Origin of the sequence: Salirhabdus salicampi (assembly GCF_024259515.1) — a bacterium.
Classification (GTDB): domain Bacteria; phylum Bacillota; class Bacilli; order Bacillales; family Alkalibacillaceae; genus Salirhabdus_A; species Salirhabdus_A salicampi.
This window is the reverse complement of record NZ_JANBWE010000001.1, coordinates 1-57,671: the sequence shown is the minus strand read 5'-3', so window position 1 is coordinate 57,671 and position 57,671 is coordinate 1. Positions and strand designations below refer to the sequence as shown.

Below are 57,671 nucleotides of genomic sequence, written 5' to 3'. Positions count from 1 at the left end.
ACTGTTATCGAAAGAATAGTAGAGAAAAATCATCCAATTGGTCATCATGGCTACTTTCACGAACGCCTTGATGACTTAACCTTTGAAGAAGAAGAAGAGATTATAGTGAAAGGTAGAGAAGCAATTAAGAAATATGCGGGCTATTATCCAGAAGGGTATCGAGCACCCTTATGGGAAATAAATCGACATACGCCAAGCTTATTGAAAAAATATGATTTCCGCTTCGATTCTAGCTTAATGGGAAATGATGTTCCTTATACGATTGATGGTGGGCATAACGAAAAAATTCTTGAAATACCAGTCACATGGTTGCTAGATGACTGGGAACAATTTGCGTTTTCTGCTGAACCTCCAATCGGTTTCTCCATCGAGGAACCAGATAAAGTTTATCGACTATGGAAAGCAGAATTTGACGGACTGTACCAAGATGGTGGTTGCTTTGTGTTAACGATGCACCCGCAGCTTATTGGCAGAAGTTCCCGGATTAACATGCTAAACGAACTCATTCACTATATGAAATCGAAACCCGGGGTATGGTTTACAACATTAAATGAGATCGAGGAGAAATGGTCTTCCGGGGAATTAAAAGTTGAACACTCCCCTTTTATACAACTTGATTAAGCGGTTAATTTGTAAGCGGTTCCAATTTACTGTGTTGTTATTGCTAGCAATTGGTTCCTTTATGATTGCTAAATGGTTTCCCGCAGTGCGCTTTTAGTTTTCAGTATATTCTGACTTTATTTATTAAGAACTAAACTATAAAAAGGAGGATTCAGTATGATTACGTTTATTTTTGTTGTCTTCATGATTGCCATCTACTTACTTGCCTTTAAAGGCTATAAAAGGGTAGACAGCGCAGAAGACCTCATTATTGCCAACTGGAACTTACCATTACCGTTGGTTACATGGAGTTTAACGGCTGCACTATTAGCTGCACCGTTTTACTTTGCGGCGGTGGATTCCGGTTATTTCTTAGGAGGATGGGAATCATTCGCCACAATGGGTGGTCTAGGAACGGCTATGATTATTTGTGCTTTCACATGGGTAAAGCCACTTAGAAGGTTAAAAGGTTGGACAATTGCCGATTATTACGGAATACGCTTTGCAGACAAAAAATTAGGTGCATACGCGGGAATCATCATGATTGTTGCCTTCGGTTTCTTTAATGCCGGTGCATTAACCGTTGGTGGGGCTTATATTATCCAAGTCATCTTTGACATTCCGTTTTGGGCAAGTGCCATCGTTTTCGTAATTCTTACGATTGTTTATACACTTATGGGAGGATTATGGTCATTAGCATACGCAGATGTGCTTAATGGAATCATATCTGTGTTAGGTATTTTAACGGTAACGTTAGTTATTATCTTTACGAATCAAGGGGAAATTTTCAATCCTAACTGGTGGGATGTGAATCGACTATTTGACCAAAGCGGGGCAGACTTTTGGATTTTATATTTAGTTCTCGCATTAGGCAACCTTGCCGCTGCTGATTTAGGCCAAAGAGTAGCTGGTGCTAAAAGTCCATCCATTGCCTCAAAATCAATGATCATTGCAGGCCTCATTGTTTTAATTGTTGGTTGGACTCCAGGAATTATTGGGGAAGCATTCAAGATGTTATATCCAGGGGTAGAAAATGCAGAATCATTATTACTTCTATATCCATTAGATTATTGGCACCCTATCTTTGCTGGTTTGTTTTTAACGGCGATGGTTGGAATGGCGATGTCGACATTAGCAGCATGTTACATGGCTGCAGTTGGTGTATTTGCGAAAAATATTTACTTAGATTTTATTAACAAAAAACCGTCACAAAAGAAGTTACTATTTTATTCAAGAGTTGCCATACTCGTTTGCGGTGTAGTAGCTCTATACATTTCCATTTCATTTGAACAAGTCTTAGCTGTAGCTTATCTTGCCTGGGATATTATTTTTGCGACTTTATTCTGGCCACTTCTACTTCCTCCGTTTTGGAAAGGTGTTTCATCGAAAGCAGTATGGAGCAGCATAAGTGCAGGATTGTTTGTATATGTAGTAACACTCTTTGCAGGGGTACCACTTCCTGGTGAAGGTGGATTACTATGGACGTTACTGCAAGAACCCGTATTCTTTGCGGTAGTCATTTCTGGTATTATTATCGTCGTTGTATCGAAATTATCTCCACCTAATCAGGCGACACTTGATGCCCATGCTAGAGAGCTAGACAAAACGGCGGATGAGCTACCAACGGAAGAAACGTTCGGAGGGGACAAATGGGTAAATTAAAAAATCGTGTAGCAGTGATTACAGGCGGAAGCAGAGGTATAGGTAAAGGAATTGCGATTGCCTATGCAAATGAAGGGGCACATATCGCATTTACCTATCGCTCGAACAAAGAAGAAGCTGACAAAACAGCTAAAGAACTTGAATCTTATGGTGTAAAAGCTTTACCAATTCAAGCAGATATGGGAGAACAACAACAAATAATCAACATGGCTCATCAAATTAAGGAAGTGTTTGGAGCAATTCATATTATTGTAAATAATGCAGGTACGATCGGAAAGGAATATCCTTTAGTCGACATGCCCGTTGAAGAATGGGATAAGTTGATGAATGTAGACTTACGAGGTGTATTTCTCACGACAAAATATTTACTACCACTAATGAACAAAGATATGGTTGGGAAAATTATTAACGTGTCATCTGAACTCTCATTGAAAGGTCGGGCCAACTTCACCCATTATACAGCAGCAAAAGGCGGCATCAATAGCTTAACAAAAAGCTTAGCTCTGGAGTTAGCACCAAACATTTTAGTGAACACATTAGCTCCCGGGCCAGTAGAGACAGATATGATCCTTTCAGATATGGATGAAGAATGGATTGAAAAAGAAAAAGACGTTCCATTAAAAAGACTAGGTACGGTTGAAGAAATGGCAGCAACAGCTTTACTCCTAGCCTCCGATGACGGCAATTATTTCTGCGGCCAAACGATTAGCCCTAACGGAGGAGCAGCGTTTCTATAGTTGAATGAGAACAAAGGAAAAGCACAATGAAGCGGATCTTACGCTTGTTGTGCTTTTTTGTTTTACGAAAGTGTATATAATATGGCCTACCTCGATTTTCCCCGTCCACCTGATTTTGCTTTTCCCCGTCTTTGTTCATCAGGTCTTTTGCCTTCACCGTTTCGTTTTTCCCGAGGTGCATGTGAGTCTTTAACCAAGATGTTTCCCTCCTGAATGAGTTATTAATGGGCAACTAAGTTAAGAATTATAATGATCCAAAAAGAGTGAATTATACTTAAGACGAGTATAATATTAAATGTTACAATTCTTATCATACCCCTAACCTAATGGGTTCTATCCAGTACCTTCTTAATTAAAAGAGCTAAGTATAAGCTTAACCGAATTGATGCTTGACTAAGATCAATTGATAAAACCTTATTTATTTTTTTAATTCTATAATTTAACGTATTGGGATGCACATATAATTCTTTTGCAGCCTCTGTAACATTCCCGTTTTTTTCCAAATAGACCTCAAGTGTATTACATAAATTATCTTTATTACTTTTATCGTTGGAAATTAACTCTCCTAAAGTTTCGTTACAGTATCTATACAATTCATTTTTATTTTCTATCAATGCTAAAATTTTTAGCACTCCTAAATCTTTATAAAGAGAAACTGTGTTAGAACCAAGAAACTCTTTTGCCAAATCTGTTGTTTGCTTAGCTTCTAAATAGGATTTTTTAATTTCGTCTAAGTCATAATAAGGATCGCTTATGCCAATTGTAAAGTTTATGTTAGAAAACTCTTGTAATAATCTTGACAACAGGTTATCAAATGTATCTTTAACTTCACGAAAATATGAAGAATCATTCTTTTCTCTGAGGGGGAGAATGATTGTAAACATGTTTCCTTGGGAAGTTACAAATCGTTTTTTATGTCCAAGTTGATCTAGGTTTAATTCTATCGCCTTCTCTATTTTTTGCTCATATCGCTCTATAAAAAAATTTTCATTTTTATTATCTATCCAAAAATGTTCGTCATCTAAACTATCTATATTTATATTAACAATAATTGAGGGTTCTGAGATGTTATAAGGGATAATCTTTTTATTTACATATGTTTCTAAGTCACCTTTTAAAGAACCTTGAATTAACTCATTCATAAATGAGGTTTTAGTTCGAGTAGTTGACTCAAGTGTAACTCTGGTTTTAATCATATCTAGGGCGATAGTAGTTGCACCATGCTCTAACGCTTTTACATCAATCCGGGATATTTCATTATGTACCTCAATTGCTGATAAAAAACCATAGAGAACATTATTAGCTACAATTGGCAGAACTTGTTGATTAAAACTCTCTTGGCCCTTAACATTTACTTCTAAGGTAAATAAATTATTATCACGTTCCTTAATACTTTTGTTATAAGGGTTTGTTTTTTTGAACTTTTTTCTATATTTATCGGATATTCTATAATCTATTAGCCCTTTAAACTTTTCGTTACTTTTATTGTCCGGATATTTATATACTAAAACATCTAATAAACAATCTTCCACAATAACAGGATTGCCAACTAAATTGGAAATTGTTTGTGTTATGTCTCCTAGATTTCCACCACTTAATACAAGATTTGTTAAATGATTGTGGATATCCCCAGTTTTTCTTAATATCTCATATTGGTGCTCTTGTAGTTTTTCCGTTACATTTTGAATAAGCGTAGGCCAAATAACAGTATTTGGTAATTTGATTATCGGAAACGATTGCCTATCGGCAATCTCTTTAAAGGACTTATCAATATCCCCCAAAAACCTCTCAGGTTTTAATGCCAAGGCGGAAGCACCATTGTTTATTAATGAATTTAACCATGTTTTTTGAAGTTCTATATCATCTTTAAAAAAGTACCCAGTACTAAAGACAACTTCTCCTCCAGCTATCCAATCTGCAGAATCAGGTACTTCAGCCACAGTTGTAGACTTCACTTTATTAGATAGCCCACTTAATCCTGCAATTAGTTCACTACCCTGAAATGTTTTTAATTCTAATAATTGACTAACTTGCAAAAAATTTTTATGATCCATTAGCAATATAGGTTCTCCTTTTCACTAGTATCCACAGTTGTTACTTTACGAGATTTGGCAGCCAAAGTGCTATATCTGGAATAAGCGTAACTAAAATTAGTGCAATTACACTTATAATAATAAAGGGAACTAATCCAGGAACAATTCTTTCATATGGTACTTTAAACGTTCCCGATGCAACGAAAATATTCATACCAAATGGTGGTGTCAACATACCAATAGAAGCATTTAAGACAATTAATAAACCTAAATGAATAGGATCTGCACCTGAAGCCATTGCAATCGGGTAAACGATTGGTGTTAAGATTATAATCGATGAGTTAGGGTCTAAGAACATTCCAGTAACGATAAAAATGATATTAATCATCAAAAGAATAGTAATTGGGGATAGATCACCGAGATTACTTGCTAAAGTCTGTGGGACTTGTGCAGTAGTCAGAAGCCATGAGAGCAATGAACCAGCACTTATGAGAATGAAAATCATTGCAATCATTCTTCCTGAAGTTTTCGCGGTTTCGTATACATCTGAGAATTGAAGCTTTTTATAAATAAAGACCTCGATAATGATAACATAAACAACAGCTATAGCCGCTGATTCTGTAGGTGTCATATATCCGAGATAGATTCCTCCCAGAATTACAATAGGTAAACCTAAAGCCCAGAAAGCATCCTTAAACGCGAGGATAACTTCCTTAAATGATGACCTTTTCTTTTTCGGAATATTACGCCTCCTGGCATGTATAAATACATAAATCATAAACAAAATCGATACAAAAAGACCAACTGAAGTTCCTGCTAGAAACATATCCCTAACGGAGGTACCCGAAACAATGCTATATAGAATCATTGCTACTCCTGGAGGTATTAACATTGATAACGTACTACTAGAAATGATAACTCCTAAAGAAAATTGATCTTTATATTTATTGTCTAATAAGGCCGGATAAAGCAACCCTCCAACTGCTACAATTGCTGCGGGACCTGTACCTGATATAGCGCCAAATAAAGTACATGTAACAACTGTTGCCATTGCTAAGCCGCCTGGAAGGTGACCTACTAAACGGTTAGCTAAAACAACTAATCTCTCTCCTGTTTTTCCTTTAGACATGACGTCTGCCGCAAACATAAAAAAAGGAATGGCTAACAGGGGAAAAGAGTCAATTCCATCAATCATTCGTTGAATAGTAACAGTTATGTTTATATTTGGATAATAAAAAATAGTGGTAATTAACGAAGGAATAACAATTGCTAGAAATAGTGGAGTTCCTAATAACAATAAGATCAAAAATATAGTTGTTAGTGTTAAGATCACAGCTTACCCCCCTAACTCATTTAAAAGTTTGATAAAGCTTCTGTATATAACTAATAGTCATTAATATAAAACCAACAGGCACCGCTAAATATAATAACCAGATAGGAATTCCCGTAGTAACACTTACATTTCCTGACTTTAAAAGCTTCTCAGTTATCGCCCAACCTAAGTAAACTAAGTAAATTGATGAAACTAAACCAATTAACAACACTAACCGATTAACGAAGAACTTCACACTCTTAGATATTTTATTCAATAAAATATCTATTTTAATATGTTCATTAAATCTTAAGCATGCACTAAGACCTATGAATGTTATCCAAACATTAATATATCTAGATGTTTCCTCCGCCCACATTACTGAAGTATCGAAAAAATGCCGTGATATAACATTAATAAAAATAATTACGGACATAGTAATTAAACCTAACGCAATTAAAGAATGCTCTATCTTCCCAGAAATGATATTAATTTTCTTTAAAGTTTTTCCTAACAAGATCACACCTCCTTGTTAAATAAAAAAACAAATAGGTCTCTCTCCTATATGTAGAAAAATCAATACCTACTTATAATAGAGAGACCATATTTTTTCTACTCTAGATTTTCAATTTCTTTTTCAAGGGCATCAAATAACTTATCTCCACCTTGATCAGCATATTCATTTCTAGCAAATTCCTTAACAGATTTAACAGCATCAACTAATGCCTGTCGTTGGTCTGGGGTTAGCTCATGAAGAGTTACGCCTTGCTCCTCCATCTTTTGCGAATATTCATCAACTAACGAATATGTTTTACTTACTACTTCTTTTAGTCCCTCTTCATATCCTTTAACAATTGCCGCTTGTATATCTTCAGATAACTCTTCATACCAGTTTTTATTTACCATTACCATTTGGTCTAAAACACCATGACTTGTTAACGTAAAGTCCGTTTGAACTTCGTGGAATTTCATATCAAAACTAGTTACAATAGGGTTTTCTTGTCCATCTATTGCACCGGACTGCAATGCACTATATGTTTCAGAAAAGTCCATAGTGATAGGGGTTACTCCAAGGGCTTTATCCTGTTCAATAAGGATTGGAGATGCCATTACTCTGAATTTCAAACCGTTAAAATCATCAGGTGTTAACAATGGTTTATTTGCTGAAAAATGCTTATATGCTGTATGCCACAATCCTAGTGTTTTAATCCCTACATCCTCTGTTGTTGCCAAAATGTCTTTGAAAGCATCAGTCTTATATAATTCTAAAAGCTTATCTTTATCTTCAGGTAAGAAAAAAGGTGTATCTAATAATGTGATAAGTGGTTGCGTACCACCTAAATATGCAGTAGGTACAACCACCATTTCAATGTCACCAAACTGTACTCCTTCAACCTGCTCACGTTGACCACCTAGTTGAGAAGCTGGATAAATTTCCACTTTAACATTCCCATTGGTTTCACTTTCAACTACTTCTTTAAATTTTTTCGCCCCTAAATCTCTTGGACTACCTGGGGCTCCTACGTGGCTTAACTTCATCACAATTGTTTCACCATCACCACCACCGGAACCGTTTGAACCTGAAGAATCGTTCGCACATGCAACTAATGATAAAATTAACACGGCCAATAATGTAAACTTAAGGAAAACCTTCAATTTTTGTACCCCCTAATATAATTTTCTTAATATAACCTAAAAATAGGCTTAATTAACTAATGGGACATATTGGTCTGGTTGTCGATCAAATATTGCATTTGTACAGGGAACGATATCCTTACAACGACTTAAAAAAGCCGGAATTAAAACTGCCGTTGCGTGTTCTCTTCCACTTAACGTTGATGAAATTACTCCTCCGTTCGGATCGGTTATAAAGCTGTGTGTGTGCAAATGACTGTTTAACTGATTACTAGTAATCACAAAAACTTTATTTTCGGCGGAACGGGTACGAGCAATTTTTTCTTGAATATCTGGTTCTAAATCATTAATCCAAATAATGATGTCAGCACCTCGCAAAGTTAGAATTCTGGCAACTTCAGGAAAAATCCCTTCTTCCCCCAACATAATTCCGAAATTTCCTTTTTTCGTTTCTAAAATGACATATTCATTCCCTGAGATATGGTCCAATTTCTCTTTCTGATTTAAGTGGGTTTTGCGGTAGTTTGTTAATATACCCTCTTTCGTTAGTGCAAAAGCAGAAATCGATTTACAACCCTTTGTTTCTGATTTAGATGCAAAGAATACAATTGTTTCTCGATTATTTACAAACTCTTGTATTTCATGTGGTAAAATAATCCCTTGATAGAACTGAGGCAACACAATAAATTCTGCTTGCTGGTTTTCTAACTTTTGGATGAACCTTTTTGCTTTTTCTAAATACTCATTTCTATCCTTATACTTAAATTGTGTAGTGGACATCTGAGAAACCATTTGGTGGGGTACGATAGATTGCTCAACGAAGTTCGATATTGGTAGCTTACTGAGAGGACTTGTTAAATCTATATAACTATCTTTGTTACGATCATTTATCAAGTGAATTTCTCGGTATCTTTTATCTCTAGACTTCCTTGGGTCGATATCAGCGTATATGATTTCAGCTTTTTCTGAAGTTGCCTCTTTAATGACCTCACCATCAGGAGAAATAATACAACTTCTCCCCGCATATGTAACCGTGTCTGATTCAACACCACTTTTGTCTGCCATGATAACCCACACACCATTTTCCATTGCTCTTGTACTTAACATAAAACCGCATTGTGCATTTGTTAATAATTTTTCGTCTTTTCCTGTGGATGTTAAGTTCGCTAAATCAATGATTACATCTACATTTTTTAGTGCTAACTCTCTTGGGAGTTCTGGCATTCTACCATCTGCACATATAATCATTCCCCAGCGTCCGAAAGGTGTATCTACAACATCATAAACATCACCTTGTTCAAACCAGTTATTATCAAAATGCCACATAAATGATTTGCTCGTTTTACTAATTATGTTACCTTCTGGGTCAAATAAGAACGCACTGTTATAAAGGGATTCTTGTTTTTTTTCAACAAGACCAAACGCAATGTAACTTTTGTATTTCTTTGCCTTAGCAGCTACATTATCAACAACCTGAGTAGTAAGTTCTAGTGATTCATCTAATAATCTATTATCCATACCAAGATAGTAAGCAGGATAAACTGTTTCTGGTACAACGATTAAGTTTGGTGATTGCTCCCCTGCTTCATCAATCATATTTAATAAGGAATTTAATGCTGGTTTATATTCTTCTAACGAATTTGCAAACGGTTGTATACAAGCTACTTTCATCTCCAACTCCCCCTTCTCTTATTATCAGTCAGGTTATAATATAAAATATGAGATTTATGAAAAGGCTTTGGCATTAAAATTGTTAGAGTTAATCTTAGTAACCGGGGATCCTGCCCCAGGATCTGCCGTAATTCCCCCATTTTCTGCAACTATTTTTCCTCTAACCATAGTCAGAACCGGTTTTCCCATCACCTCTTTACCGTCGTAGGGTGTCCATCCTGCTTTCGATGTGATGTCTTCACTTTTAATTGTCCATTTTTCAGATAAGTCAATAAGTACTAGATCAGCATCTGTCCCAACCAACAGTGATCCTTTATTTGGATACAAACCTAGCGCTTTAGCTGGTTCTTCCGAATAAATTTGTACTAAACGTTCAAATGATATCTTATCTTGGTTAACTAGATCTAACATCATTGGTAAGGTCGTCTCTACACCTGGAAGGCCAAAATTACACTCCCAAATATTACCGTCTAGTTTTTGCTCTACCGTAGAAGGGGCATGATCAGAGGATAGAATTTGGATACTTTTATCATTGATTAAATCAATTAACTTATCACCCTCTCCTTTTTTCCTTGCGGGTGGTGTAAATTTACCAAATGGGCCTTTCTCTACTACCTGTTCTTCGTCTAGAAATAGATACTGGGGGCAAATTTCTGCGAAAATATTAGCACCTTCCATTTGTTCACGCTTAATTAAGTCAATAATTAAGGGGTGACTAACATGGGCAATAGTGACATGGGCACCTGTTTTGCGCGTCATAAATGCGACATTAGCAGCAGCTACCTCTTCCGCTATCTCAGAGCGCCATTCCGAAATAATCTTATTGTCATAACGATTTTGCTCTTTTAAACGAATTTCATTTCCTTCAGTTATAGCGTCATCTTCACAATGAATTAAACATCTACCATTAAATGAAGCAAGTTCAGTCAGAGCGTTATATAAAGTATCGTTATTTAGGGTAGGAATACCATGCGTTGTGCAGGTGAAGATTTTAAAAAATAAAATACCTCTGTCCCACAACGGCTTGAGTCCACCAACGTCTTCCGGAAAAACATGGGCGGTTAATCCAAAATCCACCAAGGAACGGTTAGAAAGGTGATTAATTTTTTCGTCAAATTCTTTCACACTCCGAACAGGCGCACTATGCGTATGTTCGGATACTGTTGTAACTCCACCTACCGCTGCAGCAGAAGAACCGTGGATAAAGTCCTCCCTACTTGTTTCTGCGGGATCCATAAAATGCACGTGTTGATCTACCATACCCGGGGTCAAATATAAACCTTCAGCGTTAATACTTTTCCTTGCATTACCTAACGGTGATTCTGTAACTGCGGCTATTTTTCCATTACTTATAGATACACATCCTCTAAAACTCAAAGTCGGGGTAACTATTGTAGAATTAATGATTTCTAAATCAAACACTATATCGATCCTCCTTAAAATTTGATCATACTTACAAAACAGATTAAACTTCGATAACGAAACTATATTTATAATATTATAACAATTCAGAATACTTTTGTTTAAAACTAACAAAAAATCATTCGTGGATTTCCACATAATATTGGTGATAATTTTGTGGGATATGAACAAAATTACTCTCAATATAATGTTATTATTGCTATTTAACGCTGGAGACGATTTTGTCCCAGTAAGATTAGGAAATGAAGCCAAAATTTCATTGATATTAACTAGATAAAAAAAAGCACCTGTAATGAAGGTATTGCTATCACTACAAAGTGCTTGCTATTTTTGAATTGAGAAATGTAAGTTAACCGAGTATTACTTGGGTGATATGTGCCCAAATTCTTTTTTTAGCTGGGCATTTGTCTCATCTAAATAATTTTTATCGTTTATATAACTATATGAATTTACCAAATTCCTACTCAACTTGTTCCTTCAACACAAAATCCCTTTCTTCTTTCGTTTGTTCTTCTTCACCACTTTGGTTCCGCACTCGCTGCTCCAAACTTGGGATAATCTTATTAATGATTAAAAACCCAATTACACCAGTTCCTAGTAAAAACAGACTCATTGCCTCTTTCGATAGGAAGGCACTTAACGTTACAGATAAGGAGGCAAGAATCATTGAACCTTGGAACGTAAAGGCGTTCACTGCCATGTAACTACTTCTTTTATCATCAGGTGGCATGGCTGCTAAGTAGCTTTGTTGAACGGGGACCCGCATTAGTTCCCCAATTGTAGCAATCACCATTGCCGCGAACAAAATCCATACGTTATTAAAATAACTGATTGTCGTATAGCCAATCGTAAATAGAACGATGGACGTTAAAAACACGTTCTTATCTTTATATTTTTTCATCATTTTCATGACAACTGCGGCAAAAATAACAACAAGTACTGTGTTTTCTGTTCGTAACAGTCCAGTCATTTCTAACCCATTAATTGGCCAAAGAAACACATTTTGTTCCGGCATATCGTTATGAAGTCTTACCGCAATATAATTTGTCATTTGAAACTCAAGGGATTGAATAAATAAACCTGCAATAACAAACAGGATAAATACTTTATCGGTCCCCACAACTTTATAGCTGTTCACAATGTCCCGAAAAGCTTGAAACCTTTTGGGAGTCTGTTGTTGTTTTTTAGCCACGTTCGGGACATAGCTTTCTTGAATGAAGAAAATTAACACAAATAACACAATCGTCGATGTGATCACCATTCCGATAAATAATTGAAACAAGTAATCTCTAAACAAAAATGCACCTACTGCCCCTCCTAAAGCTATGGAAAGATTCCCTGACCAATACATAATGCTGTACATGAGTTTTCGTTCCTCAGGCTTACTTACATCAATTAACATTGCATCAGTTGCTGGCCCCTCAATCCCCCAGCAAATGCTCCCGACGACGAACATGAAAAAAGTTATGGTAGGTGATTCATACCAAGGGGAGTTTGCCACTGCCACCACAACAAGCGATATCGTTCTCACCACTTCGGCGATAACCATTAGCTTTTTTCTCCCTATAAGATCCGATAAATAGCCACCATAAAAACCTACTAAAGTGCCGATCACCACATTTACAATTAATAAAATACCGGTTAATTGTGCCCCGAAATGTACCGTAAAATAAATTGCCATAAACGGAAAAATCATACTTCCAACAAGTTCGGTAAAAAATCCAAATATAATTCTTAATTTAATGTTCGGGTGAAAATCCTTAAATTTCATGCCTATTCCCCATTTCTTCCCCGCTCTGTCTAAGTTAGACAATGGTTTCCTCGCATTTAATCATATAAGTTGTTATTGTAAATTTCTTCATACAGAGTGTTGATTGTTTCTCGGTCTTGAGGAGGAAAAATTGAGGGAGGTTGTTTTATTTAAATGACATCCCTATGCGGAATTAGAGCCTAGTTGAAGTTAAGGATCCGTTGATGAATGTTGTAGAATCTAAAGTTAAGCATAGAAAGACCCCTAACGTCTATGGTTAGGGGTGAGGGATACTATTACCTTTTATTAACGCGACTTAACTTTGAACGAACACATTTGCTACATGATAGAACAAGGGGCCATAGTCTGATCCGATCGAACAACCATTGGAAATTCATTAATTAAAATCATTAACAAGATGAAAACAGCACCTAAACTGGTAGGGGACTCCTAACATGTTTAGGTGCTGTTTGTCTATTGTTGATAGGGTTTCAGCAATGTAAGGTGTTGCCGAAGAACTACAGTTTTCCCCAGATATTAACTATATTTTTAAATAGTACTTATATTTCATAGATTATGCAAAAACTGTTTTGTTAGGAACAACTGCAGCACGTGTGATTTGTCGTTTGTTTACTAAATCCATCATTTTATCAAACTCATCTAGTGAGAAAACTTTATCTTCAGTGAATTCATGAAAGGGGAAATCATCTTTATAATCTGATAAAAATTGTAGTGCTTTGTATAAATAAGTTGGTGGATAACGAAGAGCATGATATATGGTAATACTTTTTCTCGTAAAGATAGCTGGGCTTATTTCTGTTTTCTTTGAAGGTGATATGTTTCCTAGCTCAACATATTTTCCGCCTGGGGCAATAATATATGCACCTTCCTTAAAAGCTTCAGGTACCCCCGTAACTTCCAGGGCTATATCCGCACCTTGCCCGTCTGTTATTTCTTTTACCCTTTCTACCCGTTCTTCCATAGAAGAATAATCATTAATATTAATAATAAAATCAGCCCCCATACGTTTAGCTAAATCAAGCCTTGAGGTAACTGAATCTATTACAATTGTCTTAGCCCCCTTTACTTTAGCGATAGCTAGACCATACAATCCAAGCCCTCCTGCACCTTGAATGACAAGCCATTCACCTGAAGTTAGGTTTCCTTTTTCTAACCCCCAATAGACTTGTGAAAGTGCACAGTTTGCAGATGCTGCTATTTCGTTGGGGACATTATCTGGAATCTTAAAAAAATATTGATTAGGAAATAAATAGTGGTGTGTGGCAAATGTTCCGATAAAATGTGGGTAAACGTCTGGAGTTGGAACATAGTTATATTTTGAGGCTGTACATTGGTCAAATCTCCCTTTTAAACAAGAAAAACATTCCATACAAGTAGGATAATAAACAAAAGCTACACGATCACCTTTTTTTACTTCTTGGCCTGCTCTATCTTTCGATACACCTTCTCCTAATTCATGGATTTCACCAATCCCTTCATGACCAATTGGGTAATCTTTGCTTGTACGCGGATGTAATCCTAGCCAAGTAGTTAGATCTGAACCACAGACACTAGCACGGAGCATATTTAGTACAACCGCCCCTGGCTCTGCTTTCGGAATCGGATATTCACGGACTTCAGTGTTAAAGGGGCTAGTTAAATAAACTAATTTACCTTTCATTTTAAACGACCTCCCACAATAAATTACAAACCTAAGTGTTCAAGCCATAATATTATGGTTTAAATGAAATCTTTTTCATTTGGTAATAAGCGCTTAAACCATAAGACCCATAGTCATATCCAACACCGCTTTCCTTCCAACCAAAATGGGGATGATTTGTTTGTTTTCCGGCTCCGTTCACAAAAACTTGTGCTGATTCAAGTTCTTCTATACATTTGTATACCGTTTGTGTATGATGTCCAAAAACATATGAAACAAGCCCGTAATCAGTGTTATTCGCTCGGGCTAATACATCATCTATATCACTAAAAGTTAAGAAAGGCAGAATTGGACCAAAAGTTTCTCCGTTAATTAGATTTGCTTCATCACTAACATTATCCAAAATCGTTGGCATGAAAAAGTAGCCTTTACGATGTTTTTCAGGAGCGGCACCGCCATAGACTACCTCTGCTCCCTTATTTACTGCTTCTTCAATAAGATCAAACATTCTATCGCGGTCTTCTTTAGTAATTAATGGACCCATTACTAATCCATCTGAGTATTCTTTTCCCCAACCAACCCTAATTTTTTTGGTTTCTTTAAGACATGCTGATAAAAATTCATCTTTAATTTCTTCATGCACATAAATTCTATTAATAGTTCCACAAGCTTGACCCGCGTTTCCAAGAGAGGTAAACTTTCGTTTCACACAAAATTTCGCCGCTTCCTTTATATCTGAATCTGGTAGAATAATAGCAGGAGCATTTCCCCCTAGCTCTAAAGAATAAGTTTTTATTGAACTAGAACCTTCCACCATAACTTTACGCCCTGTGTCACTGGATCCAATTAATGTGATTAATCGAGGAACAGTGCTTTCATTTAACGTTTTCCCGACTACATCAGAAGGACCTGTTAAAATATTAACAACCCCTTTTGGAAAACCTACTTTTTCTAATAACGTCGCAATGAACAAACCAGTTAAAGGTGACTTACTAGACGGCTTTATTATGACGGTACATCCTGAAACTAGAGCTGGACCTAATTTTAAGGCTATATTCATAATCGGACAGTTCCAAGCAAGATGCCCTACTGTAACTCCGATAGGGCGTTTCTCCATATAATGGTACGCACTGCCAAATGAACTGTTATAATCTGGCATTATATCACCGTAAACATGCTTCACCTCTGCTGCATATGTTTCATATATACTAACAGAAGTATTGAACTCAGCAATAGCTGTTGGTAATGGTTTCCCTATCTCCTTCATCATTAAATCAATAATAGTATTTTGGTGCTCCTTATATAACTGTAAAAAACTATTGAAAAGCTCTAATCGTTTATTTAATGGCTCTTTTGACCATCCTTTAAAGGCCGATTGTGCTGCCGCTAACGCTTCCTTTGTTTGGGTGGTATCAGCAGCAGTAACTACGCCAACGACTTCTTCAGTTGCAGGATTTGTGACCTCAAAAGGGTTCCCCCTACCATTTACCAGTTCACCATTAATCAACTGTTTTTCCATTAGTTCTCCCCCTTTGTTATTCGTTAAATAAGAAAACATCTTTCATACACCACAAGTAATGATTAATATATTGTACCCGTATACCCTAATAAACGAGATATTTGTAAAGCGCTACTTTTTAAGTCAGATGCAATCTCGATTACATCATGAGTCATCCTAGTTATTGGAACTGTATACGCTAAGGAGCCAATTGGATTTCCGGACGCATTAAATATTGGTGCAGATACACCTTTAGAACTTTTGAACCTTTCTCCTACACTAGAAGCATAGCCTTTCTCTCTAATATCTCTTAATTCTTCCTTAAATTTTTCAATTTCAGCATCAGAAAATCCTTCGGCTTCTAAAATAGAATTACATTCTTCATCAGTTAAATAAGCCATGATGCTTTTTCCTGTACTTCCATACGGAACTGCGTGCAGTTCTCCTAAATTAATCATGTATTGAAGAGGATCTGGGCCGTTCACCTTTTCAACAAAAGATACTTTTTTCGATTGTTTGTGATAGAGTACTAAACAAACTGTTTCCTTATGCTTATCTACTAATTCCTTGAGTAAAGGCCTTGCTATTTTCTTAATATCGATTCTAGAAGAAACTGCTGAACTAATACGAATTAATTCTGAACCAATTACATATTTGTTTGTAGATTCTTTAAATTCTAGTACTCCTATATCGAGTAATTGAAGCAAAAACCTGTGTAATGTGCTCGTGGGTACATTCAAATAGTTGGCTAATTCCCTAACTCCCCATTCCGGTTTTTCGTCAATAAACACATTAATAATTTTAAATGCTTTACTAATTACGCCAGTTTTATTAATACTGCTGCTCATAGAGTTATTCACCTCATGTTTTTAACTTTATGTTTTATTTAATTGAAAACTATATATCCTATCTTCGCTTTCGTACGTCTAAAGTACTGATAAAGCTACTTTTAAACTCGTTAGTTCAACCCATTACTTATTAAATAGCGATTGACTTTTTCTTTAAGATCTTCATTATCCACTGTAATACGATGGGATGTTTGACATTTTAAGACACGTTGTTGTACTGCTTCCTTTACTCCTAAGAAAAAAGGAGTTGAAAACTTATATATATCCATTAATTTTACAATTTTTTGATGCAACTGTATTGCTTGTGAATAGTTGTTCTTTTGAAATGATTCATACAACTTAACAGATAGCTCTGGTGCGAAAACTGCAGAACCATTAATTGAACCGGCTGCCCCCAATACTAGTGAAGGATACATATGTTCATCAAATGCAGAAAATACAGAGAAATCCTTCCTTATTTTTTGAATTCCTAAAATGACTTCTCGAATATGACTAATACTATCAATCGTGTCCTTAACCCCTATAATATTTTCACAAGTGTTAGCTAATCGCGTAATAAGATCACTGGATAAACTTTGTCCCGTTAGTAGAGGAATATTATATAAGAGTACTGATATGGAAAGATTATTTGCAACTGTTTTAAAATATTCAAATAATTGGTCCTCTGTATAATTCCAGTAAAATGGACTTACAACCATTACTCCATCAGCCCCAAAGGACTCTGCTGACTGGGATAACTCTATTGTCTCTTTCAATGAAGTTGTTCCAGAACCAATGATTACTGGAACACGTTTATTTACATATTGCGTCATTTCTCTTGTGAACAATTTACGTTCTTCTATTGTCATAGCTGAAAACTCACCAGTACTTCCTAAAAATAATATTCCATGGACACCCTTATTAATAAGCCAATCGGTTAATTGAAAATTTAACTTCCAATCAATGTCACCATTTTGGTCAAATAAAGTCACAACTGGAGGAATGATACCGGTAAATAGTTTATATCTATTACCCATTTATTCCACAACCTTATTTGTTATTAATAATCTATTTATCTCTTGAACAATAGCGTCGCCCATTTCACTTGTACTAACGACTTGACTGTTTTCCTGTGAAATGTCTGGTGTTCTAATACCTGCTTCTAAAACATTATTGATGGCTTTTCTAATTATTTCGGCTTCCCGAGCTAATTGAAAACTGTTTTCCAGCATCATAGAAGCAGATAGAATAGTTGCAATAGGGTTTGCTATATTCATTCCTGCAATATCTGGGGCACTCCCGTGGATTGGCTCGTATAACCCAATTTGCCCACCTAAACTGGCAGATGGTAACATACCAATGGATCCCGTTAGTGCAGAAGCCTCATCAGATATAATATCTCCAAATGTATTTTCAGTGACAATGACATCAAATTGATGTGGGTTCATAACTAATTGCATAGTACAGTTGTCAATATACATGTAATCTACCTCTACATCTGAATAAGATGATTCAAATGAAGATACCACCTCTCTCCACAATTTACTTGTTTGAAGCACATTTTCCTTATCAACAACAGTTAGCTTTTTGTCCCTTTGTTGAGCCTGTTCAAATGCGTATGTTAGGATTCTGCTAATTTCTGTTTTCGTATAACGCATAGTGTCCACTGCTTCTTCACTAGATATTCTTTTCTTAGGTTCACCATAGTAAAGACCACTAGAAAGTTCACGTACGATCAAAATATCCACACCGTCTTTCAGGATCTCACGTCGAATTGGGGAACGATTAATTAATGACGGAAAGGTAAGTGCAGGTCTACTATTAATATATAAACCTAATTCTTTTCTCAATTTTAGTAGTGCTTTTTCTGGTCTTAATTCAATTGAGATATTGTCATACTGCGGACCGCCTATTGCTCCGAATAGTATGGCATCAGAGTCTTTGCATGTATTTAAAGTTTGTTCAGGTAAAGACGTACCATAATTATCATAAGCTACCCCACCAACATCTGCATATTCAAATTGTAAAGATATATTCATTCCCTTTTTGATTGCAGAAAGGACTTTTACTGCTTCATTTATGATTTCAGGACCTATACCATCCCCAGGTAAAACAGCAACTTTATATTTTTTATTCAACACATACACCTCTTACTGATATTTTAGTTTTAAAACATAATTAACTTTTTATTTAGCTGGAAATATTAGTATCCACTGTTTGAGACGAATTTAATGAACGTTTGCTGTCAATAAAAAGTTTTGAATAAATTAACGCAAGAATTATAACACCTATAATGCTAAAGGTTTTGTGTGTAAGTAAGGCGGCACTACCAGATAGAAATAAAACTACTGCCTCCCAATTCTTTACTTTGCCAAAAAAAGATTGTTTTTCAAAGCTAGATGCTATTCCAAGTACCCCAATGAATGTTGTACTAAAATAAAAAAGTGTATCTAATGTAAGCCCGTTTTCTAAAATAAGAAGACTAGGGTTGAATATGAATAAAAATGGGACAACAAAAGCCATGATAGAATATCTGAGTGCTGCCAGTGCAGTTGGAATTAATTTGGATTTTGCTATTCCACAAGCAGCGAACACACCTATCATAACTGGAGGACTAATTGCACTTAGTACAGCGAAATAGAAGATAAACAAATGGGCTGAAAGCAGAGGTACTCCCATTGATTCTAATAATGGTGCAGTTAATGTCGCAACAAAAATATATGCACCAACAGTGACCATGCCCATACCTAAAATCATCGTTGCAAGTGCTGTGAATATAACAGTTAATACAAAGCTGCCACCGGATAATTCAGAAATAATAAAAGTTAAACGATCTCCTAATCCGGTTATAGTTAATAATCCAATAATTAAACCTGCCACACAGAGCGAACACATAACTGGAAGAATATTTTCTCCCCCGGTTCGTAAACCTTCTATAAACCTTTTTAAAATTTTGGGTCTTGACTCTTTATCTAACAACAACACTACGAAAAATGAGAATATAGTTGCTGATATTGCTAGTTGTGTGCTATACCTGTTATATAATAGTATTACTAAAATAATCATAGGTACAATAAATGGCAATACACCAATTGTTGCTTTTTTAAGGTCAGGTAATTCTTCTCTTGGTATGCCTTTAATATTATTTTTAATTGCCCGGAAATGGACTTGAGAATAAACACCCCAGTAAAACAAAATACATGGGATTAAAGCTGCTAACATTACATCTAGATAGGAGTGACCCGTATATTCTGCTATTAAGTACGCAGCTGCCCCCATAATAGGTGGTGTAATCTGGCTCCCTAATGAGGCTGTAGATTCAATTCCTGCTGCAGTATGTGATTGAAATCCTCTTTTCTTCATCATTGGAATTGTAATAGACCCCGTAGTAACAATGTTAGTAACACTGCTTCCTGAAATCATACCTAGTAATGCACTTGCCATTACGGCTACTTTAGCTGGACCTCCTGTTAGTGTTCCTGCACAAGCTAAGGTGAAGTTCATAAACCGATCAGCCCCACCACTAACTTCTAAAAAGGCTACAAAAAAGATAAACAGACCTATAAAGTAGGTCCCTACACCAAATGCAGAACCAAAAAGTCCTTCATGAGTATAAAGCTCAGTCATTATTACTCGGTTAATACTCATACCACCATGGTTGAATAAACCTGAAATTAAATTACCAAATAATGCATAAAGGAGTACAAATATAAATATATAATTTAAGGCTTTAGCAGCTGTTCTTCTAGTTAGTTCCATTACTATCAGTATCAATACACACCCCAGAATCGTCTCAGTCCAGTTCACACCGAAACGCATTGTCACCTTAAGCCAATTAATCTCAACATATAAACAGGTTACAATAGCTCCTATAATAAGAACACTGTTAAACAATTTTTCAGATAAAGAACCCTGTTTAAAAACCTTAGAAGGCAAAAACAAAAATCCGAGAATTAATAACATCATAAGCCATCTAGGTCTGTAAATGAGAAAGTGTGGGGCTCCAAAAATACCTACCCATAAGGAATAAAAGAATAATATTCCTGCTATAGCCGTAAACAAATATATTCTCATATTTTTCATATTAATATTTAGCAAGTTATTAACCTCCTTTACTCTCTATTTTTGATTGTATAAATAATCAAAAATAAGTTTATTGAAGGGAGTTACGTAACTCCCTTCAATTTTTGATGATTAATTTTCTAGTAAGTATTCAAATTCTTCCCATCCAGGAATATTAGCCTCTTTATAGTATTTAAGTGCGCCTGGATGCGGTGGGAATTTCTTCGTTGCACCCTGAAGTGCATGTTCTGGCTTAATATCTTTAAAAGCATCTCCCGCATTTTGAATTACTTCAAAGTTTTCCATCACCTGTTTAGTCATTTCATAAACAAGATCATCAGGCAAATTTGGATCCAAATAAGACATTGTTGGAATTAAAAATACTAAGCCCGGTTCTGGTATTTCTAAATCTGGGTAAACATCTTTTGGCATTTTTACTGGACCTGCCCATGGATAATTCTCTTTAACCCACTCGATTGCTTCCGGGGTTGGTTGTGCAAGAACTAAATCTCTAGCCATTGTCAACTCAACAATCGCTCCACTTGGCCCACGTGCATGTGACATACCCTCAATATTTTTATCTTTTAAATGTTCAATCGCTGTAGACGTACCAATTAATTCTGCTTCTAAATCTTCAACTGACATTCCATGGGCAGGAAACAAAATTTCGCTATTAAAGATATAATTGATTGTACCTGGAGAGTGTACACCGATTTTGTGTCCTGCAAATTCATCAATTGTAGTAATGCCAGAATCTTTCGACACTAAGCTATTCCAATACATATCTCCTATATAAAACCAATGGTTGAGTTGAAAGGGTTCTATAAATGGTTCATTTCCACCTTCAGCAAAACGTTCAGCAGTAAGAGTGGAAGTTACCCCACCGTTGAATATTCCTTCTCTTACACCTACTGCACTCTCAGTGTCTGCACCTGGTGTTACTTGTGCAGAAGCTTCTATACCTAGATTTTCTTTTAAAATTTGTGAAGTAGCTGCCATTGCTATTCTCCAGTTTCCAGTTGCTGTTGCACTACCAAACGTTAAGCTCATGTCACTAAAATTTGTAGTTTCTGATCCTTCATTTGATCCTGAATTTGATCCTGAATTACCACTTACACTTTCGTTTCCTTTAGAGTTACACGCTGCTGTAACAATCATAAGTAAAGATAAGAATACTACTGCTAAAACTTTAAATCCCTTCATTTAAAAACCTCCCTAAATTTTTAAATAAGTAGATTTCATGCTGTTTGTCTATCACTTTATCAACTTAAGAGTGTGATAGGCTATTAGTCTGTACTAAAGATTTTGTTAATGTTTTTACGTTTTCTAGGTCTTCCAAATAATTTATGGTATTAAATACCAATTTAATTTGGTCATGATTTAAAATACCTTCAACACATTCAGAGAATTTCTCTTCAAGTTCAGTTTTAGACAGTGGATTTTCAGGATACCCAATCGGTACTCGTATTGTTTCTGACAACGCATGACTATTATTTAAAGTAATATTAATCTTTGTTACCCAATTTAATATGGGTAAATTAGAATTTGGAATCACTTCTACTTTACTCAAAAAATCTTGAACATCTTGCTGTCTCACCCTATTATCATTGAATTGCTTAATCCCTGCTTTTCGATCAATTGCTGCAACTGAACACATGTATTCCATACTAAACTTACCTTCTAATCCTGTTTCAGGTTTATTATGAATCAAAATATTTAGAGCTAATGGATTAATTTCGACCTGTAATTTGTCAATATCTTCATAGTTGATGTCATGTTCAGTAACAATTTTAATAACTCCATCAATCGCTGAATGTGCTGATCCACAACAGGCATGTTTTTTAATTACAACTCCAGAATTAATAATTTCTAGATCGGATAACATCTTTAAATTCGCTGTTTTTGAAATATTTTCATCGACATTAAATAGTGCCAGGAATCCTTTAGGGGAAGTAATAATTTCACGATTTCCTGTAAAACCTCTTTTAGCTAATAAAGATGCTGTAATTCCATTTTGTGCAGCCTTGCCTGCATGAAGAGGTTTTGTCATCGTTCCAAAGTTATCCCTTAGACCAGAGGCAAGGGAACCTGCTATACCCAATGCCATATCTATTTCAGCTTCAGAGAGTCCTAACAATTTGGCGCATGCTGCTGTTGTTCCAAAGGTTCCTAATGTTGCGGTGGAATGCCAACCTGACTCATAATGTGAAGGATTACAAATTTTCCCTAATTTTGTTTCCACCTCAAAACCTACAATATAGGCTAATATTAAATCCTTACCGCTACAGTTTAAATACTCTCCTAAAGCTAATATAGAGGGTACTAAATTTGTACTAGGGTGTCCGATTAATGTTGTATTAATATCATCAAAATCAATAGCATGTGCAAGAGTACCATTTGTAAGAGCAGCTGTTTCTGGAGATGTTTTGAGACCGTTAGTCCCGAGGATGGATGATGTAGGCTTTGATTCGAATTCCTTTGTGTAATTGATTATAATTTTTCCTACTTCTGTAGTTACACCATGAACAGCGACACCTAAACAATCTATAATGGCTGTTTTTGCTGAATAAATTGCCTGTTCAGGGAAATCTTCGTATTTGGAGTTCTTAATAAAAGTCGTTAACTGCTTATCTATTATTTCCATTAAAAATAACTCCTTTCACTAAGCTTCAGCTGGTCTAAATCCAAGTAATACTGTCCCATCTACCGTGTCAAAAAATGTTGCTTCTACTTCAGAATCACAATTAATTTTAGAATGGTGTTCTTCTGAAATCCTAGCTGTGATCATTGGACCTTCTGCCAATTTGACCATGACTACATAGTAAGGAACATCTGTATAAGGTTTTAAATATGGTTTCCAAAAACCAATTTTAGACCACACTCTAGCCTTACCTGTTGAGCTAATCCAAGAGATGTTGTTTGATAAGCATTTTGAACAAACAGGTCCAGGTGGAAATTGGGCATGGGTGCAATCATTGCATTTTTGCAATTTTATTTGCTTGTTTTTTAAACCATCCCAAAAAGGTTTGGAAAATTGATTAGCGTGTTCCATAAGGTTACCAACATCTTCTCGGTCTACTTCTCTCATTTAATCACCCCTTTATAAATTTATCGTCTAGCTAAAATATGAGAACTTACTATTGGCGATGGGCAAACATATTGAACTAGTTCACAATCTTTCACTTGCCTTTCCCCGCATTCGTGACGAAGTTGCCTTACAGCTTCAACATGGAGGTTAAATCCTTGCATATAGGTTTCGGATGTATGGCTCCCACTTGTATTAATTGGACAAGAACTCTTACCAACCATTGAGCCATACTGTTTTAAATAATCTGGTGCTTCCCCTTTTCCACAAAAACCGATTCCTTCTAATCCAAAAAATACAACAGGTGTAAAATTATCATAAATTTGTAAACAATCAATGTCCTCTTGAGAAACACCAGCCAATGAATATACATCATCTGAAGCCTTTTGTAATGCACTATAAAAGAAGTCCTCTTTTGCATAAGTTGGTCCCATATCTCCACAAGTGCTAGTGGAAAGTAATTCGACAACTGGTTTTTGTAATGATTTAGCCTTTTCTACACTAGAGACAATAATCGCGACTGCACCATCATTAATAAGACAATAATCGTATAGATGAAGCGGTTCAGCAATGTATCGTGAATTCATATAATCATCAACAGTAAGCGGCTCCTTAAATACAGCATTTGGGTTCATTGATGCATGGTAACGATTTGAAATTGCTACATTTGCTAAAGATTCAGGCGTTACATTATACTCATACATATACCTTTCAAACATAGAAGCAACATGTGCACCAGGTGAAGTCATACCATGAACTAAACCAAATGGGTCAGCTCCATCACCAGAAGAACCATAATTAACACCAGCTGACCTTCCTACATTTGAATAAATTATTAGTACATTGTTTGCCATACCCGAAGATACGGCCATCGCAGCATACTGAAGAGCTAGCCCTGATTGCCTTCCTTCTGGTAAAAGATAGTTTACCAACCGAGGATGTTTAATTCCCGCTTTTGTACAGAAAGTTTCATAAGAAGATACATCACGGACACAGATAACACCGTCAATCTCATCCTTTGATAGCCCGGAATCATCAAGGGAAGATTTGAAAGCTTGTAAAGCTAAATCATATGGATCTCTCGGATATTCAAGATCCCTTTCTCTGTATAATCTGCCGTAATCGGTGTCCCCAACTCCAACAACAGCAACACCTTGAGGAAATTGTTGGCTCATTGTAATTGCCTCCCTTATATATTGTTTGACATTTTGACATCTGTGTTTTTGATCTTAATAACATTTTTTTCTACTAAATCGTTAATTTGATCTTCAGAATAGTTTAATAGGTCTCTTAAAGTATCTTGACTATGCTCACCAATCAATGGTGCACGGTGTTTTATCTCTGCCTTAGTTTCAGAAAATTTAAATGGCACACCGATAATTTTGCGTTTTTCTCCTGTAAATGGATTTGCCTCTATATCAATTAACATTTCTCTTGCTTTAACATGTTCATTGTGAAATAAGTCCTCAGCTTTATTAAGAGGTGCTGCAAGACATCCATAGTGGTCTAAAATCTCCATTGCTTCTTTTCTTGTATATTGTGTTGTCCATGTAGTAATAATTTCATCAATTACATCTTGGTGTTCTCTTCTTTTTATTGAAGTCTCAAAACGTTTATCTGATAAAATATCTTCTCTATCCATTGCTTTACATAATCTTATCCAGTACCTGTCAGGAAGACCAGCGATGGCTATTTTTCCGTCCTTTGTATCGTAGATACTGTATGGCGCTTGAAATGGATGCCTATTTCCTTCAGGTTTAGGAGACTTTCCTGTATAAGAGTATTGATAAACAATGCGCTCACAAAGATGAATCATAGAGTCTAGCATTGCGATATCAATAAATTGACCCTTTCCTGAATTTTGTCGTTCAATAATAGCAGATAATAGCGCAATTGCCGCCATTACTCCTGCATAACTATCACCGACACCTGGACCAATCTTATAATTTTCTCCTGTTTCTGAGCCAGTAATACTCATGGCTCCACTTTCCGCCTGCATCATAATATCTACAGTCGGTTTTCCTTCATACTTCGAATCAACGACATAATTTGTACCATAACCACTAATTGATACATATACAAGCTGAGGGTTCATTAATTTCACTTGTTCATAATCTAGATTAAACTTGTTCATTACTTTAGGTGTACTAAAGTTACAAATTAAAGCATCACATTCTTTAACTAAGTCATGTACAACGGTTTGACCTTCCTTTGTCTTAAGATCAACTGCAATACTTCGTTTATTACGGTTAACACTGTTGAAAAAACCACCAATTCCTCCATCTTTATTTTCCTCAGAGACAAATGGTCCAATTTCACGGATAAAATCTCCTTCTGGGGGTTCAATCTTAATTACCGTTGCTCCAAGGTCAGCAAGAAGCATAGTGGAAAACGGACCAGCATATGCACGTGTGAAATCTAATATTTTAATATCTCTAAGTGGTCCACTATTGCTAATACTGTTTGTGCTCATCCAATTCACTCCCTTACGCATTGTAAGCGTTAACATAACGCTATAAAAAAATAGCTGTTCCAAATAACGGTACAGCATACCACTAAAATGTATGGTTTAAGAATATAAGGATAATTCAAGTTTGTCAATACAATTAACTAAATTTTTTAAAAATTTTGATTAATAACTATACTTATTGATATTAACTAAAAATGCCGATTTTTATTAACGCTCGCCATTCGTATAAATTGGCAAACAAACCCTGATATGCAACAAAAAAGAATGTAGCTCGTAGGCTACATTCCTTTTGTCAGTAGGATAAAGAATGCTGTTGTATTTTAATATTAAACAGACGTTTTATGTGTGGTTTTACAAAGTGGGAACAAATAATCCTATAGATCTAGAAAACTATAATATTACTATAATATTCCAATTAATTTCTTTGATCACAACAATTAAAGTCTCCTTACGAATAGTAATGGGGATCCCCTTACTATCTATTAACTGAATAACCATACAACATTAGATATGCTTAAAGCTGTTCCATTCGCTATCAGTTATTGTTTTAAAAGAAGTCTTGTATTTACATAAATTCTCCAATTATAACCTTCAGGTAAAAGGGGAATCAACTACAGAAACTTTCACAATTGAATTAGCATGATATGGATCTACGAGGTACATTTGAGCATGCAGTCGATGATATATAATTGGTCTAATGGAGGAGAAGGGACTTTTTAAATCTTTGTCACACGCTTGTCATAGATAAAAAGATTCAGCCACCCAACAAAACAAAACTGGTAGGCGATTAATTTTTATAGGTAACTAATATATACTCCTCATCCTGATTTTACTGTATATTTGCATTTAGGATAATTATTACAACCAAAGAATTTGCCATATTTCCCGCGTCTTTCTACTATTCCCCCACCGCACTTAGGACAAGTTTCTACATGTTGTTCCTTTTTAAGCGGTATTACTTTGGTTCTCCTCCTATTAGTTTTTGTTTTCGTTGTAGGTGTTTTTATATTTTTTGGACTTGATTTCTTCTTGTTTACACGATTAGATGTTTTCTCTTTTACTGATTTGATATGTTGTTTTCGTACTTGTCTTAATTCCTTTTTATCAGTAATGATTAGACTCTCTATTTCTTTATTAATAGCCTTCATCTCAAGAGTATTAAATTTTATGATTGATTCACCGCGAATGGTTTCAAGCAATTGTTTGAAATGTATAACATCAGCCTGTTGAAAGGATCTTTAAATTTAAAGGTGGATTGTCCAGAAAAAGCGACTATCGAGTAGAAAGCATTTTTCTTTATATTTAAGTACTCAGATAAGGCTTGTATATGTCCTTTATTTTGCCAAATCGGGTTGAAAAGCTTCCCTTTTCTTTTGTAAATAACTTGTGTCCAATATCTTTGGTTTTCGTTACCAAAAATCCATCCATTATAATGCTTCGTTTCTATGACAAAAATGCCATACGGAGAAGTAACGATGTGATCAACTTGAGTAGTTCCATCTTTAGTAGGCACGTACACATCATTAAAAACTTTATAGCTATTTGGATCTAATTTTTTTAACTTGTTTTTTATATAACTTTCCCCAACGAATCCCTTTATTTTGTGAAAATTCAGTTTAACTAAACCAAAAAAAATTAATATTATAATAAGCCCCCACATAAAAGTCCTCCCTATTTTTTTTATAATTTTTTAGCAATAAAAAATTAACTCATAATGTTATGTATATACGAAAGTTTTACATCTAAAAAGTCTTAACCAGGACTCCATATTTGATCATACCCGTTCTTAATGGAGTAATCATAAAGTAGAATAACTTTCTTGTCTTTATAATTCGTCATTAGATTTCCGACGTTAGTATGTTCTTTTTTATATAGCAGTTCATTATTTCGCTGAATTAGAGTACAAAGAAAATTCTTTTCAGGGAGTTTGTCACTTTTTGAACTGTTACATGTGCTACATGATAGAACCAGGTTCCATAGTTGGTCCGACTGAACAAATGACCACGGGATAAAATGATCTACATGCGTTTGTCTTTTTCCACTTAATAGGGTCTTGCCGCAATAGAAACAAGTATGCTCAAAATGGTTTAGCAAAATTTTTTCAAAGGGACGTAAGGATGACCGTTTGGCTATGCTTTCTACTTTTCCGAGAAGGTAGTTTATGCTTGGAATATCATTAAGTTTTTCGATCATTGCTGCCATATGGTAATTCGTCAGGTTCACGATGAGCCTTTGATAGTTCAACATAAAGCGATGTACAGCAGGGTTTATTTTAAAGTATTCTGAACGATGTTCAAAAGCATAGAACTTGCCTTGTGTATCCCCATATAATGCACCAAACACATTTTGCTTCATAGTCGCTTTCACTTCGGATATGAGATTAATTTGAATATCTTCTTTTAACTTATCAAAACTGAAATCAGTCGGTATTTGGTATTTGGATTGGACGTCCTTAATAATGGTTACAACTCTAGCATTCTTACCACGATTTTGTTTAACGAGATTGTGTTGAACAATTAAATTCCAATACACTTTAGTAAAAGAATAAGCAAGTTGATTATAGGTTAATTCGAACTGATCATTAACTTGATATAGGTTTTCGATTAATGCCTTAATCAGTGCATATTTATAGGTAGAGGATTTTACCGACTTACTCGATAATACAATCGTAAAAATCCTCCAAATATCCTCGTCCGTCAAATAATGCTCCTTTAATTCACCTACTTTTAATTTATGACTCATTCACTAACCTCCTGAAGGAAAACTCGGTTTTCAAATCCTCCTCGATGTTTCTTTTTTTCAGCTCGCACATTTTCAAGCTCTTCTATAGAAGTTCCATTTACTTTCATTAAAGCATAAAGCAATTCTAAAACATCTGCAGCTTCTTCCACTACTTCAGACTGCGAGTTTGCTTTAGTTAATTCCTCTATCTCTTCATATAACTTTTTATACAAAGCTTCTATATATTCATCATTAGAAAGCTTTTTACTAGTAAAGATTTTCCCAGACTTTTTAATTATGTCAGGAATCTTGTCTCGTACCAGTTTATTGTATGTAGGCATAATTAACACCTCTTATTGTTTAATTACTATTATTTTACATTAACATAATATTAGGACAAGGTGTAGGTAACCTTGTCCTGGTATGTTGCTGAACAGTTTTTCCTTCTGCCCCTCATTTCCTAATTCTAATTTTAAGTTAATTTTTAATATTGAGCTATATTTCTAATATGCGGTAATCCCAAATTTCAACAGTTTCTTTGGTAGAATATCATCTAGGTTTTGAATATCAGTATCATGTAACTCTATTAAATTAAACCCATATTTTTCGTAGATGTTTAGTTTCTCTTGTTTTCTTGCCGCATATTTTGGATCATCTTCTAATCCCCAATATTCTATGTACACTTTTCCAACTGGCAAGTAAAAATCAGTATAAATATCTTCCTCAACTGGCAATTTTCTTTCGTATGCATGTACAATTTCAGACATGTATAACCAATTATCTATCAACATTTCTGCTCTTGAACGAACATAATGACCATCAGCTGTTCTGTGCTTGGCTTCGAACTTTTCTCTAAATCCTAAAGGATTATCTTGATTAGAAGCTTTCTCTTCTTCAGTCTCGTTACCTTGCAACTCTTTCATTGTTTCTACCAGTCTCTTATTCTTTAATATACTTTTAGGCCAGTTTACATATGGCACTCCTGTCTTATCATATTCCAATTGTTTTCCACCTAAACTCAATCCTAGTTTAGTTATTGTCCAACCTTTGAGTCCTTTTTGAATAAATCCTAGTTCCGATAAGATTGGATTCATTTTAAACTTGGATACACCAAAGTGTTTACTTAATGCAGTTGCATTCAGAAGAACGTCATCATTAGCTGGTCGAAATATGCTATGTTCTTTTATGTTCTCATTCCAAGCAATGTACTCACCAGCCTTTGGATGCTTTTTAACCGTTCCCCCTATTTGTTTCCCTTTATCAGTGAGAATCCAATTTTCATCGACTCTTTTAATCATTCCATTTTTAAGTAGGATTTCAAATATTTCTTTTACATTCATTTTTAATTCTTTTGACAACACTGTTGTTGAGATATACTTTACTTTGTTAGTTGCACTCATATAATCCCTCACTTGTTATTTTCTGTTAATTATATAGTACTGGTTATTTAATGTTGGAACAATATATAACGTGCAGAAATGTAGACCCTGTTTAAATTCTTTACTTACTAAAAACACACACTATTAATAGAAAAATTATTTTCTAAGCCTTTTAACAAAAAATCAAATATAGTAAAAATGGATATCCAAGAAGGAGCAATGAAAAATATACCAAAAGGGAGAAAAACTGAGGCATCGCCATTGACATTTAACATATCTTTTTAAAGATTATTTTGGACACAGTATCAATATTTAGTTTCTGAACTTAGTTACCTGGAACTATCTCTTATTTTTCTAATATAAAATGGAACATACAATAATAGAAACGTTGCTAAGGTGATGATTTCTAAAGGGATAATATAATATGGCCATGGCCCTAAGTAATCGAATACGGATGGGTTCATAGGCTTTCTCATAATATACATATAGTTACCGTCTATAACTACATTCACAATAAAAATAAATAACGAATAACAATTCACATACAGGAATGCTTTGAAGATAGACTTGAATGTTGGCCGGTACCCTTCCACTAGTACCATAAACAAATTTGCAATTGCAATTCCTCCATGCGAAACAAAGAAGTGTATATATCTAAAATGAGGAAACGTATAGGCTTGAATGTCCGGTGTAAGCATAACTTGAAATGCACTTCCGATACCAACAAAATAAGTAAATTCAAAAAGACGATAGTTTCTTGTAATTAACAAAATACTTGATAAAAAAAGTGAAAGGCTACTTAAATGAAGTGGTAATGAATACTGAAGTGACCAATCGCCTACAGTAAGAAGCCACCAGATTAAACTTATTTCAGAAATAATTAAAATAGTTGCCATGCCGAACCTAAATATCTTGTTTGGTAAGCCACGCTTTAGCTGCTTTCTGAATAAATACATACCGATACAAAGAGCTAATATAACTGCCATAGTTAATATATGAGTTGATGAAAATAAAACAAATGGTTCACTACCATCTTTAACAAACAAATCACTCATTGATCTACTCCTTTAATCATCAATCCACTATTCATAGGATGTATCGGATATGTGAAAATATCATCATTATTTATATTGTATCAGGTAAAACTAATAATCGTTTATTGTAGTCTGAACGACTAACATTTCACTTTATTCCAATAAAGTGAAAAATCAATGCTCAGATAATTGCTCCTAAGCATTGATTTAATAGAATTTTTTAGTATGTAAACACCGGTGGTCGGTCTAGAGATAGCCTTGAAAACCCTAATTTAACAAGGGTTTGCCGAGGGCATGTGTAAAATTTGTGTAAAAACATAATTAGTGTATAAACATATGTAGTTGAAATAGACAATTAGTGAGAAACTATCTAGAATTCACCATGTATTGATGCTACACCTAACGTAAGATTTCCGATACATAGTGTCTGGTATAACTGTCACCCAGTTTTATTACAATCATTGGTTTTATTTGAACGGGAGCACATGGTTTTTTTAAACAACTATCAAAATCAAACACTAACTCATATCCTAATTTCTCCCCATCAAATAATGCAATTCGTACTTTCTTTATTTTTAATTTTATATCTGTTATATTCCCAGCACTCCATGTTTGAACACAATTTTTATTTTCTTCTCCAATTGGATCAATAATTTTATTTTCCTTGTCTATGATATGTACATTTCTAAAAGGAATATCGGAATTCACTAATAGAGTGCCTTTTACAACTTCCAATTTCATGCACCATGCAGAGAGTCTTATAGTGTCAATATTAGATTGATTAATCATTTTACTATCTATTAAATCCTTGGCAACTGGAACCCCACTAATTCTCTTTAAAAGCAATAGTGTTGAAAGAAGTACGCAGAATAAAACCAAAGTTATAATGCCAAGAATTGTACCTTTATACGATATTTTTAAATCTAAACTATTGAGATTACCAAGTATACCCAAGTACTTGAATCCCATAAACCAAATATAACATGCCACCGCTATCGCAATTATACAAACCACAATTGAAATCATAGTTAACCAAAATCTACTAGAGTCGAGTTTTTTATATAATTTATATTTGCTTACAAAATCAGATGCTAATTTTGTATTCAAATTAAAATCATCAATATCTAGTTTATTACTTAGCTCTTGCATTTTCAGCCACAAATCTCGTTGATTTTGTATAACTGGTTGAATATTAATTGATATAAAAAATGCTAAAATTCCTACGAGAGATAAGATTCCACCAGCAATACCGTATATTAATGTCATTATAAAACCAGTATTATTTGAGTCACTATTACTTATTAAGTTAAACACTATACTGTTTAATAAAAATTCACTAAAATATATTAAGTATGTTTGCATTAAATCATCCTTTATAATTTTAAGAAGGGAGTCATAAAATACAAAAAAACAACACTGACTAGATAGTTCTTAAAACACCTATTGATTTTAAACATCTATTCTATAATTAATGCACCCAGCTATTTATATGTAATACAATCCATTTTAAGCGATTGCAGGAATGTTTGCACACTCCACAACGCTCTTTTTGTTTATAAACCTATGTTTTAAGAGATGAAAATATAAATTTAATCCCCTTTTCTATATCTATCTTCATACATTGTATATGTTTATATGAGACGTAACTAAGTTTATTGTAGCAATATTCCATTTTTTGATCATTTATCTACACCCAATTGAAACCCCAGAGATAACAGTCTGATGAAGGTACCTAAGTTTTCTAAAATTGACTCATAGAGAATCTTAAATTTTAATTAACCTAATATACCCGCTCCTCTTTTCAGGACAAACGAGCAGTTTCAACATTCATCTTCTTGTCTTATTCTATAGCTTCTTTGCGCCTGTGTTAGTATTCTTTGAGATTAGGTACTGTAAATGTAGGTGGTTTATTTCATTCTCCTGGAAATTCCTCTCCATTTCCAGTGTCCTCTTCGTTTTTTGCGCTAGTTAGTATTAGGACTTATTATTAAACTAAGCAGAAGCTATTCTGCACTCTCTCCTTTTATAATAAATATAGAAATGAAAAATCCCGCCTCTGGTCGGAAACAGGAGCGGGTATCATTTTCTATTGCATAGTATCGTTGTACTGTGCAGTTAATGAGTTCATTCTTTAATCAAAATAAGCGCCCCATTTGGTTAATTGAATATTAACACAAGCAGTTTATGTAATTTCAAATAAAATTAGAGATAAAGATAAAAAATAATAGTAAGAATATCGAAAAAAATAAATAGTTTAATAAAGAGTTTAGATTTTTGGACTTCTGGCTCATAATAGATGAAATTTCATGTATTTGTGTTGCCAATTCTCTTTGTATAAATGTTTTTAGGTTATCTTCAGGTAATTGCTCAATATGATTAATATATTCAAATTTATTTTGTTTGGAAATATGGTCAAAGTAAATAATTGAAAGTTCTTCTTGAGTGTAATTACTTGCATGTCTTGGCTTAATTATTCGAAAAAGTACTATATAAATTTGATATATTAGTAAATAAATAAGTAATAAACCTGTAACTAATTCAACAATTGATAAAGTTGTTATGAAACCATTATTTAGGTTAAATGGATTTATAAATGAAAGTTTCTTAGCGTATTCAATAGTTGCTGTAAATAGAAATCCATAAATAACTAACAAAGCACCAGCCTTTTGATCTATAAAACGAATGAGTTCTTGAATATTTGAATGATTAAATTGTAATAAATCGTTTTTGTCCATAAATCCTCCTAAAACCATATCTATTTTATTTCATATCACAGTAGTTAATCTTTCATGCCATTTTTAATCCATTGATCAAAATCAATTTTAATAACATTACCATGATAATATGTTCCATAATCATCATCATTCTGTCTCGTCCACCATGATTCTGAATTTGAGTTTCTCTTTTTCTGCTCTTCTATATAATTATTATAAAAAATATTAGACATAACCAAAGGTGAAATCCCATCCTTATTACCCAAATCGGAAAGTTTGGCAGCACGAGCGACAGATTCACCAATCCAAACTAAATTGTTAATTCCAGATGACTTCCTTCCGGCCTTGACAGCTAAGGTCTTATTTGCTGACATGCCTATTCCTGCTTTTATTCTTGGGAGTCCTCTATCTTCTAATAATTCATTTAACATTTTCATATAAGTATTAATATAGAATGATCTATTTGCAATATCATAGAGATCTACTTTTTTAGGTGAAGAATATACTGCAAAAACGCAATCTCCCCTAATACCAATTTCTTTCATTTGATTGTCAGTATCTTTCCTCAAAATTTCTATTATTTCCGATGTAAATCCACGAATTACTTTAGAGATATTAACTTCATCACTATCAGTAAATAAAGTTGTTGAATCCCTTAAATCAACAAATATCGCCCCTGCCCAAGCTTTATAACCATTTGTGTATGTAAAATTATCTTCTGTTGGAAACTTATCAACTTCCTCTACTTTATCAGTGTTATCAAGAATTTCTTCTACCTTCTTTTTTCGTTCCTTATAATCATAATTTTTAAATTCCATCCAATCTCCCCTTACTTAGTCGAACACTTATAGAACTTTAACGCTTAAATTATACCATTTTTTAACAAACTTAATAAAGAATAGCCACTCTTTATCACAATATGTGAATACTAACAAATAACTTTTATCATTTTTTTCCATTTAAGTAACCTCTAATCCAACAATAAAACTTCTTTGTTGCGCAGTATTTGTCTACTGCGTAGCTAAAATCACTCTAAATCTCGGCATTAAATGGATAAAGATATCCACTTTACTTCCTAATTCGGTAGGAGCTGGTATTGAATTGTCTTAAGTCAGTAGTAGTATCCCTTTATAAACACTTTGAGATGTTGTTTAGGCAAAGTTATTATCACCATTAAGAAATAATAAAAGGAAAAAGCATTGGAAATTTATCCAATGCTTTTTGTTTCCACATTATTTCAGATCACTTATATTTTGATATGCAACTTGTCCATCAAAATAATTTAAAACAATAAAATTCGCAACTTCATCAATTGAAAAAAATGAAAAACTGTTAGGATACTTTCTAGCACACATACATTCATCTTCACTTTCACAATTCGAAATGCACTGATCTTTATCAATTACACCTACATAATAGATGCCATTATCTCCTAAAGTAACAAGAAAATCATCATACTCGACACCGTAATGTTCGCCCTCTTTTAAAGATCTTAAATCTTCTTTAAATTCTTTAATAAGTTTTTTCACATTCATAAAACGTTACCCCCTAATTTCTTTATTTGCAACCCTATCAGTGCTGTTAATTTGCTCATTTCTTCTTTTATAGGTGCTCAAATGAGAAAATAACTTTCACTTTACTAACATTCTATTTCATATGTAATCCACTGGCGACTATAAGCGAAAACATTATCAAGGCATTAATAACTTATAATACTATTAAGTTTCCTTAGTGTATGATATCCCATACATAGTTCGGTGGAAAACCAACTTTAGAAGTTATTCGATAACATATGTTTTTACATGGAGTTTAATCCCGTATATTATTCTCCATAAGTGATTATTTAGGAAGTCTAGCTACCTAATAGGAACCAGAATAACTAAAATGTAAGACACAAAGGAGCCGTATATTTCTTATTAATTGCAATTGTAAGATGGGTGACAATCTTACAGAATTGTGCTTTTTTGTTTATTGTTTAATAATAATCCTGCTATACAACTGGAAAAGCGAAATCATTCTAATTGTTCTTGAAAGTGTACGGTTTATAATTTATTTTATTATGTCTATTTTTATCCGTTATAATAATAATATAAAAATAGATTTTCGAAGGGAAGATTGGTTTTGTATCAATACTTAATAGATGATTTATCCGAAGAAAGTCAATTTCGATCAGTTTTTTTATTCGGGAGAAATGTAGCTACTTACAAATTCGCATTAGCTAAATCATTGTTACAACTTAGTAAATCAAGTAAAGAGTTTATATCTCTCGAAGATCTTTCCCCTATATATGTGAACCATATGTTAGAACACGTTCGTAGTGGTAAAAGACAAATTACGAGCTCGAGTTCTCGTTTTATACAAGCGTGCCAGCTTTATGAGTCAAATCAGATTGCATGGGAACAGTTACTTGATGTTACAGAAAAACTGGGTTTCAATAATGTAATAGATGCATTTCATAACATCCCAGCAGGTGAACTTGAAAAGTCTTTCTTCAAAAAATCTGTGCAAGGTTATAAAAAAGGTATAATCCTGACAGACGATTTATTTAAATTGGGACAAAGTAGAGATTTCGAAAACATGTATGAAGAAGTCGAAGGTAGATGGAATTTAGTAGAAACCGCATGGCATGAAAGAAACCCTAAATTAGAAGTTAAATTTGACATAGATAAAGAAGAGCTATTCAGTTTACGTCCTGTTACTCCTGAAAAGTACCTAAATTCCCACAATCGAGTATCAATGACCCCTGTGAGGAAACCCTTAAACGGTTATCAAAAAGGAAAATGTTTCTATTGTTTTGATGCCATTTCTATTGAGAGCAGTAGGTCCAACACTTGTGATGTAGATCATTTCATTCCATTAAGTGTTCAATATAACTCTAATAAGGACTTAGATTTAAATGGAGTTTGGAACCTCGTCTTATCTTGTCAAGACTGTAATAGAGGAGAAGAAAACGGTAAATTTGCTAGACTTCCAAATGAAAAGTTGTTATTCCGCTTGCACAAACGAAATGAATATTTTATTGATAGTAACCATCCCTTGAAAGAAACTTTAATTATGAAAACAGGTGCTACATCAACATCTAGATTGAATTTCTTAAGATCTATCTTTAAATTTGCTGCATCATTTAAAAGTCCAGAGTGGAAACCTAGATATATTCATGATGTAGGTTTTTAACATGAAAAGGCGTTAGGATAAATCCCATTCTAACGCCTTTATTTTTAAAATAGAAGTATCCTCATAATTTTTACTATTGATTATCTTCTACCTCTATTAAATAGACCTTTTCGTTAAACCCACCCCTCTTCTCTGCTTTTTGCCGACGTATCTCCTCTATTTTCTCAAATGATTCCCCATGAGTTTTAGCTAACGCATAAATTAATTCCAAAACATCCGCTAATTCTTCTAAACTATCTTGATTATTTTCCGCATTTAAATACTCCTCTATTTCCTCTTCAAGCTTAGCTTTTAAAGCAGTTATATATTCATTATCATCAAGTATTCTGGTTGAAAATTTTTTTCCATTTTTCTCTATTAATTGTGGAATAAGGTCACGTACTAATTTGTGGTACACTGGCATAATTATCTTCCTTTCTTTCCTGTATGTAGTAAGTACTATGCTCTAACAATGAACTACCGACCGCCGTAATATATTTTAATATATCCTTTATTTGGTACTTCTCTAAGATTTTCGTATGGTTTATTCTTTCTTTTTTTGCCACTTTTATATCCTATAGCTTTTAATACTTCACCTATGCGTTTTTCATAATGCGAATATTTTTCGTTATTTATAGTTGCAAGTTGTAATTTCCTTTTAAGTTGTTGTAATTCTTTTTGTAATCTAGCAATCTCTTTAACTTGCTTTATTAATTCTTTACACTTAAGAACAAAATCATAATCAACTTCTGCTATTTTCTTTATTAGTTGGGATTTACTAACTTTGTGAAGTTTCTTAACCATTACTACCGATTTTGAATTTAAACCCTCTGGCTGACCTATATATATTGTATCTACCTCATACTTTTTACGTATCTTAATTTGTTCTCTATCAGGTTTACCACGATTAAACTTTTCCATTGTTTTTGTATCCTGGGTATTAAAAATATCTTCCTGATTTGCTTGTCTCAATTGTGCAAATATAAAATAATCATTTGAATCTTTTAAACAAAGAGCTGGGACTACCTTTTGGTTAACACCTCTTATTAAATAAATAGAACTTTCCATTTCACCACCCCATCCATATTAATTAAGATTTCAAATAAGGATTGTAAAATAATTGTACTACAAAGGTGTACTGTTCAAAAAGATGCCTAATCGATATATCGTTTTTTAAAGCAAATGCTTTATTTATATGAGTTCGTTGAATGAGCTATATAATCTATAAGCTCAAAGTCAGCTTAAGATATTATTGATATCGCTTTCTATTTATCCTCTAAAATTATTGTGATCTCTTTTTCAACCTTATACAGTTCTTTCAACACATCTCGCCCATTTGTCATTTCAACCTTGCATGCTTCCTTTTTCAAAGGTATAACTTTATCATTTTTCATTCTTTACCCTCCCATATATTTTTAATAGAGTATAGCAAATTTATTAAAGAGACCTGTCAGAAGTAATGTATCTTATTTTAATTAATAGTATTTATTTAGTGTGAAATATGTCATTCAAATAAACGGTCTAGTATATGTTCCTTATTAGGCCTGATAATCTGCCCTTACAATTTCCATCAAAATAAACCATTAACCCAAAAATACCAAAACACCTTTAATTTAATTTAAGATTTTATCAACCAATGGAGGATTCTATCAAGCTTATGAGAAAGAAGTAAAAGAAAATGTATTAGAAAAGTGTGCAAGAAGGCATTGGAATCTATCCAATTGCCTTCCTTATTTTAATGGTATGTGCTATTAAGAGTAATAATAATTACTCTTTTATAGAATGCTTTTCTTAAATATTAGCGAATAGTAAACTCCCACCTTTTCGAGTTATTTCCATATATTCTACTGCCTCTTCAAAACTACTGAACACTGATTGAATTAACTTACCTTCAGCTGATCCTTCCTCTACCGTGTATGAAACAATATATTTCTTGTTTTTTCCTTCACTAACTACATTTAAATTTGTCATCTTACATCACTCCATTTTCTATACTGTTTTTAACTTCAAACTGTGGAAATCTCGTTTTAATCTCAATGTATTCTGGACTGAAGTTCTACGAGTGGAAAAATCCATACAAAAGATTAACGATAACTTATAGAAATCTACAATACAGGAAACTGACTGTTAGGATACTTTCATATTCATAATACTTTACCTCCTATGTTTTAATTGGATTCCTATCAATACTGTTGATGTAATCATAATTAGTTATTTGATAGATACTGTATTGATTAACCTACTAACATTTTATTTCAATATTTAATCGCCGGCGACTATAAGCGAAAAATTTTTAAAAAATTATCTTTATTAATGTCATATATCTTAGCTTGTGAAATCAATGTACCGTTTAGTACAAAACCAATTCATAAGGAAGATATTCATTCCCTCATGTAACAGGTTTCAGGTTGTTCACCATTTTTTTACAGTTAATATCTAAATTGATAGAATATAGTATACATGGCTAGTATTTTCTAGCTAACTATCGATAAACCATCTTATCGTTACTTAGAATCAGGATAAAAATGGTAAACTAATGTAGTAACATGAAATCTTTATTATTTCATCGGTATACATTTATAGGGGAAGAGGAGGAAGAAAAAACATGAACAATCTATCCTGGTTACAACCGCAAGATTCCAATGAGGTTTCTACCGAAGTACAAGAACTTCAACATGAAGCTCGTGAATATCTAGCAAACTCGAAATCTAGTAATACAAAACGCGCCTATGGTTCCGATTGGAAACAATTTGAAGAATGGTGTGCCTCTCACGCGTTTGCTTCCCTTCCAGCAGAACCGGACACATTGGTGTATTACATAACTATGTTAGGCAAAACGAAAAAGGCATCCACGATCAAGCGAAAAATGGCGACAGTCTCTCAACGTCATGAAACTGCTGGTTACAAAAGTCCGACCAAAACGCCATTAGTGCGAGGTGTATGGGAGGGACTACAGCGTAAGATTGGTATTAAAGAAGAAGGCAGAGAAGCAATTTGGTTATATGAGCTACGCCAGGTCATTAAAGAATTACCACATGGTAAGCTCATCGGGGTCCGAAATCGCGCTTTATTAGTTATCGGTTGGGCCGGTGCATTACGTAGAAGTGAACTGGTTGGCTTACATATCGAAGATATTTCTAAAACACGAGATGGATTGATTATCCATTTAAATCAAAGTAAAACGGATCAGAAGGGAGAAGGTCATGATGTTGCACTCCCATTTGGATCAAATCCATTGACTTGTCCTGTTCGTAGTTTCGAAGATTGGATTTCTGCAGCTGGCATTACGGAAGGACCAGTGTTTCGACGGATTGATCGTCACGAGAATGTGATGGGGGGCTTAACGGCACAATCGGTCCGTTTGATTGTGAAAAAGTGTTGTGAGGAAGTTGGATTAGATCCAAAACGATATGGGGCGCATAGTTTGCGGAGTGGCTTTTGTTCTCAAGCTGCGAGAGCTGGAAAGGCAGAACATCAAATCATGAAACAAACGAGACATAAGCGAAGTGATTCGTTGCAGCGATATATCAAAAAAGCGAATTTGTTTGAAGATAATGCAGCATCGGGAATAGGACTTTAAACAAATTGGCACAAAACGGCCAATGCTCTTTTAGCATGGCCGTTTTCTATTAGATGAACATTTGCTGAAAAAAACCCTTTTGCACCTTTTTTAAGTGCTCTAATTTATCCTTTTCTTTTTCAATTTTTAAATCAACCTTCGAAAAGAAAGACGCAATTTTTTGTTGCTCTCTATAATCAGGTAACTTTATTACTATAGAATTTAAACTTTCATTATTTAAAGTTATACCTTTTGCTGCTCTTGAACCAAAACTTTGAATGTCTATAGATGATAAGTAATAATATACATATTCAGTATCTATATTATTATTTTTCCAATAAAAATGACAGATAGCTTCGTTAGTGTACATTTCTTCTTTAATTATTCCAAGCCTTCCTAATGTTAATTTAAAGCTCATAATTAATGTTCCTTTTGGGACAGGATTCTTATCATTTATAGCTTTTTTAGTAATCCACTTGCTGGCTGTATCTATATATTTACCTTGGTTTAATCCAGCTATCGAGAGCCACGGAATATCTCCATCCCATAAACTTGAGTCGTTAGTTCGGGGGGTAAATCCTTTTTCAAGTCTTGCTATCTTCTCAACAGTAGTATTAATCCATTTAGGAAATTCCTTTCCGTTTTCATCTTTAAACCGAATCTCCTGCGAAAAGATTTTCTGCATCATACCTTTTTTGAACAATTCTAACTGCTCAACTTTTTCTTCTTGTTTTTCTACCTTTTGGTTAAGAAGTAAGAAAAATGATGATATCTTCTTTTGTTCTTCTAAAGTTGGATATTGAATTTCTAAAGAATAAAAGTCCTTATGATTTAAGTCAGGGATAGTTGATTGCCCCGCATATGTTAGAATTTTATGTTTTGTTCTTGGGCTTCTCAAGAACAAAACCAAATAGTCTTTATCTAATAACTCTCTATTAAATTTAATTTTAAAGAAATTATTATGAAAAGCCCCTCTCACACCAGTTACTACTATTCCTGTATTACCAGTTCTAGTCATCAGAACGTCATCTTCATCACATAAAACGCTTTTGTTTGGAGACATAATATAATAACTTCTTGTACTTCCTTTCTTTAAAAACTCATTGGTGATATAAAAATGTCTTTGTTCACCAGGTTCTAAGAACCTTTCTGAAATAGGTATTTGTAAACCTTGATTAACTTTACATAATTCACCTAAAGAGCTTCTTTTCCAATCCTTAGTATGTCCACCAAATCTTAATTTCGGGTTAACCTGTTGTGGATTCAAACTTATTACACCTCCAATTCAATCAAATATTTTTTCAATTCTTCATCAATAAGTTTTATTTCTTGATCAATTTCTTTTAAACGACTTTGCGCAGCTACAATATTAATCGGTTCCTCTTCTTCAAATGTATCTACATACCGAGGAATATTAAGGTTATAATCATTTTCTCTAATTTCTTTTATTGTTGCAGCATAAGAATACTTATCAATTGTTTCACGTTTAATATAGGTATTAACTATCTTCTCAACATCTTCATCACGCAAATAGTTTTGATTCTTCCCTTTTTCAAACTCATTAGAAGAATCAATAAATAATACAGTATCGTCTGATTCCCGACACTTTTTAAATACTAAGATACACGTTGGAATAGATGTTCCGAAGAATACATTCGCTGGGAGTCCAATTACGGCATCTAAATAGTTTTTCTCTTCAATAAGGTACTTTCTTATTACTGCTTCTGCAGCACCTCTAAATAAAACACCATGAGGTAAAACAACCGCCATTGTTCCATTATCATCTAATTGGTGTATCATATGCTGAATAAATGCATAGTCCGCTTTAGATTTCGGCGCTAACTTTCCATATGCACTAAAACGCTCATCATCTAAAAACTTAGCATCACCACTCCACTTAGAACTGTACGGTGGGTTTGCAACAACTGCTTCGAATCGCATATCTACATGATGTGGTGTTGTTAATGTATTATCATTTTTGATATCAAAATTCTGATAAGATACATCATGAAGCAACATATTCATTCGAGCCAAATTATAAGTTGTTGCCGTTAATTCTTGCCCATAAAATTTACGGACATTTGCTTCTTTTGCAACACGTAAAAGTAATGAACCTGAACCACACGTTGGATCATACACACTTTTTATATCTGACTTACCTACAGTTACAATTTTAGCAAGAATTCTTGAAACTTGTTGAGGTGTATAGAATTCTCCAGCTTTTTTCCCAGCACTTGCAGCAAACTGTGAGATCATATACTCGTATGCATCACCTAGTACATCAATGTCTACGTCATCATGAAGGAATGGAATATCATTGATACTAGCCATAATCTTTGCAATAAGCCTCGAACGCGACTTTACATCACGACCTAATTTTGAAGATGCTAAGTCCATGTCATCAAACAAGTTTTGAAAATCTTCTTGGCTGTCAGCCCCGAAAGTTGATTCCGTAATAGCATTTACTGCATTTTGCAGCATTTCCGTATCAAACTTACCCTGGTCCCCTTTCCCAATCTCTTTAATCATATTTGAGAATAGATATTCAGGTTCGATAACATAACCGATTTGTTGAATTAGCTCTTCTGATAATGCTTCTCGATATTCTTCATCTTTCCACGCCTCTTCATAAGAAATATTATCTTCTTCCAATAACTTAGCGACCCGAAACTCTGTTTTTTCCGATAAATAACGGTAGAAAATCAAACCTAGAATATAATTTTTGAATTCATAAGCTTCCATTTGCCCTCGTAAGTCATTCGCCATGTTCCATAATTTCTTATGTAACTCAGCTTGTTGTTGACGCTGCTTTTCTGTTAATGTCATTTAACTTCCTCCTTGAGATAATTAATTGAAAGTTGTTTTAATAGTTGTTCTTCTAACTGCAATCTTTCATTGACTAAACGCTTTTTTCGATCCAAGATTCTATTCATATTCCCAATGGTTTGCTGTTTTTCAGTTGTCGGTAGCTCTATTTTTAACTCTCTCAGCATCTTAATGGATAGAGCTGCCACTATCGTCCCCTGTGTAGCAATTCTTAATTGCCGCAAACACTCAGGGTGCTTATTAAAAAACCATTGCAAGTAGATAGGTTCTAGCTGACTACGTGGTTCAATAATGGCAAAATTAGAGGGAATTAAACGTCCAGCATGTTCAGTCCGTACCGAAACTGCTTGATGTCCCGTTAAATTGATAAGAACCATACCATCCTTCGAAATAGGTAATTCTTTTAGTTTTTCTTTTGAAACATACACTTCCTGAAGTTTTTCAGTACTACCGTGATATTCAATACCTAAACTTTCATTCATCTCTTTCATAGTATATAACGATAGTTTGATGGAATCAGCTACAGGATTACCTTTAATTCTGGATAGGATGGCTCCTTGAGATACTGTAGCGCATGATTCTAATAACAACCCTCACACCTCTATTCTTGCTATTTTTAAAAATAGCATTAATTACTTGGTGATTTAAGCATAATAAAAAATAGCAGGAAAAGCAAGTTCTTTTCTGCTATTTTTAAAAATAACAATCATGTATAACGTTTTGTATGTTCAAAAATATAAGTTATGATTCGTTGTAACAGCTTCTTTTTCTTTAAAAAAGGTAGCTTAATGGTATCGCTGATTTCTTGATTATCAATAACACCACTGTACTCGTATTCTTCAATAAATGACTGAAGTTGCTCCTGTGGAATGTCAAACTCACTAGCAAAAGCCTTAATTTCCTTTAAACGCTCTTGTTGTTCAAATTCGTTATATGCATCATCTACAGAATCCTGGTTCGACATCGTAGGAACGACTTTGTGTAAGAAATTTTTAATCAAATCAACCTTCAAGCGAAGTTCTTCATTATCCGCGCGATCTAATTCTTTCTCGATCAAATCAACCGTCTTTTCGCGTTCTTCTTCATCATCAAAGTTAATATTACGGATTAGATTCATAATGTAGCTAACATTGATACGGTCTGTGTGCATCAACTCAATAGAGAAGTCTACGTTAGCTAAAATGGATTCTTTTGTATCACTATTCTTCGTTTCGTCATAAATGCGAAGATACTTACTTTTAAAATCCTGGTAGGTTTGTTCTCCAATTCCTAGTATGTCTGGATCAAACTCAAAATCTGTAAAGGTCTGAAGCTTCACTAGGTTTTTCGTTAATTCACGGAAACTAACAATAAACTTATGTTTATCTTCTTCTCTTTCCAGGTCATCAACAGATTCAGGAGAATCAGCAAGCTCCTGTACCTTCGTAAGTGCTGCTTTAAACTGCACTAGATAATCTTCATAACTTTTCATCAATACGTCATCAACCGTATCTGTCTGCGAATATAAACGTATAGCATCGTCCGTATTTTCTTTTAAATTACGATAGCAAACAACATTTCCATATGGCTTCGTTGCTTTATCTACTCGATTTGTTCGTGAATACGCCTGAACTAATGTATGGTATTTCAGGTTTCGATCCACGTAAAGTGTATTGAGCTTTTTGCTATCAAAGCCCGTTAAAAACATATCAACGACAAGAAGAATATCAATTTGAGCCGTTTTAACTCCTTTAGACACATCTTTAAAGTAACTAGGGAACTTGTCCGTTGAAAAGTTCTTACCAAACATTTTATTGTAATCCTTCATCATGCGCTCTAAAGCATCTCGTGAATGTTCTTCACGGTTTTCACTATCTTCATTAGGATCAAACGTAAAAATACCTGCAATCCTTAAGTTGTGATCTAATTTTTTGAATATATCGTAATACTTAATAAGCATTGGAATACTCTGAACCGTAAATATACCGGTATATCCCTTACTCTTTGCTCTTCTTTCATGCGTATCAACGATATTTTTAGCGACAAGTTCTAACCGTTCCTCATCTAGCCAAACTTCATCTGTATTTATCCCTTGTACGCGTGTTTTATCTTCTTCATCAATGTCAATATTGACTGTTTTAATATACTCTACCGAAAACCCTAATACATTTCCGTCATGAATCGCATCTTTAATCAAATATGTGTGTAAACACTTTTCAAATAAATCAGCTGTCACTCGTCCATCTTGACTCTTATTCACTTCAAAGCGAGGTGTACCCGTAAAGCCGAAATACTGAGCCTGTTTAAAGTGTTTAGAAATTTCCTTATGCATTTCACCGAACTGACTACGATGACACTCATCAATGATAAAGATGACACGTTTGTCTTGATATTGATCCATAATTTTCTCATATTTCTTATTCTTTACGGCATTCGCCATCTTTTGAATCGTTGTTAAAATAAGAGGCTTTGTCATATCTGAGATTTGATTTACTAAATTATCCGTCTTATCTGTTTCATCAACCGAATCCGGCTCAAACTTATTAAACTCCTCCATTGTCTGAGAGTCTAAATCTTTACGGTCTACTAAGAAAAATACTTTTGTTATATCTGGTTGATTGGCAAGGATTTGACTGGCTTTAAAAGAGGTAAGTGTTTTTCCCGAACCGGTCGTATGCCAAATGTAACCGTTATTCCTGGAATCTAAAGCTCGCTTAATCAATGCTTCTACAGCAAACACTTGGTAAGGTCTCATGACCATTAAATTCTTTTCGGTTTCGTTTAGGACCATAAAACGAGCTATCATCTTTGCTATATGACACTTCTCTAAAAAGCTCTCTGTAAAGTCACTCAAATTTGTTATACGGTTGTTCTCCGTATCTGACCAATAAAAAGTATGGCCAAATAAAATGTCAGCATCAGAGTTCGCAAAATACTTCGTATCCACTCCATTACTTACAACAAATATCTGTAGAAACCTAAATAACCCCTTAAACGAGTGCTTACGATAACGTTGAATCTGATTAAATGCCTCTTTGAAATCTAAACCTCTGCGCTTCAATTCAACCTGTACGACTGGTAACCCATTAATCAAGATCGTCACGTCATAGCGATTCTTATACTTACCTTCCATTGTTGTTTGATTTGTTACTTGAAAAATATTTTTACACCAATCACGCGTATTAAAAAGCTCCAGATAAATCTCCGTACCATCATTTCGTTGAAACACTTGTTTATCTCTTAGTAGCTTGGCTGTTTCAAATATACTTTTACCACTTAGTTGAGTTAAGAACCGACTGAATTCTTCATCCGTCAATGGCTGACCTTCTAATTTCTTTTGATTAAATCTATTTAATTGATCCCTGAAATTTTGAATTAGTGCATCTTCATCCTTAATCGTAATCTGTTCATATTGCTGTCGAACAAGTTGGTGAATCATATTCTTTTCAAGTTGTGCTTCGGACTGATATGCCAAAATAAACTCCCCTTTCTATCCAAGCAAAAACCATATTGTGTAATTATCCTCTGTTTTTTCTCTTTTATATAATGTGTGGCATGTTAAGATTATTTTACATACACATCAAAGGCTCATCAGCTCAATTACCAATTATAAAACGTTTTAATGCATTAACTGGAGCTATTTATGGCATATTTACTCATTAAATAGCTGTGTATATACCTAGTCATTTATGATTGGATATTGCTCCTTTACATAGCACTTTAATATTACTTTATTTCATCAATTTCATTTTATCATAAATTGGAATTTCTTATAGTTTTCCGTCTACTCCTATTTTTACCTTTTAACAACTTAAGGCTTTATATTGTTGGAGCTTACCTTTTTGAATAATTAAATTGATAATGTCATCATTTTCTTCTTGAAATTAAAATTCTCCAACCTAATTACTCAAAATGAATTGGATCCTACCCTTAAAATGTTTTGTTCTCCTCTAAAATTATACTTAATTATTCAGTTAGTAATTTCGCATTCTTTTACATTTAAATAGGTTGGAAATTTCAATCAAATTTACTACTTCATGAGATTTTCAAAAAATCTTAAATAAAGTTATATACCTTTGGTAAAGATAAGTATAGAAAAAAACATCCCATTATTATGGAATAATAATTTCATTATAAATAAAATAGTTGTTTTATTAGTTTAAAGATTTTAGAGAGGGAGACGTATGCACTGGGAAACAATTGATAGCTTTAACACGACTGATGCAGAAAAAGTTGATAAAATCTTAGAATATTTGAGGACAGAAGCTCCCCATATTACCTGGAGAACAAAATGGACAGATCATGAAATGGGGGCTGGAATTAACTTACAAGTTCCACTTGAAGACGAAGAAGAAGCATTGGAAGTATATGAATCTCTGCATTTTGATTCTGTTGTTGGATTCACTTTTGATGACGAGGATTTTTATGTTATTAACAGTGTAAAGAATATAATTCATAAAATGTTGAAACATTCTTCTACTTTAACAGCAACGCAAATAATTGGATTAGGTAACGGATTATATGCAATAGAAAGACTTCCAGAAATAACAAAAGGAGTTGACTGTAGGTTTAGTATTAATTACAAATCAGAAGAAGAATTTGTCTATATTAATTTTGAAGTATCTGAGTATTTTTTAGAAATATCACGAGGTGGCTCAGTTTATAATTATAAAGTTGGTAGTGATACCTACTCACTACCTCTCTGGTTAGTGGAAGCTGGTGGTTATTCCAGAAAAGAAGCTGAACTGTATAATCTCGAAGAGGAGGCATCAGATTACCTAAACTTAGGTGCAACTATTGAGGTAGAAGATGAGTCTCGAATCGAAATTGAATAGCAATGGGAATTCTGTTTTGGGTGCTTATTAGTTATTAAGAGCAATTTCCATAATCTTTTGCCGCTAAAGAACTTAATTTCTTGTTATTAATTATTAAACTAATTATAAAATGTTGTACAGAAATACTTCTGAATGGATATGTGTATATTCATAATAACAACGAGCTCCTCAAGTCATATTAGTTCAAGTAACTCTCTCTATAAAATAAAAAGGTAGTTCCTTATACATTGGAACTACCTTTTTACGTTATATATTGAATCTTAATTGACACATAAGCTGTAAAATCCTTTTTTAATTACACTAGCCATTAACTTTCTTCTTTCTTCTAGAAATTCATTATAGTCCATACTTTCCCAGCCATCAGGGAGTGCATGCCATTCAGTCATTGGCCTTAATTCCTCATTAGAATATCTAGATAAATATTCAGGATAATATTCTTTTGGTGATTGGTTTGAGATATCGTTATTGTCTCCCCATTCAACCAATGCAAAATTAGCCACTTGATTAATCCTTCTTGTTTCTGTTATCCCAATGCTTTTCAAATAATCTTTTGGAAACAGATGGTGCCTTTCAATTGGATTACGCGTACCCTTTAGAATTGGATCAATTAACTCCGAAACTTTCATTTTAGAAAACAGAACTTTAGCTTCTAATAGATTTAATGAAGCATAGTAAGCAAATAACGCAGGACTTTGAGCTGATGATGTTTCTAAATTATTAACTAAAGTGATTTGCCAAAAATCATTTGTCAGGGAATCATTAATAAGCTTTTCAATTGTTCTTATAAACTCTTTTTGATTAGCTAAACCGCGCAACCTTGCCAAGTCCCTCTCCATAACTGTTTCGGGAGAATTCGTATATCGTCCCGTTACTACCAACATAAAATAGTATCTCGCAATCAAATTTCGAAGAGTATATGGATCAACTTTAAAATCTACCTTCCCAATTAAAAACATGGCATATGCGTATAAGAGTGTGGTTTCAGAGCTTACCATTTTTCTACTTCTAAACCCTGCCTTAACTAATACCTTCATAAACTCATGCCAGTTTTGAAGATCTGTGGTATAACTTTGTGCTTTCTTAAGAACATCGAATTGTTCATCTCGACGTTCCTCTGAGAATTTTCCTGTTTCCATATCCTTACCTCTTAATACGGAATACACATTTTTTAGACGTGCACGTTTAAACCCTAACCCTATTGATACTCTTAATAGATGGTCTGGATCTGGCATAATAAAGTTGTTATATGGGGTAATTTCTTGGTCACTACTAGCAGGTATACGGGCTTTTTTACAGAAATCTTCTAACTGCTTACGACCTTCATCCCAAAAAACAGATAATAATGTTAGAATAAAATCTGCTTGATTCAATTTTTTTCCTTTACTATTAATTCTTACAAATATATCAGAAACCTGCTCTTCATCCACTGTTGAAGATATTTCCATTGCGGTAAAAGGATAGTCTTCTAATTTATAAAGTTGGTCTATTGAATCACTAATTGTTTCCTCTTCTTCATTAGATATTTCTTTGGATGAACTTAAGTTTTTTAGAAAATCTCGGATTAGTTTATAAGTAGAAGTTCCGTCCTTCCATACTACAGAAATATCTGGAATAAACTCAGGGTCTCTTTTAATTGCAGCATCTGCTACTTCAAATTGACCATCTCGCGGTCGAAATGCTATTTGTAGTTGTTTTTCTTTATAGTCTTCAGTCAGAACTGCCTTCCCTTTCAATACTGCGTAGAGGGAAGTTAAGCGTTGTTGTCCATCAACTATTAAGAGTCTAGGTACCTTAGCTTGTTTACTTTCAGTTCCAATCTGTTTCGTATTTGCTAAATGCTCATTTGACCAAAATAAGAAATAACCAACTGGAAATCCCTTGTACATTGAATCAAATAAATTTCTCACATCTCTACCAGACCATACAAATGGCCTTTGTAATTCTGGTAAACCTATGTCTCCATGGTCAATGTCATGAATTAATTTAGATAAACTATAATCAACTTTCTTGAAAAGAGTCTTACTCACGATTGAGTCCCCCACTACCAAAAGACAGTATCTTTGGAATTTATATTATACTCCTAAATTTGTAATATATAAATTATCTCAAATTACTATTTCTTCCACAAGTATTTATCCCATAAGCAGCTTGACTTCCTCTACAATTGTTTAACAGAAGGAGCGGGTGTAAAAATCACTTCATATTATTTCTATACTACGCAGCAATTATCTTTCTTCTTCAAACTTTACACATTTTGCTACAATTACATTCCTTAACAATATATGACATTAAATCATTTAATTTCGAAAGTAATAGTTTTTAATAGCCTTGAAATCAAACGCAATTAGAGAGACGTGGAAGCCTTTACGTAAACTTTAATAGCATTGTATTTTTTTAAGCTTATAGTTATCCTGTTTTGTTTTAATACCTTCCAAACCAATCATAGACGCTTCAGAAACGAGCTAAAAAAAATTTTATAAAAAAGATTTAATAAGTGCGTTTTTATGTTTATACTAAATTTCCTTAACTCAAGAATCCTATTGTGTCGGTGTTTATGGCGAATATGTATAGAATAAGAAAGAGGCTAATAACAGAATCAAAAATATAATATTATATTTTATAATTAATTTTTTTTCAATAGTCGAAATTAGACTACTAGTTTTTGGAAGCTAGACAACGTTAAAAAAACTTAATATAATCATCGGAGAAAACTGATATTGGAGTGAGAAATTTGAATACAAAACATTATTGGATGCTTGTATGGAACAAGGAAAGCGGAGATTTTAAAAACGCCTTGACATGTAGTTACACCGACGACATCGAAAGGGTAAGTCAAATATTTGAGAATAAACACCCTAAATATATAGTTATACATATAAAGGAAGGAATGCAACCGCCTAAAACTTATCGTTCTATAGATTACTTATAATTGGTATTGGTTACTAGTGTATTAAACTACTTTTGGGGGGATATTCTTGCAGGAATTAAACATAGAGCAACTAGTGTTTTCTACGGTTAATAAATGCTTGAATCATTTAGAAAAGCAAGAGATTCTCGATTTAATTAATAAATATTATCAAGGCGAAAGTGTTGCATCTTTGATAGAGGAATATCAGATTTCTGTTTCTTCTAGGCAATTTTATAAAGCTTTTCCTAAAGTGAATTTAGGTAAGTGCAAAGTCTGTAATGAAATGAAAGAAATTGAACTTCAGTCAAGATCTAAAGAGCTACAAGATATACCTAATAAAAGTCCATGTAACATATGTAACCATGTAGAAGATCCTTACTACTGCAGTTGCAATTTTTGCAAAAAAAAGAGAGAAGAAGAAAAAGCAATCAAACATAAAGAAGACTTAAAGTTAAAATTTTTCTCGCAGAAGTTTAAAGAAAACTATGAGGAAAAACTTGATTTAAAGGCCAAGCTTTATCTTGGCCTTTTGATTAAAACCTATCAAGATGAAACAGATAACATTTTACTGGACTCTTATTCTCTTTGGCTTAAAGATTCTAAACCAACACCTACTGTAGAGTTGTTGGAGGAGATTGAGGATTATCTAATACAAAATTACTTTATAGTACCTGACCAAGATACACCAGCCCAATACTTTTATCTTAATGAAGAAGATTCAATTTCATTTCAAAAGAGAAATGTTTTATTTCAAGTAAATATAATACCATTTGATGGAAACTTTGAAAACTTAGTTATGCGTTTAATTTATCCAAATTCAGATGAATTTCTAGCCGATAAAAACTTCTGTTACCGGATGTGGAAGAAAATTGGATTGGAAATACTATTCGAACATACTTCTATACAACTTAGAGAATTTAACTTAATGTTTGTTCGCAAAAAAAAAATAAAGCAAGTATATACTTATCTCTTAAATCATTTCTCTGTTTCTCAAATTTTTCATATTATTTCCATGTCTATTAGTAAAGCGCTATTATTAGATTCTACTGTAACATTAGATCTTATAGAACAATACTGCGAAGATATTGGTACAAAAGCTATAGCAAATAATTCCGATATTGAACCTTATAATTGTAAAGTACCCGACAATATAATTACTAAAATGTTTTTTTATAATGTGCTTAACATATCTTATTTAGGTATGTCAGAAATGCCAACTATGGATCTATAATTATTCTAATTCAAATGATTAACTTCATTAATCTTACATTGGATAATGTTTAGAATTGAAGAAATGACTGAAATAATTACTTATTGAAACAAAGGAGCGGGTCTTTCAGTAGTCTACGTCTACCTCTCAGTTCTAATAATAGATAATATATCGAGTACATATTTACAATATATTTAAGTTTATTAAATACACTTTTCAATATGTGTAGTGATATAGTCTAATTTAGACCATTTAAAATAGACCATTTAATAAGTGTAATAGATCTAATTAGAAACAAATTAATGACTTATTTATACTAGCTAGAGGGAAAAAAAGTGTTATAAGGCACTAATTAGCAACAAAAAATAGGCTCATTAAAATATCCAACAAAAAAAGACTGAAATCGTTGGTACACCTAAGCTGCATTGACTGTTGTAACGAACAAAATGATTGATAATAAATGAATAATAATTATCCTTTTATTATTCGTGAAATTCTCAATATTTTATTTTAAAAAAAGCTTTTACTTAGATGTATTATTTTAAATACTATTTTAGGTGCATCTTTATTTTATAAAATTATGTAAAAAGCAGTTGGTTTATTTGGTACAAAAAAATATTAAACACTTACCTCTTCTTGACGACATTTATGGTTAAGTTAATTAGGAGGTGAGAAATAATGACGATGTATTTTTATTTATTATACAGACCAGCCGAACCAGGTGAACATATTTACTGTCTAGAATCAGGGAACATATATAAAGTAGATAGTATTTTAGGAGATGGTGGGGTTATATATAATGAAAAATATGACATTATATGTGGATATACACATGAATTCATAAAAGTTCAAGAATATCTTGTTTTGGAATTAGTGGATCCAGAAGGATCTCTTGGATAGTGGAACTATATTTGTTATAGTATGTAAAACTACTAGAAAAGAATTATATAGGAACTAAATAATATATTAAGAAGTGAGTCATAACATAAGACAGAGCTATTATAATGGATTACAGTTGCAGAAAAATTTTAATTTTTTTAAAAAAATAATTGACTTGTTGTAAAGCATATTTTATTATGTATGTATAAATTAAATACAAACGTACGTTCTTTACAGTTTGAAGGAGAAGCACTCCCGGCTGTGAAACTGTCTTAGGTGAATTCTGTTCATTTTAAGATAGTTTCCTTTCGGTGAGTGCTTTTTTTATTGTTTATTCCTCATGATACTCATCCAGTATTAAAAACGCTAATTGTAAAGGGCATACAGGGAAGGAGAAGGCATATGCAACAATTATCAGTTAATTTAACTATCCCTATTCCTTCAGATTCCGTACTTATTTCAAAAGTAGAATTTGAAGAATTGCAGAAGCAACAACTTCAGGGTACTTGTTGGACAATGCAAGACCTTGAAAAGCGAATTAATCGTAAACAAGAATGGATTAAAGCTAAAATTCTTTATCCTTCCAGGTTTAGAAAGATCCTTGACGTTAACAATGGGGGATTTGTAAGGTACCCACAAACAAGGGGGGATAAGTGGTCATTTCAAGCTTCCAGAATGGCAAAGTTTTTAGATGAGCATTTTCCAGAAATTTTTTCAGACTGAAGAAATGTTTACTTGCTAAAAAAATAGCTAATGAGAATTTTACTCAATGTCTTTCAATGGATAAAATCTCATTAAATATATCGAAGAGGTGATAAACAATGGCAAGCTTTCAACAGAGAGGGAGAAATAGCTGGCAATTTACAATTAGCCGTGGCAAAGAAAAACCAATTAGAAAAGGTGGGTTTAGAACAAAAGGAGAAGCTATAGCTGCAGCTGCTGAAATGGAAGCTAATCTATTTAAAGGTGTAGTTCCTCATTTAACACCGGTTCCAATTGATAGTTATTTTGATAACTGGGTTCAGTTATATAAGAAAAATTCAAGTGAAGCAACGTTAAGACATTATAAATACACTTCTGAACGGATAAAAGAACATTTCGGTAGTAAGCCTCTGCAAGAGATTTCCGCAGCTGATTACCAAGAATTTATAAACTGGTTTGGAGAAGATAAGTCGAAGGAAACCGTAAGCAAGTTGCATGGACATATTCGTGCTTGTGTACAAGATGCAAAAGACGAACAGATCATACCACGGGATTTCACAAGAAAAGCCGAACTATATTACACTGTTCATCCGAAAAAGAAAGAAGAAAAACACTTGAATTTCCATGATAGTGAATTGTTATTCACAGCATTGCTAAGTAAGCTTAGCACTAATGATTTAGGTTATTATCTTCTATTACTAGGTTTAGAAACTGGTATGCGCTTCGAAGAACTAGTTGGACTCACATTTGACGACTTTGACTTTGAGAATAATACTATTAATGTGGATAAAGTATGGGGTTACTCCAATAGAATGAGTAAAGGATTTGGACTCACAAAAGGTAGTCGCCATAGAAGTACAAATTCAGATAGGATCATTGATGTAACGAAAGATTTAATGAATGTGTTTAAAGAATTGTTTAAAACCATTCCAGATAACGTATATCACTTGGTATTTTATAATGAAAAATCCAAGTATAATGTCCTAACGAACAACCATGCAAACAAGTTATTAAAGAAGTTATTACTAGAAAATCAAATTAGACCTTTAATCTCTGTTCATGGACTAAGACACACGCACGGAAGTGTACTGTTACATAAAGGGGCAACTTTACAGTATGTAAGTGAGCGACTTGGGCATCTTGATATTGAAACCACTTACAGAAAGTATATTCACCTTCTTAAGGAAGGGCGAGAAGAGGACAAAAAAGTGGCTATAAAAACGTTTAAAGATATGTATAACAAAGGTTAATGAAGGCCAAGAGATTTGTGCAAAGCTTATCAAGAGTTTATCACTTGATGAGCTTTTTTTCTCTTATATATGTACTGTCATCACCGTAAAAAACTTGACTTTCGTACATTCGCTTTATGGTTTGTTTAATTGAAGACTACATTTAGTTGTGTAAAATCTTGTGTAAAAAAGTAATTCAATGTGTAAAATTTTGTGTAAATAAAAATCGTATCCTATCTTATTTAAACGCAACGCTAAAATACAAAAAACTCACAAACGTTGATATAACAACATTCATGAGTTTCTAAAAATCACTTATCGTATCGAATATAATATGTAAGTACCGGTGGTCGGGGTCGAACCGACACTCCAGAAGGAACACGATTTTGAGTCGTGCGCGTCTGCCAATTCCGCCACACCGGCATAAAAATGGAGGCGGCAACCGGATTCGAACCGGTGATAAAGGTTTTGCAGACCTCTGCCTTACCACTTGGCTATGCCGCCCTGATCTCTGAAAGCGGAAGACGGGATTCGAACCCGCGACCCCCACCTTGGCAAGGTGGTGTTCTACCACTGAACTACTTCCGCATATTGATGGCTGGGCCAGCTGGATTCGAACCAGCGCATCACGGGACCAAAACCCGTTGCCTTACCGCTTGGCTATGGCCCAATAAACACGAAAAAAGCAGAGGGCGATTGATGGGAATCGAACCCACGAATGCCGGAGCCACAATCCGGTGCGTTAACCACTTCGCCACAACCGCCATAATGATAAAAATGGCAGGGGTAGTAGGAATCGAACCCACATCAAAGGTTTTGGAGACCTTCGTTTTACCATTAAACTATACCCCTACGTTACTTAATTATATGATGGTGGAGGGGGAGAGATTCGAACTCCCGAACCCTGAGGGAGCGGATTTACAGTCCGCCGCGTTTAGCCACTTCGCTACCCCTCCACTATGAAAACTACTGGTGCCGGCCAGAGGACTTGAACCCCCAACCTACTGATTACAAGTCAGTTGCTCTACCAATTGAGCTAGGCCGGCCTATAAAATAAATGGTGGCTCGGGACGGAATCGAACCGCCGACACACGGATTTTCAGTCCGTTGCTCTACCGACTGAGCTACCGAGCCTATGTACTATTTTTTAAAAGAAATGGCGGTCCGGACGGGACTCGAACCCGCGACCTCCTGCGTGACAGGCAGGCATTCTAACCAACTGAACTACCGGACCATTGGTTGCGGGGGTAGGATTTGAACCTACGACCTTCGGGTTATGAGCCCGACGAGCTGCCAGACTGCTCCACCCCGCGATTTTGCTAACTATTCTTTTAAAATAGTAGTCATATAAAGTTTGTAATGGTGGAGGATGGCGGGCTCGAACCACCGACCCCCTGCTTGTAAGGCAGGTGCTCTCCCAGCTGAGCTAATCCTCCGATTTATTAATGGTGACCCGTACGGGATTCGAACCCGTGTTACCGCCGTGAAAGGGCGGTGTCTTAACCACTTGACCAACGGGCCATTTTGTTTAAAAAATGGCGGAGAGCGAGGGATTCGAACCCTCGAGACCACGGTAGCGGTCTACACGATTTCCAATCGTGCTCCTTCGGCCACTCGGACAGCTCTCCATTAATGGCTCCACCGGCAGGATTCGAACCTGCGACCAATCGGTTAACAGCCGATTGCTCTACCACTGAGCTACGGTGGAATATTTTAAACTGTTCCAAGTGAGCTTTGAAGCTCTGCCCGGCAACGTCCTACTCTCGCAGGGGAAGAACCCCAACTACCATCGGCGCTGGAGAGCTTAACTTCTGTGTTCGGAATGGGAACAGGTGTGACCTCTCCGCCGTCATCACCGGACAGCTTTCAAAATTAGTGACAAGAAATATTATACACGTTTTTGTGAATATTTCAAGTGTTTTTTTTGAAAAAAGCACCTTCAAAACTAGATAAGAAGAAAATTCGCATTGATGAACTTGCGTTCATTTTAGATAAAGTTAAGTCCTCGATCGATTAGTATCCGTCAGCTCCACATGTCACCATGCTTCCACCTCGGACCTATCTACCTCATCGTCTCTGAGGGATCTTACTCACTCGAAGTGATGGGAAATCTCATCTT

47 protein-coding genes, 15 tRNA genes and 2 rRNA genes (1 of these 64 running past the window's edge) are annotated in these 57,671 nt (G+C 34.2%); 10 read left to right on the top strand and 54 right to left on the bottom strand.

What is annotated here, in order from left to right; genetic code table 11:
• The 3 genes from NLW78_RS00315 to NLW78_RS00305 all read left to right on the top strand — a co-directional run.
• On the top strand, positions 1 to 621 hold the 3' portion of the coding sequence (locus tag NLW78_RS00315) for a polysaccharide deacetylase family protein (protein WP_254494281.1). The gene continues 222 nt to the left of window position 1, outside the view; 621 of the gene's 843 nt are visible here — the last part of the coding sequence; its start codon lies beyond the left edge, outside the window; the stop codon is at positions 619 to 621.
• Positions 622 to 777: 156 nt separating this feature from the next.
• Positions 778 to 2,262: a sodium:solute symporter family protein gene (locus NLW78_RS00310; RefSeq protein ID WP_254494280.1), complete on the top strand. Its 1,485-nt coding sequence runs from the start codon at positions 778 to 780 to the stop codon at positions 2,260 to 2,262.
• Entirely contained in the window at positions 2,250 to 2,999 is a 750-nt protein-coding gene (locus NLW78_RS00305; protein ID WP_254494279.1) for an SDR family NAD(P)-dependent oxidoreductase, read from the top strand. The genes NLW78_RS00310 and NLW78_RS00305 overlap by 13 nt, the downstream gene beginning before the upstream one ends.
• A gap of 323 nt (positions 3,000 to 3,322) precedes the next feature.
• Here the strand turns inward: NLW78_RS00305 and NLW78_RS00300 are convergent, their stop codons facing one another.
• From NLW78_RS00300 to NLW78_RS00165, 28 genes are all read right to left on the bottom strand, one after another.
• A complete protein-coding gene (locus NLW78_RS00300; RefSeq protein ID WP_254494278.1) occupies positions 3,323 to 5,053 on the bottom strand; it encodes a PucR family transcriptional regulator in 1,731 nt (576 codons plus the stop codon).
• Positions 5,054 to 5,093: 40 nt separating this feature from the next.
• Positions 5,094 to 6,365: a TRAP transporter large permease gene (locus NLW78_RS00295; protein WP_254494277.1), complete on the bottom strand. Its 1,272-nt coding sequence runs from the start codon at positions 6,363 to 6,365 to the stop codon at positions 5,094 to 5,096.
• A 16-nt stretch (positions 6,366 to 6,381) separates the two neighbouring features.
• The gene (locus NLW78_RS00290) at positions 6,382 to 6,861 is read right to left on the bottom strand and encodes a TRAP transporter small permease (RefSeq protein ID WP_254494276.1); all 480 of its coding nucleotides are present in this window, start codon (positions 6,859 to 6,861) and stop codon (positions 6,382 to 6,384) included.
• Positions 6,862 to 6,956: 95 nt separating this feature from the next.
• Positions 6,957 to 8,000 (bottom strand): TRAP transporter substrate-binding protein, encoded by a 1,044-nt coding sequence (locus NLW78_RS00285; protein WP_254494275.1) that lies wholly within the window; start codon positions 7,998 to 8,000, stop codon positions 6,957 to 6,959.
• A 48-nt stretch (positions 8,001 to 8,048) separates the two neighbouring features.
• Entirely contained in the window at positions 8,049 to 9,650 is a 1,602-nt protein-coding gene (locus NLW78_RS00280) for a carbon-nitrogen hydrolase family protein (protein WP_254494274.1), read from the bottom strand.
• 54 nt (positions 9,651 to 9,704) lie between these two features.
• Positions 9,705 to 11,072 carry a dihydroorotase gene (locus NLW78_RS00275; protein WP_254494273.1) on the bottom strand — a complete coding sequence of 456 codons (1,368 nt, stop codon included), beginning with the start codon at positions 11,070 to 11,072 and terminating at the stop codon, positions 9,705 to 9,707.
• Between the two features lie 460 nt (positions 11,073 to 11,532).
• The gene (locus NLW78_RS00270; protein WP_254494272.1) at positions 11,533 to 12,843 is read right to left on the bottom strand and encodes an MDR family MFS transporter; all 1,311 of its coding nucleotides are present in this window, start codon (positions 12,841 to 12,843) and stop codon (positions 11,533 to 11,535) included.
• A 553-nt stretch (positions 12,844 to 13,396) separates the two neighbouring features.
• Positions 13,397 to 14,503 (bottom strand): zinc-binding dehydrogenase, encoded by a 1,107-nt coding sequence (locus NLW78_RS00265; protein WP_254494271.1) that lies wholly within the window; start codon positions 14,501 to 14,503, stop codon positions 13,397 to 13,399.
• Positions 14,504 to 14,555: 52 nt separating this feature from the next.
• Positions 14,556 to 16,001 carry an aldehyde dehydrogenase family protein gene (locus NLW78_RS00260; protein ID WP_254494270.1) on the bottom strand — a complete coding sequence of 482 codons (1,446 nt, stop codon included), beginning with the start codon at positions 15,999 to 16,001 and terminating at the stop codon, positions 14,556 to 14,558.
• A gap of 62 nt (positions 16,002 to 16,063) precedes the next feature.
• Entirely contained in the window at positions 16,064 to 16,828 is a 765-nt protein-coding gene (locus NLW78_RS00255) for an IclR family transcriptional regulator (RefSeq protein WP_254494269.1), read from the bottom strand.
• Between the two features lie 110 nt (positions 16,829 to 16,938).
• Positions 16,939 to 17,844: a dihydrodipicolinate synthase family protein gene (locus NLW78_RS00250; protein WP_254494268.1), complete on the bottom strand. Its 906-nt coding sequence runs from the start codon at positions 17,842 to 17,844 to the stop codon at positions 16,939 to 16,941.
• Positions 17,845 to 18,945, bottom strand: coding sequence for a 3-isopropylmalate dehydrogenase (gene leuB / locus NLW78_RS00245; RefSeq protein ID WP_254494267.1), 1,101 nt, complete (start codon positions 18,943 to 18,945; stop codon positions 17,845 to 17,847).
• 52 nt (positions 18,946 to 18,997) lie between these two features.
• Complete coding sequence (locus NLW78_RS00240) at positions 18,998 to 20,905, bottom strand: TRAP transporter permease (protein ID WP_254494266.1); 1,908 nt, start codon at positions 20,903 to 20,905, stop codon at positions 18,998 to 19,000.
• Between the two features lie 96 nt (positions 20,906 to 21,001).
• Positions 21,002 to 22,072 (bottom strand): TAXI family TRAP transporter solute-binding subunit, encoded by a 1,071-nt coding sequence (locus tag NLW78_RS00235; RefSeq protein ID WP_254494265.1) that lies wholly within the window; start codon positions 22,070 to 22,072, stop codon positions 21,002 to 21,004.
• Between the two features lie 64 nt (positions 22,073 to 22,136).
• A complete protein-coding gene (locus NLW78_RS00230; protein ID WP_254494264.1) occupies positions 22,137 to 23,513 on the bottom strand; it encodes an MmgE/PrpD family protein in 1,377 nt (458 codons plus the stop codon).
• 18 nt (positions 23,514 to 23,531) lie between these two features.
• The gene (locus NLW78_RS00225) at positions 23,532 to 23,957 is read right to left on the bottom strand and encodes a Zn-ribbon domain-containing OB-fold protein (protein ID WP_254494263.1); all 426 of its coding nucleotides are present in this window, start codon (positions 23,955 to 23,957) and stop codon (positions 23,532 to 23,534) included.
• 20 nt (positions 23,958 to 23,977) lie between these two features.
• Positions 23,978 to 25,129, bottom strand: coding sequence for a thiolase family protein (locus NLW78_RS00220; RefSeq protein WP_254494262.1), 1,152 nt, complete (start codon positions 25,127 to 25,129; stop codon positions 23,978 to 23,980).
• A gap of 14 nt (positions 25,130 to 25,143) precedes the next feature.
• Positions 25,144 to 26,427, bottom strand: coding sequence for a CaiB/BaiF CoA transferase family protein (locus NLW78_RS00215; protein WP_254494261.1), 1,284 nt, complete (start codon positions 26,425 to 26,427; stop codon positions 25,144 to 25,146).
• An 815-nt stretch (positions 26,428 to 27,242) separates the two neighbouring features.
• Positions 27,243 to 27,572, bottom strand: coding sequence for a topoisomerase DNA-binding C4 zinc finger domain-containing protein (locus NLW78_RS00210; protein ID WP_254494260.1), 330 nt, complete (start codon positions 27,570 to 27,572; stop codon positions 27,243 to 27,245).
• Between the two features lie 17 nt (positions 27,573 to 27,589).
• Positions 27,590 to 28,084, bottom strand: a complete 495-nt coding sequence (locus NLW78_RS00205) for a nuclease-related domain-containing protein (protein ID WP_254494259.1) — start codon at positions 28,082 to 28,084, stop codon at positions 27,590 to 27,592.
• A gap of 92 nt (positions 28,085 to 28,176) precedes the next feature.
• Positions 28,177 to 29,166, bottom strand: coding sequence for an HNH endonuclease domain-containing protein (locus NLW78_RS00200; RefSeq protein WP_254494258.1), 990 nt, complete (start codon positions 29,164 to 29,166; stop codon positions 28,177 to 28,179).
• Complete coding sequence (locus tag NLW78_RS00195) at positions 29,163 to 29,486, bottom strand: nucleoside triphosphate pyrophosphohydrolase (RefSeq protein WP_254494257.1); 324 nt, start codon at positions 29,484 to 29,486, stop codon at positions 29,163 to 29,165. Before NLW78_RS00195 ends, NLW78_RS00200 begins: the two co-directional genes overlap by 4 nt.
• A gap of 162 nt (positions 29,487 to 29,648) precedes the next feature.
• Entirely contained in the window at positions 29,649 to 30,545 is an 897-nt protein-coding gene (locus tag NLW78_RS00190; RefSeq protein ID WP_254494256.1) for a glycerol kinase, read from the bottom strand.
• A gap of 308 nt (positions 30,546 to 30,853) precedes the next feature.
• The gene (locus NLW78_RS00185) at positions 30,854 to 31,579 is read right to left on the bottom strand and encodes a YwaF family protein (protein ID WP_254494255.1); all 726 of its coding nucleotides are present in this window, start codon (positions 31,577 to 31,579) and stop codon (positions 30,854 to 30,856) included.
• A 378-nt stretch (positions 31,580 to 31,957) separates the two neighbouring features.
• Positions 31,958 to 32,920, bottom strand: a complete 963-nt coding sequence (locus NLW78_RS00180; RefSeq protein ID WP_254494254.1) for a hypothetical protein — start codon at positions 32,918 to 32,920, stop codon at positions 31,958 to 31,960.
• Positions 32,921 to 33,750: 830 nt separating this feature from the next.
• The gene (locus NLW78_RS00175) at positions 33,751 to 34,293 is read right to left on the bottom strand and encodes a Pycsar system effector family protein (RefSeq protein WP_254494253.1); all 543 of its coding nucleotides are present in this window, start codon (positions 34,291 to 34,293) and stop codon (positions 33,751 to 33,753) included.
• A 44-nt stretch (positions 34,294 to 34,337) separates the two neighbouring features.
• A complete protein-coding gene (locus tag NLW78_RS00170) occupies positions 34,338 to 35,090 on the bottom strand; it encodes an adenylate cyclase (RefSeq protein ID WP_254494252.1) in 753 nt (250 codons plus the stop codon).
• 414 nt (positions 35,091 to 35,504) lie between these two features.
• Entirely contained in the window at positions 35,505 to 35,807 is a 303-nt protein-coding gene (locus NLW78_RS00165; RefSeq protein WP_254494251.1) for a hypothetical protein, read from the bottom strand.
• Between the two features lie 586 nt (positions 35,808 to 36,393).
• Here NLW78_RS00165 and NLW78_RS00160 point away from each other — a divergent pair.
• On the top strand, positions 36,394 to 37,446 hold the full coding sequence (locus NLW78_RS00160; protein WP_254494250.1) for an HNH endonuclease family protein: 1,053 nt from the start codon (positions 36,394 to 36,396) through the stop codon (positions 37,444 to 37,446).
• A gap of 73 nt (positions 37,447 to 37,519) precedes the next feature.
• Here the strand turns inward: NLW78_RS00160 and NLW78_RS00155 are convergent, their stop codons facing one another.
• The 4 genes from NLW78_RS00155 to NLW78_RS00145 form a co-directional block, all read right to left on the bottom strand.
• On the bottom strand, positions 37,520 to 37,849 hold the full coding sequence (locus NLW78_RS00155; RefSeq protein WP_254494249.1) for a nucleoside triphosphate pyrophosphohydrolase: 330 nt from the start codon (positions 37,847 to 37,849) through the stop codon (positions 37,520 to 37,522).
• Positions 37,850 to 37,902: 53 nt separating this feature from the next.
• The gene (locus NLW78_RS00150; RefSeq protein ID WP_254494248.1) at positions 37,903 to 38,493 is read right to left on the bottom strand and encodes a hypothetical protein; all 591 of its coding nucleotides are present in this window, start codon (positions 38,491 to 38,493) and stop codon (positions 37,903 to 37,905) included.
• Between the two features lie 197 nt (positions 38,494 to 38,690).
• On the bottom strand, positions 38,691 to 38,819 hold the full coding sequence (locus tag NLW78_RS15510; protein ID WP_302328391.1) for a hypothetical protein: 129 nt from the start codon (positions 38,817 to 38,819) through the stop codon (positions 38,691 to 38,693).
• Between the two features lie 397 nt (positions 38,820 to 39,216).
• The gene (locus tag NLW78_RS00145; RefSeq protein ID WP_254494247.1) at positions 39,217 to 39,396 is read right to left on the bottom strand and encodes a hypothetical protein; all 180 of its coding nucleotides are present in this window, start codon (positions 39,394 to 39,396) and stop codon (positions 39,217 to 39,219) included.
• A 634-nt stretch (positions 39,397 to 40,030) separates the two neighbouring features.
• Here NLW78_RS00145 and NLW78_RS00140 point away from each other — a divergent pair.
• A complete protein-coding gene (locus NLW78_RS00140; protein WP_254494246.1) occupies positions 40,031 to 41,005 on the top strand; it encodes a site-specific integrase in 975 nt (324 codons plus the stop codon).
• A gap of 49 nt (positions 41,006 to 41,054) precedes the next feature.
• Here NLW78_RS00140 and NLW78_RS00135 read toward each other — a convergent pair whose 3' ends face one another.
• From NLW78_RS00135 to NLW78_RS00120, 4 genes are all read right to left on the bottom strand, one after another.
• A complete protein-coding gene (locus NLW78_RS00135; protein WP_254494245.1) occupies positions 41,055 to 42,251 on the bottom strand; it encodes a restriction endonuclease subunit S in 1,197 nt (398 codons plus the stop codon).
• Positions 42,252 to 42,256: 5 nt separating this feature from the next.
• The gene (locus tag NLW78_RS00130) at positions 42,257 to 43,810 is read right to left on the bottom strand and encodes a type I restriction-modification system subunit M (protein WP_254494244.1); all 1,554 of its coding nucleotides are present in this window, start codon (positions 43,808 to 43,810) and stop codon (positions 42,257 to 42,259) included.
• Entirely contained in the window at positions 43,807 to 44,400 is a 594-nt protein-coding gene (locus NLW78_RS00125) for a restriction endonuclease subunit S domain-containing protein (RefSeq protein ID WP_254494243.1), read from the bottom strand. Before NLW78_RS00125 ends, NLW78_RS00130 begins: the two co-directional genes overlap by 4 nt.
• A 116-nt stretch (positions 44,401 to 44,516) precedes the next feature.
• On the bottom strand, positions 44,517 to 47,264 hold the full coding sequence (locus NLW78_RS00120) for a type I restriction endonuclease subunit R (RefSeq protein WP_254494242.1): 2,748 nt from the start codon (positions 47,262 to 47,264) through the stop codon (positions 44,517 to 44,519).
• Positions 47,265 to 47,973: 709 nt separating this feature from the next.
• On the opposite strand from NLW78_RS00120, the gene NLW78_RS00115 reads away from it, so the two are divergent.
• On the top strand, positions 47,974 to 48,624 hold the full coding sequence (locus NLW78_RS00115; RefSeq protein WP_254494241.1) for a hypothetical protein: 651 nt from the start codon (positions 47,974 to 47,976) through the stop codon (positions 48,622 to 48,624).
• Between the two features lie 260 nt (positions 48,625 to 48,884).
• On the opposite strand, the gene NLW78_RS00110 is transcribed toward NLW78_RS00115, so the two are convergent.
• Positions 48,885 to 50,651 carry a GmrSD restriction endonuclease domain-containing protein gene (locus NLW78_RS00110; protein WP_254494240.1) on the bottom strand — a complete coding sequence of 589 codons (1,767 nt, stop codon included), beginning with the start codon at positions 50,649 to 50,651 and terminating at the stop codon, positions 48,885 to 48,887.
• A gap of 948 nt (positions 50,652 to 51,599) precedes the next feature.
• Here NLW78_RS00110 and NLW78_RS00105 point away from each other — a divergent pair.
• The 4 genes from NLW78_RS00105 (at position 51,600) to NLW78_RS00090 (ending at position 55,573) form a co-directional block, all read left to right on the top strand.
• Positions 51,600 to 52,763 (top strand): hypothetical protein, encoded by a 1,164-nt coding sequence (locus tag NLW78_RS00105; protein WP_254494239.1) that lies wholly within the window; start codon positions 51,600 to 51,602, stop codon positions 52,761 to 52,763.
• A 657-nt stretch (positions 52,764 to 53,420) separates the two neighbouring features.
• A complete protein-coding gene (locus tag NLW78_RS00100) occupies positions 53,421 to 53,642 on the top strand; it encodes a hypothetical protein (protein ID WP_254494238.1) in 222 nt (73 codons plus the stop codon).
• 381 nt (positions 53,643 to 54,023) lie between these two features.
• Entirely contained in the window at positions 54,024 to 54,344 is a 321-nt protein-coding gene (locus NLW78_RS00095) for a DUF771 domain-containing protein (RefSeq protein ID WP_254494237.1), read from the top strand.
• Between the two features lie 98 nt (positions 54,345 to 54,442).
• Complete coding sequence (locus NLW78_RS00090) at positions 54,443 to 55,573, top strand: tyrosine-type recombinase/integrase (RefSeq protein ID WP_254494236.1); 1,131 nt, start codon at positions 54,443 to 54,445, stop codon at positions 55,571 to 55,573.
• Positions 55,574 to 55,893: 320 nt separating this feature from the next.
• Here NLW78_RS00090 and NLW78_RS00085 read toward each other — a convergent pair.
• The 17 genes from NLW78_RS00085 to NLW78_RS00005 form a co-directional block, all read right to left on the bottom strand.
• A tRNA-Leu gene (locus NLW78_RS00085) sits at positions 55,894 to 55,975 on the bottom strand.
• A 7-nt stretch (positions 55,976 to 55,982) separates the two neighbouring features.
• Positions 55,983 to 56,056 (bottom strand) — tRNA-Cys (locus NLW78_RS00080).
• Positions 56,057 to 56,068: 12 nt separating this feature from the next.
• Positions 56,069 to 56,140 (bottom strand) — tRNA-Gly (locus NLW78_RS00075).
• A 7-nt stretch (positions 56,141 to 56,147) separates the two neighbouring features.
• Positions 56,148 to 56,222 (bottom strand) — tRNA-Gln (locus NLW78_RS00070).
• Between the two features lie 21 nt (positions 56,223 to 56,243).
• Positions 56,244 to 56,316, bottom strand: a tRNA-His gene (locus NLW78_RS00065).
• Positions 56,317 to 56,330: 14 nt separating this feature from the next.
• A tRNA-Trp gene (locus tag NLW78_RS00060) sits at positions 56,331 to 56,404 on the bottom strand.
• A 19-nt stretch (positions 56,405 to 56,423) separates the two neighbouring features.
• A tRNA-Tyr gene (locus NLW78_RS00055) sits at positions 56,424 to 56,508 on the bottom strand.
• Between the two features lie 14 nt (positions 56,509 to 56,522).
• A tRNA-Thr gene (locus NLW78_RS00050) sits at positions 56,523 to 56,598 on the bottom strand.
• Between the two features lie 12 nt (positions 56,599 to 56,610).
• Positions 56,611 to 56,686, bottom strand: a tRNA-Phe gene (locus NLW78_RS00045).
• Between the two features lie 23 nt (positions 56,687 to 56,709).
• Positions 56,710 to 56,786 (bottom strand) — tRNA-Asp (locus NLW78_RS00040).
• 2 nt (positions 56,787 to 56,788) lie between these two features.
• Positions 56,789 to 56,865 (bottom strand) — tRNA-Met (locus NLW78_RS00035).
• Positions 56,866 to 56,912: 47 nt separating this feature from the next.
• A tRNA-Val gene (locus tag NLW78_RS00030) sits at positions 56,913 to 56,988 on the bottom strand.
• A gap of 10 nt (positions 56,989 to 56,998) precedes the next feature.
• Positions 56,999 to 57,073 (bottom strand) — tRNA-Glu (locus NLW78_RS00025).
• A 15-nt stretch (positions 57,074 to 57,088) separates the two neighbouring features.
• A tRNA-Ser gene (locus NLW78_RS00020) sits at positions 57,089 to 57,180 on the bottom strand.
• Between the two features lie 5 nt (positions 57,181 to 57,185).
• Positions 57,186 to 57,260: transfer RNA gene (locus NLW78_RS00015), tRNA-Asn, on the bottom strand.
• Between the two features lie 36 nt (positions 57,261 to 57,296).
• Positions 57,297 to 57,412: ribosomal RNA gene (gene rrf / locus NLW78_RS00010) — 5S ribosomal RNA — on the bottom strand.
• A 133-nt stretch (positions 57,413 to 57,545) separates the two neighbouring features.
• Positions 57,546 to 57,671: ribosomal RNA gene (locus NLW78_RS00005) — 23S ribosomal RNA — on the bottom strand; the annotation flags it as partial.

What these genes read in the sequence shown, in the direction of transcription:
- NLW78_RS00310 (WP_254494280.1), top strand. Translation starts at nt 778, where the DNA reads ATGATTACGTTTATTTTTGTTGTCTTCATGATTGCCATCTACTTACTT.
- NLW78_RS00305 (WP_254494279.1), top strand. Translation starts at nt 2,250, where the DNA reads ATGGGTAAATTAAAAAATCGTGTAGCAGTGATTACAGGCGGAAGCAGA.
- NLW78_RS00300 (WP_254494278.1), bottom strand. Translation starts at nt 5,053, where the DNA reads ATGGATCATAAAAATTTTTTGCAAGTTAGTCAATTATTAGAATTAAAA.
- NLW78_RS00280 (WP_254494274.1), bottom strand. Translation starts at nt 9,650, where the DNA reads ATGAAAGTAGCTTGTATACAACCGTTTGCAAATTCGTTAGAAGAATAT.
- NLW78_RS00270 (WP_254494272.1), bottom strand. Translation starts at nt 12,843, where the DNA reads ATGAAATTTAAGGATTTTCACCCGAACATTAAATTAAGAATTATATTT.
- NLW78_RS00265 (WP_254494271.1), bottom strand. Translation starts at nt 14,503, where the DNA reads ATGAAAGGTAAATTAGTTTATTTAACTAGCCCCTTTAACACTGAAGTC.
- NLW78_RS00260 (WP_254494270.1), bottom strand. Translation starts at nt 16,001, where the DNA reads ATGGAAAAACAGTTGATTAATGGTGAACTGGTAAATGGTAGGGGGAAC.
- NLW78_RS00255 (WP_254494269.1), bottom strand. Translation starts at nt 16,828, where the DNA reads ATGAGCAGCAGTATTAATAAAACTGGCGTAATTAGTAAAGCATTTAAA.
- NLW78_RS00250 (WP_254494268.1), bottom strand. Translation starts at nt 17,844, where the DNA reads ATGGGTAATAGATATAAACTATTTACCGGTATCATTCCTCCAGTTGTG.
- NLW78_RS00235 (WP_254494265.1), bottom strand. Translation starts at nt 22,072, where the DNA reads ATGAAGGGATTTAAAGTTTTAGCAGTAGTATTCTTATCTTTACTTATG.
- NLW78_RS00230 (WP_254494264.1), bottom strand. Translation starts at nt 23,513, where the DNA reads ATGGAAATAATAGATAAGCAGTTAACGACTTTTATTAAGAACTCCAAA.
- NLW78_RS00225 (WP_254494263.1), bottom strand. Translation starts at nt 23,957, where the DNA reads ATGAGAGAAGTAGACCGAGAAGATGTTGGTAACCTTATGGAACACGCT.
- NLW78_RS00220 (WP_254494262.1), bottom strand. Translation starts at nt 25,129, where the DNA reads ATGAGCCAACAATTTCCTCAAGGTGTTGCTGTTGTTGGAGTTGGGGAC.
- NLW78_RS00215 (WP_254494261.1), bottom strand. Translation starts at nt 26,427, where the DNA reads ATGAGCACAAACAGTATTAGCAATAGTGGACCACTTAGAGATATTAAA.
- NLW78_RS00210 (WP_254494260.1), bottom strand. Translation starts at nt 27,572, where the DNA reads ATGAAGGCTATTAATAAAGAAATAGAGAGTCTAATCATTACTGATAAA.
- NLW78_RS00205 (WP_254494259.1), bottom strand. Translation starts at nt 28,084, where the DNA reads ATGTGGGGGCTTATTATAATATTAATTTTTTTTGGTTTAGTTAAACTG.
- NLW78_RS00200 (WP_254494258.1), bottom strand. Translation starts at nt 29,166, where the DNA reads ATGAGTCATAAATTAAAAGTAGGTGAATTAAAGGAGCATTATTTGACG.
- NLW78_RS00195 (WP_254494257.1), bottom strand. Translation starts at nt 29,486, where the DNA reads ATGCCTACATACAATAAACTGGTACGAGACAAGATTCCTGACATAATT.
- NLW78_RS00190 (WP_254494256.1), bottom strand. Translation starts at nt 30,545, where the DNA reads ATGAGTGCAACTAACAAAGTAAAGTATATCTCAACAACAGTGTTGTCA.
- NLW78_RS00185 (WP_254494255.1), bottom strand. Translation starts at nt 31,579, where the DNA reads ATGAGTGATTTGTTTGTTAAAGATGGTAGTGAACCATTTGTTTTATTT.
- NLW78_RS00180 (WP_254494254.1), bottom strand. Translation starts at nt 32,920, where the DNA reads ATGCAAACATACTTAATATATTTTAGTGAATTTTTATTAAACAGTATA.
- NLW78_RS00175 (WP_254494253.1), bottom strand. Translation starts at nt 34,293, where the DNA reads ATGGACAAAAACGATTTATTACAATTTAATCATTCAAATATTCAAGAA.
- NLW78_RS00170 (WP_254494252.1), bottom strand. Translation starts at nt 35,090, where the DNA reads ATGGAATTTAAAAATTATGATTATAAGGAACGAAAAAAGAAGGTAGAA.
- NLW78_RS00165 (WP_254494251.1), bottom strand. Translation starts at nt 35,807, where the DNA reads ATGAATGTGAAAAAACTTATTAAAGAATTTAAAGAAGATTTAAGATCT.
- NLW78_RS00155 (WP_254494249.1), bottom strand. Translation starts at nt 37,849, where the DNA reads ATGCCAGTGTACCACAAATTAGTACGTGACCTTATTCCACAATTAATA.
- NLW78_RS00150 (WP_254494248.1), bottom strand. Translation starts at nt 38,493, where the DNA reads ATGGAAAGTTCTATTTATTTAATAAGAGGTGTTAACCAAAAGGTAGTC.
- NLW78_RS15510 (WP_302328391.1), bottom strand. Translation starts at nt 38,819, where the DNA reads ATGAAAAATGATAAAGTTATACCTTTGAAAAAGGAAGCATGCAAGGTT.
- NLW78_RS00145 (WP_254494247.1), bottom strand. Translation starts at nt 39,396, where the DNA reads ATGACAAATTTAAATGTAGTTAGTGAAGGAAAAAACAAGAAATATATT.
- NLW78_RS00140 (WP_254494246.1), top strand. Translation starts at nt 40,031, where the DNA reads ATGAACAATCTATCCTGGTTACAACCGCAAGATTCCAATGAGGTTTCT.
- NLW78_RS00130 (WP_254494244.1), bottom strand. Translation starts at nt 43,810, where the DNA reads ATGACATTAACAGAAAAGCAGCGTCAACAACAAGCTGAGTTACATAAG.
- NLW78_RS00115 (WP_254494241.1), top strand. Translation starts at nt 47,974, where the DNA reads ATGCACTGGGAAACAATTGATAGCTTTAACACGACTGATGCAGAAAAA.
- NLW78_RS00100 (WP_254494238.1), top strand. Translation starts at nt 53,421, where the DNA reads ATGACGATGTATTTTTATTTATTATACAGACCAGCCGAACCAGGTGAA.
- NLW78_RS00095 (WP_254494237.1), top strand. Translation starts at nt 54,024, where the DNA reads ATGCAACAATTATCAGTTAATTTAACTATCCCTATTCCTTCAGATTCC.
- NLW78_RS00090 (WP_254494236.1), top strand. Translation starts at nt 54,443, where the DNA reads ATGGCAAGCTTTCAACAGAGAGGGAGAAATAGCTGGCAATTTACAATT.